At 65.7% G+C, this 55,849-nt stretch carries 52 protein-coding genes (1 of these 52 cut by a window edge); 23 read left to right on the top strand and 29 right to left on the bottom strand.

Annotated elements, in window-relative coordinates:
- The 7 genes from flhA to PSQ40_RS16185 all read right to left on the bottom strand — a co-directional run.
- On the bottom strand, positions 1 to 716 hold the start of the coding sequence (gene flhA / locus PSQ40_RS16215) for a flagellar biosynthesis protein FlhA (RefSeq protein ID WP_273952884.1). Its footprint begins 1,369 nt before the window's first position; the window shows 716 of its 2,085 coding nt (coding positions 1–716); the start codon lies at positions 714 to 716; its stop codon lies beyond the left edge, outside the window.
- On the bottom strand, positions 713 to 1,861 hold the full coding sequence (locus PSQ40_RS16210; protein WP_273952882.1) for an EscU/YscU/HrcU family type III secretion system export apparatus switch protein: 1,149 nt from the start codon (positions 1,859 to 1,861) through the stop codon (positions 713 to 715). Before PSQ40_RS16210 ends, flhA begins: the two co-directional genes overlap by 4 nt.
- Positions 1,862 to 2,067: 206 nt before the next feature.
- On the bottom strand, positions 2,068 to 2,700 hold the full coding sequence (locus PSQ40_RS16205; RefSeq protein WP_273952880.1) for a protein phosphatase CheZ: 633 nt from the start codon (positions 2,698 to 2,700) through the stop codon (positions 2,068 to 2,070).
- Between the two features lie 7 nt (positions 2,701 to 2,707).
- Entirely contained in the window at positions 2,708 to 3,094 is a 387-nt protein-coding gene (gene cheY / locus PSQ40_RS16200) for a chemotaxis response regulator CheY (protein ID WP_273952879.1), read from the bottom strand.
- 59 nt (positions 3,095 to 3,153) lie between these two features.
- Entirely contained in the window at positions 3,154 to 4,098 is a 945-nt protein-coding gene (motB, locus tag PSQ40_RS16195; protein WP_273952876.1) for a flagellar motor protein MotB, read from the bottom strand.
- A gap of 49 nt (positions 4,099 to 4,147) precedes the next feature.
- Positions 4,148 to 5,008 carry a flagellar motor stator protein MotA gene (gene motA / locus PSQ40_RS16190; protein WP_273952874.1) on the bottom strand — a complete coding sequence of 287 codons (861 nt, stop codon included), beginning with the start codon at positions 5,006 to 5,008 and terminating at the stop codon, positions 4,148 to 4,150.
- Positions 5,009 to 5,173: 165 nt separating this feature from the next.
- On the bottom strand, positions 5,174 to 6,253 hold the full coding sequence (locus tag PSQ40_RS16185) for an FkbM family methyltransferase (RefSeq protein WP_273952872.1): 1,080 nt from the start codon (positions 6,251 to 6,253) through the stop codon (positions 5,174 to 5,176).
- 261 nt (positions 6,254 to 6,514) lie between these two features.
- Here PSQ40_RS16185 and PSQ40_RS16180 point away from each other — a divergent pair, with 261 nt between their 5' ends.
- Entirely contained in the window at positions 6,515 to 7,696 is a 1,182-nt protein-coding gene (locus PSQ40_RS16180; RefSeq protein ID WP_409338607.1) for a DegT/DnrJ/EryC1/StrS family aminotransferase, read from the top strand.
- Between the two features lie 68 nt (positions 7,697 to 7,764).
- On the opposite strand, the gene PSQ40_RS16175 is transcribed toward PSQ40_RS16180, so the two are convergent.
- The 18 genes from PSQ40_RS16175 to PSQ40_RS16090 all read right to left on the bottom strand — a co-directional run bounded on the left by PSQ40_RS16175 (position 7,765) and on the right by PSQ40_RS16090 (position 31,860).
- Positions 7,765 to 8,457: a class I SAM-dependent methyltransferase gene (locus tag PSQ40_RS16175; RefSeq protein WP_273952870.1), complete on the bottom strand. Its 693-nt coding sequence runs from the start codon at positions 8,455 to 8,457 to the stop codon at positions 7,765 to 7,767.
- Positions 8,454 to 9,464: a hypothetical protein gene (locus PSQ40_RS16170; protein ID WP_273952868.1), complete on the bottom strand. Its 1,011-nt coding sequence runs from the start codon at positions 9,462 to 9,464 to the stop codon at positions 8,454 to 8,456. The genes PSQ40_RS16175 and PSQ40_RS16170 overlap by 4 nt, the downstream gene beginning before the upstream one ends.
- Complete coding sequence (locus PSQ40_RS16165) at positions 9,449 to 10,168, bottom strand: WbqC family protein (RefSeq protein WP_273952866.1); 720 nt, start codon at positions 10,166 to 10,168, stop codon at positions 9,449 to 9,451. Before PSQ40_RS16165 ends, PSQ40_RS16170 begins: the two co-directional genes overlap by 16 nt.
- Positions 10,165 to 10,686: a GNAT family N-acetyltransferase gene (locus PSQ40_RS16160; protein WP_273952864.1), complete on the bottom strand. Its 522-nt coding sequence runs from the start codon at positions 10,684 to 10,686 to the stop codon at positions 10,165 to 10,167. Before PSQ40_RS16160 ends, PSQ40_RS16165 begins: the two co-directional genes overlap by 4 nt.
- Positions 10,683 to 11,453, bottom strand: coding sequence for a phytanoyl-CoA dioxygenase family protein (locus PSQ40_RS16155; RefSeq protein ID WP_273952862.1), 771 nt, complete (start codon positions 11,451 to 11,453; stop codon positions 10,683 to 10,685). Before PSQ40_RS16155 ends, PSQ40_RS16160 begins: the two co-directional genes overlap by 4 nt.
- A 33-nt stretch (positions 11,454 to 11,486) precedes the next feature.
- The gene (locus PSQ40_RS16150; protein WP_273952860.1) at positions 11,487 to 12,503 is read right to left on the bottom strand and encodes a glycosyltransferase family 2 protein; all 1,017 of its coding nucleotides are present in this window, start codon (positions 12,501 to 12,503) and stop codon (positions 11,487 to 11,489) included.
- A gap of 19 nt (positions 12,504 to 12,522) precedes the next feature.
- Positions 12,523 to 15,585: a hypothetical protein gene (locus PSQ40_RS16145; protein WP_273952858.1), complete on the bottom strand. Its 3,063-nt coding sequence runs from the start codon at positions 15,583 to 15,585 to the stop codon at positions 12,523 to 12,525.
- A 2-nt stretch (positions 15,586 to 15,587) separates the two neighbouring features.
- Positions 15,588 to 16,640, bottom strand: coding sequence for an NAD-dependent epimerase/dehydratase family protein (locus PSQ40_RS16140; RefSeq protein ID WP_273952857.1), 1,053 nt, complete (start codon positions 16,638 to 16,640; stop codon positions 15,588 to 15,590).
- 26 nt (positions 16,641 to 16,666) lie between these two features.
- Complete coding sequence (locus PSQ40_RS16135; RefSeq protein ID WP_273952855.1) at positions 16,667 to 17,773, bottom strand: N-acetylneuraminate synthase family protein; 1,107 nt, start codon at positions 17,771 to 17,773, stop codon at positions 16,667 to 16,669.
- Between the two features lie 189 nt (positions 17,774 to 17,962).
- The gene (locus PSQ40_RS16130) at positions 17,963 to 19,744 is read right to left on the bottom strand and encodes a thiamine pyrophosphate-binding protein (protein ID WP_273952854.1); all 1,782 of its coding nucleotides are present in this window, start codon (positions 19,742 to 19,744) and stop codon (positions 17,963 to 17,965) included.
- Positions 19,741 to 20,991 carry a methyltransferase domain-containing protein gene (locus PSQ40_RS16125; protein WP_273952852.1) on the bottom strand — a complete coding sequence of 417 codons (1,251 nt, stop codon included), beginning with the start codon at positions 20,989 to 20,991 and terminating at the stop codon, positions 19,741 to 19,743. The genes PSQ40_RS16130 and PSQ40_RS16125 overlap by 4 nt, the downstream gene beginning before the upstream one ends.
- 10 nt (positions 20,992 to 21,001) lie before the next feature.
- Entirely contained in the window at positions 21,002 to 22,369 is a 1,368-nt protein-coding gene (gene rfbH, locus PSQ40_RS16120) for a lipopolysaccharide biosynthesis protein RfbH (RefSeq protein WP_273952850.1), read from the bottom strand.
- The gene (rfbG, locus tag PSQ40_RS16115; RefSeq protein ID WP_273953061.1) at positions 22,366 to 23,427 is read right to left on the bottom strand and encodes a CDP-glucose 4,6-dehydratase; all 1,062 of its coding nucleotides are present in this window, start codon (positions 23,425 to 23,427) and stop codon (positions 22,366 to 22,368) included. Before rfbG ends, rfbH begins: the two co-directional genes overlap by 4 nt.
- Positions 23,421 to 24,191, bottom strand: a complete 771-nt coding sequence (rfbF, locus tag PSQ40_RS16110; protein ID WP_273952849.1) for a glucose-1-phosphate cytidylyltransferase — start codon at positions 24,189 to 24,191, stop codon at positions 23,421 to 23,423. The genes rfbG and rfbF overlap by 7 nt, the downstream gene beginning before the upstream one ends.
- 121 nt (positions 24,192 to 24,312) lie before the next feature.
- On the bottom strand, positions 24,313 to 27,954 hold the full coding sequence (locus PSQ40_RS16105) for a glycosyltransferase (protein ID WP_273952847.1): 3,642 nt from the start codon (positions 27,952 to 27,954) through the stop codon (positions 24,313 to 24,315).
- A gap of 227 nt (positions 27,955 to 28,181) precedes the next feature.
- The gene (locus tag PSQ40_RS16100; protein WP_273952846.1) at positions 28,182 to 29,036 is read right to left on the bottom strand and encodes a flagellin N-terminal helical domain-containing protein; all 855 of its coding nucleotides are present in this window, start codon (positions 29,034 to 29,036) and stop codon (positions 28,182 to 28,184) included.
- 401 nt (positions 29,037 to 29,437) lie between these two features.
- Positions 29,438 to 30,874, bottom strand: a complete 1,437-nt coding sequence (fliD, locus tag PSQ40_RS16095; RefSeq protein WP_273952845.1) for a flagellar filament capping protein FliD — start codon at positions 30,872 to 30,874, stop codon at positions 29,438 to 29,440.
- Between the two features lie 137 nt (positions 30,875 to 31,011).
- Positions 31,012 to 31,860 (bottom strand): flagellin N-terminal helical domain-containing protein, encoded by an 849-nt coding sequence (locus tag PSQ40_RS16090; protein ID WP_273952843.1) that lies wholly within the window; start codon positions 31,858 to 31,860, stop codon positions 31,012 to 31,014.
- Between the two features lie 327 nt (positions 31,861 to 32,187).
- Between PSQ40_RS16090 and fliS the strand changes: the two genes are divergently transcribed.
- Together fliS and PSQ40_RS16080 are read left to right on the top strand one after the other, a co-directional pair.
- Positions 32,188 to 32,589 (top strand): flagellar export chaperone FliS, encoded by a 402-nt coding sequence (gene fliS / locus PSQ40_RS16085; protein ID WP_273952842.1) that lies wholly within the window; start codon positions 32,188 to 32,190, stop codon positions 32,587 to 32,589.
- 21 nt (positions 32,590 to 32,610) lie between these two features.
- Positions 32,611 to 32,913 carry a flagellar protein FliT gene (locus tag PSQ40_RS16080; protein WP_273928484.1) on the top strand — a complete coding sequence of 101 codons (303 nt, stop codon included), beginning with the start codon at positions 32,611 to 32,613 and terminating at the stop codon, positions 32,911 to 32,913.
- A 194-nt stretch (positions 32,914 to 33,107) separates the two neighbouring features.
- Here PSQ40_RS16080 and fliE read toward each other — a convergent pair whose 3' ends face one another.
- Positions 33,108 to 33,446: a flagellar hook-basal body complex protein FliE gene (gene fliE / locus PSQ40_RS16075; protein ID WP_273952840.1), complete on the bottom strand. Its 339-nt coding sequence runs from the start codon at positions 33,444 to 33,446 to the stop codon at positions 33,108 to 33,110.
- 170 nt (positions 33,447 to 33,616) lie between these two features.
- On the opposite strand from fliE, the gene fliF reads away from it, so the two are divergent.
- The 13 genes from fliF to fliR all read left to right on the top strand — a co-directional run bounded on the left by fliF (position 33,617) and on the right by fliR (position 44,639).
- Positions 33,617 to 35,317, top strand: a complete 1,701-nt coding sequence (gene fliF / locus PSQ40_RS16070; protein ID WP_273952838.1) for a flagellar basal-body MS-ring/collar protein FliF — start codon at positions 33,617 to 33,619, stop codon at positions 35,315 to 35,317.
- A 24-nt stretch (positions 35,318 to 35,341) separates the two neighbouring features.
- On the top strand, positions 35,342 to 36,337 hold the full coding sequence (fliG, locus tag PSQ40_RS16065; RefSeq protein WP_273952837.1) for a flagellar motor switch protein FliG: 996 nt from the start codon (positions 35,342 to 35,344) through the stop codon (positions 36,335 to 36,337).
- Entirely contained in the window at positions 36,318 to 37,052 is a 735-nt protein-coding gene (locus PSQ40_RS16060; RefSeq protein ID WP_273952835.1) for a FliH/SctL family protein, read from the top strand. Before fliG ends, PSQ40_RS16060 begins: the two co-directional genes overlap by 20 nt.
- Positions 37,053 to 37,083: 31 nt before the next feature.
- The gene (fliI, locus tag PSQ40_RS16055) at positions 37,084 to 38,460 is read left to right on the top strand and encodes a flagellar protein export ATPase FliI (protein WP_273953060.1); all 1,377 of its coding nucleotides are present in this window, start codon (positions 37,084 to 37,086) and stop codon (positions 38,458 to 38,460) included.
- 20 nt (positions 38,461 to 38,480) lie between these two features.
- Positions 38,481 to 38,933 carry a flagellar export protein FliJ gene (gene fliJ / locus PSQ40_RS16050; RefSeq protein WP_273952834.1) on the top strand — a complete coding sequence of 151 codons (453 nt, stop codon included), beginning with the start codon at positions 38,481 to 38,483 and terminating at the stop codon, positions 38,931 to 38,933.
- Between the two features lie 12 nt (positions 38,934 to 38,945).
- Positions 38,946 to 40,307, top strand: coding sequence for a flagellar hook-length control protein FliK (locus PSQ40_RS16045; protein ID WP_273952833.1), 1,362 nt, complete (start codon positions 38,946 to 38,948; stop codon positions 40,305 to 40,307).
- A 158-nt stretch (positions 40,308 to 40,465) separates the two neighbouring features.
- On the top strand, positions 40,466 to 41,029 hold the full coding sequence (locus tag PSQ40_RS16040) for a flagellar basal body-associated FliL family protein (protein WP_273952832.1): 564 nt from the start codon (positions 40,466 to 40,468) through the stop codon (positions 41,027 to 41,029).
- Positions 41,030 to 41,039: 10 nt separating this feature from the next.
- A complete protein-coding gene (gene fliM, locus PSQ40_RS16035; protein ID WP_273952831.1) occupies positions 41,040 to 42,044 on the top strand; it encodes a flagellar motor switch protein FliM in 1,005 nt (334 codons plus the stop codon).
- Positions 42,034 to 42,465 carry a flagellar motor switch protein FliN gene (fliN, locus tag PSQ40_RS16030; protein ID WP_273952829.1) on the top strand — a complete coding sequence of 144 codons (432 nt, stop codon included), beginning with the start codon at positions 42,034 to 42,036 and terminating at the stop codon, positions 42,463 to 42,465. The genes fliM and fliN overlap by 11 nt, the downstream gene beginning before the upstream one ends.
- Before the next feature lie 3 nt (positions 42,466 to 42,468).
- Positions 42,469 to 42,798 (top strand): FliO/MopB family protein, encoded by a 330-nt coding sequence (locus PSQ40_RS16025; protein WP_273952828.1) that lies wholly within the window; start codon positions 42,469 to 42,471, stop codon positions 42,796 to 42,798.
- 61 nt (positions 42,799 to 42,859) lie between these two features.
- Positions 42,860 to 43,588: a flagellar type III secretion system pore protein FliP gene (fliP, locus tag PSQ40_RS16020; RefSeq protein WP_409338610.1), complete on the top strand. Its 729-nt coding sequence runs from the start codon at positions 42,860 to 42,862 to the stop codon at positions 43,586 to 43,588.
- A gap of 10 nt (positions 43,589 to 43,598) precedes the next feature.
- Positions 43,599 to 43,868, top strand: coding sequence for a flagellar biosynthesis protein FliQ (gene fliQ, locus PSQ40_RS16015; protein WP_273952827.1), 270 nt, complete (start codon positions 43,599 to 43,601; stop codon positions 43,866 to 43,868).
- A 3-nt stretch (positions 43,869 to 43,871) separates the two neighbouring features.
- Positions 43,872 to 44,639, top strand: a complete 768-nt coding sequence (gene fliR / locus PSQ40_RS16010) for a flagellar biosynthetic protein FliR (RefSeq protein WP_273952826.1) — start codon at positions 43,872 to 43,874, stop codon at positions 44,637 to 44,639.
- Positions 44,640 to 44,681: 42 nt separating this feature from the next.
- On the opposite strand, the gene PSQ40_RS16005 is transcribed toward fliR, so the two are convergent.
- Entirely contained in the window at positions 44,682 to 45,311 is a 630-nt protein-coding gene (locus PSQ40_RS16005) for a response regulator (RefSeq protein WP_273952825.1), read from the bottom strand.
- Positions 45,308 to 46,429 carry a hybrid sensor histidine kinase/response regulator gene (locus PSQ40_RS16000; RefSeq protein WP_273952824.1) on the bottom strand — a complete coding sequence of 374 codons (1,122 nt, stop codon included), beginning with the start codon at positions 46,427 to 46,429 and terminating at the stop codon, positions 45,308 to 45,310. Before PSQ40_RS16000 ends, PSQ40_RS16005 begins: the two co-directional genes overlap by 4 nt.
- Before the next feature lie 206 nt (positions 46,430 to 46,635).
- On the opposite strand from PSQ40_RS16000, the gene PSQ40_RS15995 reads away from it, so the two are divergent.
- From PSQ40_RS15995 to PSQ40_RS15965, 7 genes are all read left to right on the top strand, one after another.
- Entirely contained in the window at positions 46,636 to 47,082 is a 447-nt protein-coding gene (locus PSQ40_RS15995) for a hypothetical protein (protein ID WP_273952822.1), read from the top strand.
- Positions 47,083 to 47,129: 47 nt separating this feature from the next.
- Positions 47,130 to 47,492, top strand: a complete 363-nt coding sequence (locus PSQ40_RS15990; protein WP_027476349.1) for a response regulator — start codon at positions 47,130 to 47,132, stop codon at positions 47,490 to 47,492.
- A 39-nt stretch (positions 47,493 to 47,531) separates the two neighbouring features.
- On the top strand, positions 47,532 to 49,724 hold the full coding sequence (locus tag PSQ40_RS15985; RefSeq protein WP_273952821.1) for a chemotaxis protein CheW: 2,193 nt from the start codon (positions 47,532 to 47,534) through the stop codon (positions 49,722 to 49,724).
- Between the two features lie 27 nt (positions 49,725 to 49,751).
- On the top strand, positions 49,752 to 50,237 hold the full coding sequence (locus tag PSQ40_RS15980; RefSeq protein WP_273952819.1) for a chemotaxis protein CheW: 486 nt from the start codon (positions 49,752 to 49,754) through the stop codon (positions 50,235 to 50,237).
- A gap of 83 nt (positions 50,238 to 50,320) precedes the next feature.
- On the top strand, positions 50,321 to 51,211 hold the full coding sequence (locus PSQ40_RS15975; RefSeq protein ID WP_273952817.1) for a CheR family methyltransferase: 891 nt from the start codon (positions 50,321 to 50,323) through the stop codon (positions 51,209 to 51,211).
- A gap of 28 nt (positions 51,212 to 51,239) precedes the next feature.
- A complete protein-coding gene (gene cheD, locus PSQ40_RS15970) occupies positions 51,240 to 51,992 on the top strand; it encodes a chemoreceptor glutamine deamidase CheD (protein ID WP_273952816.1) in 753 nt (250 codons plus the stop codon).
- Positions 51,993 to 52,015: 23 nt separating this feature from the next.
- Positions 52,016 to 53,140: a protein-glutamate methylesterase/protein-glutamine glutaminase gene (locus tag PSQ40_RS15965; RefSeq protein WP_273952815.1), complete on the top strand. Its 1,125-nt coding sequence runs from the start codon at positions 52,016 to 52,018 to the stop codon at positions 53,138 to 53,140.
- A gap of 176 nt (positions 53,141 to 53,316) precedes the next feature.
- On the opposite strand, the gene PSQ40_RS15960 is transcribed toward PSQ40_RS15965, so the two are convergent.
- Complete coding sequence (locus PSQ40_RS15960; protein WP_273952813.1) at positions 53,317 to 55,218, bottom strand: ATP-binding cassette domain-containing protein; 1,902 nt, start codon at positions 55,216 to 55,218, stop codon at positions 53,317 to 53,319.
- Positions 55,219 to 55,849: the final 631 nt, after the last annotated feature.

The following is a 55,849-nucleotide window of genomic DNA, read 5'->3' as shown; positions in this document are numbered from 1 at the left end:
GCGGCCTGGCTGGCGCTCAGGCCATGTTGCAGGATGCCGATGGCAAAGCCGCCCACGATGTTGATCAGCAGGATCAGGATGCCGGCCATGGCGTCGCCGCGCACGAATTTGGAGGCACCGTCCATGGCGCCGAAGAAATTGGCTTCCTCGCCCACTTCGGCACGCCGGCGCTTGGCTTCCTTTTCGTCGATCAGGCCCGAGTTCAGGTCGGCGTCGACCGCCATCTGCTTGCCGGGCATGGCGTCCAGGGTGAAGCGGGCCGACACTTCGGCGATCCGCTCGGCGCCCTTGGTGACCACCACGAAGTTGATCACCACCAGGATCGAGAACACGATCAAGCCAACCCCGAAATTGCCGCCGATCAGGAAATGGCCGAAGGCCTCGATCACCGCACCGGCCGCGCCGGCACCGGTGTGGCCTTCGAGCAGCACCACGCGGGTGGAGGCCACGTTCAGCGACAGGCGCATCAGGGTGGTCAGCAGCAGCACCGAGGGGAAGGCCGCAAAGTCCAGCGGCCGCACCATGTAGGCGGCCACCAGCATGACCATCAAGGCGACGGCGATGTTCAGCGTGAAGAAGGTGTCCAGCAGCCAAGGCGGCATGGGCAGCACCATCATCGACAGGATCAGCACCACCATCAGGGGGGCTGACAGACCCTGGATCAGGTAGGCGTGCGGGCCCAGGCGCTGTTGCAGGGTGCGGAGGAAGTCGTTCATGCGTCAGCTCCTGCGGCTTTTGGCTTGTTGAGCGGATCGAGTTCGGGCGGCACGAAGGGGTCGGGTTGCTGGGGCAGCGGACCTTGGCCTCGCATGGCGGCCTTGAGGCGGTAGACGTAGGCCAGCACCTGGGCCACGGCCGAGTACAGTGCCGACGGGATGGTCTGGTCCAGCTCGGCGTGCGCGTAGAGCGCGCGGGCCAGCATGGGCGACTGCAGCACCGGCACCTGGTGGGCATTGGCCACCTCGCGGATCTTGAAGGCCAGCAGGTCGGCGCCCTTGGCGATCACTTGCGGGGCGCTCATGGTGGCTTCGTCGTACTTCAGCGCAACGGCAAAGTGGGTCGGGTTCATGACCACAAAGTCGGCCTTGGGGACGTTGGCGATGCTGCGGCGTTGCGCCATTTCGCGCTGCTTGGCGCGCAGCTTGCCCTTGACGTGCGGGTTGCCTTCGGCGTCCTTGTGCTCGCGCTTGACTTCGTCGTAGGACATCTTGAGCTTGTCCATGAAGAAGTACTTCTGCAGCGGCACGTCGATCACGGCGGCCGCAAACACGATCAGCATCAACAGCGCCAGGCCGGTGACCAGCCAGCGCGTCAGGTAGGCCACGGCGGCGACCGAGGGCTGCATCAGCAGGCCTGCGATCTCCTGGAAGCTGTTGGACAGGTACACCCAGCCGACCCAGCCCATGAGGGTGGACAGCAGCACGAGCTTGAGCACGTTGACGATCTGTTGCTTGGACACCAAGTTGCCCAGGCCCGTGATGGGGTTCAGGCGGCTCAGGTCCGGCATCATCGGGGTCAGGCTGAAGACCCAGCCGCCAGAAGCAACTTGTCCGCCGATCGAGGCGGCGCTCACGATGCCGGCAAACAGCACCGACATCACCAGGGCCACGCCCGACATGTGCTGCAACTGGGTCAGCATCTCCAGCGGGTTGGCCAGGCGGCTGGCATTGAAAGACAGCTGCTGCACCAGCACCAGCTTCAGGTGCTTGACCAGCGTGGGGGTCAGAACCCACAGCGCGGCGGCGCCGGCGCCCAGCACCAGCAGGTGAGAAATGTCACGCGAGCGCGAGGCCTGACCATCGCCGCGGGCTTTGGCGAGCTTGCGCGCTGAGGCGGGTAGGGGGCGATCTTGGTCGGACATGGTGACGGTGCGGTCTGCGTACCGTCATTCTGAAAGGGCGCCCGAAAATCTAAAGTCTGAAAAGAGGGGGCATTCAGGCTTGTTCAGAGGGCTTGTTCTCAGGGTGAAAACAAGCTGACAAATCTGCTTTTGCAGGGCGGAGCCCAGGCCGCTGGGGCCGTGCCAGCGAGGGGGAAAGCGCCGCCCCGAGGGCAGCGGGGGCGGGCTCAGAAACCGAGGCTGGCCAGCAGGTCGTCGACCTGCGATTGGTCGGTGACGATGTCTGGCGTGTTCTCAGGGTCCACCACGGGGCCTGCAAGGTGCTCGCGGGCGGTCACGGTGGCCGGCACGGGCACAGGCACCGGGGCGGTCTGAATCACCAGTTGCACCAACTGCTCTTCGATGGTGGCCGCCAGGTTCACCACGCGCGCGATCACCTGGCCGGTGAGGTCGTGGAAGTCCTGCGCCATCATGATCTCGGTCAAGTGCGTGTCGGCTTCACGGGTGCGTTGCTCGACCTCGCTGAGGTAGTTCAACACCCGACCCGAAGCCACCGCTCGCACGGGGTCCTTGATCAAGGCCGCTCGCACCGCCTGGGTTTCGCTGGCCAGGGCGTCCTGCTCGGTTTTGGCCTGCTCGACCCGGTTCAGCACCTTTTCGGCAGCCTCCCCGGTCAGGCGGGCGATGTAGGACAGCCGGCTTTTGGCGTCGGGCAGCTCGCCCATGGTGCCGCGCAACTTCTCGGTGTAGCCGAGCTCGTTGAGCGCGTTGTGCAACTGCCGTGTCAGGTGTCCGATTTTCTGGTGAACGTCGGTGACGTCTCCATGGCTCGCGGTCAGGGGGGCGTCGCTGGTGTCCATGGTGGCCTCACAAACCCAGTTTCTTGAGGATGTTGGCGACCTTTTCCTCCAGCGTGGCCTTGGTGAAAGGCTTCACGATGTAGCCGGCCGCACCGCCTTGAGCCGCCGCCACGATGTCTTCCTTGCGGGCTTCGGCCGTGACCATCAGCACCGGCAGGTGCTTGAGCCGTTCGTCGGCCTTGATCTCGGACAAGAGCTGGAAGCCGTTCATGTTCGGCATGTTGATGTCGGTGACGACAAAGTCAAAACGGCCGTTGCGCAGCTTGTTCAGAGCTGCCACGCCGTCTTCGGCTTCGTCTGCTTCGGTGTATCCGCTTTCTTTGAGCAGGTTCCGTACGATGCGTCTCATCGTCGAGAAATCGTCGACGATCAGAAAGCGAAGGGTGTTTGCCACAGGAGACCCTTTCGATCTTGAAATTCTGTGTAAAAGTCTATTGGAGCGCTAGCTTGATGTTAAGGTTTTTTTTCGGTCAAAACCTCAGTTTCTTTGGCTAACTCAGCTTCTGTTGCGTAGCCCGGCATTTTCGCCCATCCGAGCAAGCGTTCTTCGGCCTCGCGTGTCATCACGGTGATGCTGATGCGTCGATTGCTCGCCGCACGGGGGCGCTCTTTCTCGAGCAGGTCCACGGCGGCCAACCCGACCACCCGCGCGAGTTTCTCGTCGGGCATGCCGGCGGCCACCAGTTCGCGCCGCGAGGCGTTGGCCCGGTCGGCCGACAGCTCCCAGTTGCTGTAGCCCCGCTCGCCGTTGCCATAAGGGGCCGCATCGGTGTGTCCGGCCAGGCTGATGCGGTTTTCGACCCCGTTGAGGGCGTTGCCGATCTCGCGCAGGATGTCGCGCATGTAGGGCTTGACCAGGGCACTGCCACTGTCGAACATGGGCCGGTTCTGGTCGTCGACGATCTGGATCTGCAGCCCGTCAGGGGTGATCTCCATGCGGATCTGCGACTTGTATTCGTTGAGCTTGACGTTGTCGGTGATCAGCGTCTCGAGCTTGTCTTTGAGCGCCTGGATGCGCTTGGCGTCCTGCTTGGCCAGGGCCGCCTTGACGGCCTCGGGGTTGGATTTGACGACCGCCTTGGCATCGGTGCGGTCCGCCTTCATGACCTGGCCGACCGAGCGGCTGAGGTCGGTGCCACCACCGGGGATGATGCTGTTGCTGTTGCCAGCCCCCGAGCCCCCGGACATGGCGACCTTCATCGGCGAGGCAAAGTACGAGGCAATCCCCTGCAACTCGCCCTTGGCGGTGGAGCCCAGCAGCCACATCAGCAGAAAGAACGCCATCATGGCCGTCACGAAGTCGGCGTAAGCGATCTTCCAGGCACCCCCGTGCGCAGCGTGGCCCCCTTTTTTGACCCGCTTGATGATGATGGGCTGAAGCTTTTTGGCGTCTGCCATGGTGAAGAAAGGGCCTTAAACCTGCGTGCAAAAAGAGAGGGACGGGCGCTTACTTCTTGCCGCGCACATGGGCTTCGAGTTCGGAGAAGGTGGGGCGGTCGGTGGAGAACAGCACCTTGCGACCGAACTCAATCGCGGTGGTCGGGTTGTAGCCCTGCATGCTGGCGAGCAGCGTGGTCTTGATGCATTGCAGCTCCTTGGCCGCGTCTTCCATCTTTTGCTCGAGCAGACCACCCAAGGGTTCCATCACCCCGTAAGCCAGCAAAATCCCGAGGAAGGTCCCGACCAGCGCCGAGCCGATCATGCCCCCCAGCACGGCAGGGGGTTGGCCCACCGAGCCCATGGTGTTCACCACCCCCAACACGGCCGCCACGATCCCGAATGCGGGCAGGGCACCGGCCAGCCGCGCCAGCGCGGCGATCGGGGCGTGCGCTTCGGCGTGGTGGGTGTCGATCTCGCTGTCCATCAGGGCTTCGATCTCGTGGGCGTTGAGGTTGCCGGACACCATCATTCGCAGGTAATCGGTGGTGAACTCGATCACATGGTGGTCGTGGCCCACGACCGGGAATTTGCTGAAGATCGGGGAGTCGTGCGGCGATTCGACATCTTTTTCGATCGCCATCAGGCCTTCCTTGCGGGCCTTCTGCAGGATTTCGTACAACATGGAGAGCAGCTCCATGTAGCGCGCCTTGGTGTACTTGGAGCCCTTCAAGGCGTCGGGCAGGGCCTTGAGCGTGGCCTTGAGCACCTTGGGCTGGTTGTTCACGACGAAGGCGCCCAGCGCGCCGCCGAAGATGGTGATCATCTCGAACGGCAAGGCTTTCAAAATGACGCTGATGTTGCCGCCGTGGACAATGTAGACGCCAAAAATGCAGCCTAGGCAGACGACGTAGCCAATGATGACGAACATGCGGAGTCAGTGGTTGGGGCTCGGCAGGGCCTGTTGATCGGGGCGCCGCCCGACGACTCTGGGCCATCGGGGCAGCTGATAGCCCTAAATGTATCGGATTGCAGCTGGGGCAAGGGGGGCAACAGAGGCGGAAACGGGGCCTTTCTTCCCGACCTTTGAGCCGCCTCAGGCCTGCACCACGCGCTGCGGTGCAATGCAATACAGCACCGTTTCCTCCTGATGGATGGTGTAGTGGTCCAGGTACAACTGGTAGAACGGGTAGGTCAGCTTGAGGTAGAGCAGGATTTCGAACAGGTCGTTGGGGTTGTGGTAGAGCGAAATGCCCAGCTTGGGCTGAAAGCGCTGGATGGTTTCGTGGGCGCCGCGCAGCGCATCCATCTCCGAGCCTTCGATGTCCATCTTGATGTAGTCCACGCGCGCCACATCTCCCGAGCGCACCAGGCTGTCGATGCTGCGCAGCGGCACCTGCTGGTGGGTGGTGCGAAAGCCTGGCGAGTACTTGTTGACGACGATGGGCGGGCAGTCAACGTCGCGGTTCGACAGGCCATACGGCATGGGTTGCACGTTGGGCAGCGGGAACTGCTGGCAGTTGTGCCGCATCAGCTCCAGGTGCTCGGCCACCGGGTCAAACGCGTACACCCGGCCGGTCGGGCCCACCGCGTTGGAGAACACCAGGGCGGTGTCGCCGGTGCAGGCGCCGCCATCGATCACATGGTCGCCGGCTTGCGGGGCCACCACCACGCCGTTCTTCTCGTAGAAGTACTGGCGGCGGAACAGGTAGTACTCGAGGCCCAGGCAGTCGATCTTGTACTGGTGGCCTTCGTACTGGAAGTCGTAGTGCTTGAGCTTGCCGAACATGCCGGTCAGGGCAAGCTGGCTCTCCACGCCTTGCTCGATCGCCTGGTAAGCCTCGTATTCCTGCGGCTTGAACAGGTAGTCCACCGGGATCTTGACGCTGTGGTGCCCGGCCAGCCGGTAGCTGATCAGGAACAGGTACAGCAGCTTGGAGTCGTCGTTGTCCAGTGCCGCATAGGCGCGGAACAACTCGGGGTGGTGGCGGAAGAACCAGTCGAAGTAAAACACCCGTTCGCCCACTTCGAACACCCCGGCGCGGTCGACGCCGTCGGTGTTGTAGCGCTGCTTGTCGAAGTTGTCGAAAAAGGTGTTCATCTTCAGCGCCTGGATCGACGCCGAGAGAATGGACGCATAAAAGTCGTGGACGGTGCCGGGAAGCGCAGAAAACATGGGGCTACTCCTGTGGTGGCGTGGGCCACGCAGGCCCCTCAATCGTGTTCCTTAATGTATCGGCTGCGTTTTCGCCTTGGTGCAGGCAACAGAGGGGGGAAAGGTGGGTAATCCCCGCTTTGGGCTGGCACTCGGCATCGACCTGTCGCCCTGGAGGCTGGACTGCTGCGGGCAGGCGGCGGCGCAAATGGCGGGCTTTGTGTCGTTTGTTCGACCGTTTGTTGGCTGGTCAAGTCCGCTGGGAACTGGCACAGTCAAGTCATGGGCGATTGGCCGCAAGGGACCGAGCGCCGCAACCCGATCGGTGCAGCCATGAACAACGAGAAAACCTACGTCACCAAGCCCTACCTGCCGCCACTGGAGGAGTTCATTCCGTACCTGGAAAAGGTCTGGAGCAGCGGGCAACTGACCAATGGCGGGCCGTTTCACAAGCAGTTTGAGGTGGCCCTGGCCGAGTACCTGGAGGTGCCCCATGTGGCGCTGTTCACCAACGCCACCATCGCCCTGGTCACCGCCCTGCAGGCCTTGCGGATCACGGGCGAGGTGATCACCACGCCGTATTCCTTCGTGGCCACCGCGCACTCGCTGTTGTGGAACGGTATCAAGCCTGTGTTTGTGGACATCGACCCGGTCACCCTCAACATGGACCCGGCCAAGATCGAGGCCGCCATCACCCCGCAAACCACGGCCATCCTGCCGGTGCATTGCTATGGCCACCCTTGCGATGTGGAGGCGATCGAGAAGATCGCCGACATGTACAACCTTCGGGTGATCTACGACGCGGCCCATGCCTTCGGCGTCCAATGCCATTGCGGCAGTGTGCTCAACCACGGGGACCTGTCGATCCTGAGCTTCCACGCCACCAAGGTCTTCAACACCTTTGAGGGCGGTGCCATCATTTGCCGCGACCTCAAGAGCAAGGAGCGCATCGACTTCCTGAAGAACTTTGGCTACGCCAACGAGACGGCGGTGGTAGCCACCGGCATCAACGGCAAGATGAGTGAGTTCAATGCCGCGCTGGGCTTGCTGCAGTTGAAGCACATTGACGGTGCGCTGGCCAAGCGCCAGGAGATTGATGCGGTGTACCGGCAGGCCCTGGCCGACGTGCCCGGGGTGCGCTGCGTGTCGGGGCGCGACGAGTTGCGGGCCAACTACGCCTACTTCCCGATCCTGCTGGAGGAGCACTATCCGATCAGCCGCGACGAGCTTTACAACCTGCTGCTGGCGCACAACATCCATGCACGGCGGTATTTTTACCCCTTGATCAGCGAGTTCTCGATGTACCGGGGCCTGCCCTCGGCCAGCCCCAGCAACCTGCCGCGCGCGCATTTCGCGTCGAGCCGGATCCTGTGCCTGCCGATCTACCCGGATCTGCCTTTGGACACCGTGCACCAGGTGGTCGACATCGTGCGCCGGGCCCAGTCATTGACACGGGCCACCTGATCGCTTGATCGCTTGCGGCCCAGGCGGGCCGACCGCCCGGGGGGGCCCGCTGCACGGGCCCTGGGGGGTTAGGCCTGGCCGCAGACGCTGTACACCGAAGCCGACAACTCCGGGTATTGCAGGCTCAGCTGGTCGCAGGCGGCCACGTATTCCTTGCTCACGATGTCGCTGGCCAGGGCTTTGTCGAACTGCCCGTTGGACAGGGTCTTGAGGATCACCCCGCCCTCGGCCCGGTTCACCAAGCCGGCTGCGTGCAGGTCCGCGTTGAGGGTTTGCTGGGTGTAGGTGCGCCAGTGGCCATGCACCTTTTCCGCCTCGGTCACCGCCTCGGGGTGGCTGATCAGGCCCATGCCCACGGCCAGTTGGCGCGACAGGGCCAGCGCGTTGGGCACGGCCACAAACAGGTGGCCCGTGGGCGTCAACAGTTGGCGCAGGGCCTGCAGCACCTCGACCGGGTTGTCGATGTGTTCGAGGGTGTGGACCAGGAAGATCTGATCGTAGCGCTTGTCCGTGACCAGATCTTCGATCTTCCCGATCGTGAGGGTCACTTTGTCGCCATGGCGCTCGGACACCGCACGGGCCCAATCGGGGTTCATCTCGGCCACGTCCAGTTGCCCCAGTTCTTCGAGCAGCAGGCCCGTCATGTCCCCCATGTAGCAACCCACCTCAAGTGAGGCTCCCTGGGGCTTGAGAAACGGACGCCAGCGCTGAATCAGGGCACGGCGAATCATCCAGTCAAAGTCGTAGGCGTAGGGGGTCATGGGGAGTCCTTGGTGAAAGTGGGGAGAAGGGCGCGCAACTGGGCCACCAGCCGGTCCAGTTGCGACGCACCGAGCAGGGGGCCCGTGGGCAGCAAAAGGCTGTCCTGCCAGGGCGACGGGCCCGGCACCGGCGCCAGGCCGGGCCAGAAGTGGGGGATGAAAATGCCCTCACCGGCCAGACGTTGGCGCAGCGCGGCGCTGTCTAGCCCGGCTTGATAAAAGGGGTAGGCAATCGGGGCTTGGCCCAGCGCAGGCGCACAGTCCGTGGCCTCGAAGAACTGGTTGATCGGGCCGAGCTGCTGGTGCAAGCCTTGGTAGGCGGTCTGCCGCGCTTGCCGGAATGCGGCCTCATCGAGGCTGGCCACTAGCTTGGGCACCCAGGCGGGCAGCGTCGCTTCGGGGCGGTGCAGCTGGGCTTCATGCTGCTTGAAACGGGCGTAGCCCTCGGTGCGGGGTTGTCGCAGGGTCAGGCAGGCGGCGTCGAGCTCGCTGTCCGGGACCGCGCGCTCGAGCTGGTCGGCGTTGGGCGACAGGGCCTCGCTCAGCAGCCGGGCACCGCAGGGCACGGGGTAGAACTTGCGGAACGAGACCACGGTGTTCCAGCCCTGGGCATGCCAATGGGGGGCGGCATGCAAGTCGTGCACAAGGTCCAGCACCGCCTGCAGCCCACGTTCGCGCAGGGCTGCCAACGCGGGCCAGCGGCAGCCCGTGGTCTGGCCCAGAGGGGGGTAGAGCACGATGCCGTCCCCCGCTTGGGCCACGACCGGGATCTCGGGCCGGGCCGGCTGCGCTGCGGCATAGCGGCGCACGCTGAAGTCCAGGGCCAGAAAGTCCACCGTGTCCGGGCAGTAGAACGCCGGCAACCACACCACGCGCACACCTTGGTGCTTGAAGTAGTCGCGCAAGGCGTGGCTGGCCGAGTAGGCCCAATGGCCCACGTCCAGGCCCGGGTGCGAGAGGTCGTGCCAGGTTGGGAAGCCGCCCACCGACGTCAGTGCGTGACCCATTCGATGGCTCCCAAGGTGACCTCGGTGCGGGTTTGCTCAAAACCCAGGTTGAACAGCGTGTCGATGATGGAGAGACCAAAATCAGCCTGCCCGCCACGGGCTTGCGGGAACGGCCGCAGCACCGGCCTCAGAAAACCCAGTTGCAGGCCCCGTGCCTCGAAGGCTTGCGGGTCGTACAGCGCGCGCCCGCCCGGTGCGTTGAGGTAGTGGCTGGCGCCTGCGCGCTCGCAAATGGCCAGGACCCGGTCCTGGGCGTGGTGCTCGCCTCCCCAGCCGGTGTCGCTGGACACCAGGAACTGGCACTGCAGCCCCAGACCACGGGCCAGGTCAAACAGGGTGTGGTGCAGGAAGGCGCTGAGCTGCGACACCTCGGCTTCGCGTTGCCAGAGGGCACTGAGGTAGCCGTGCACTTCGTCGAAAAACGGATGATGGCGGTAGACCCGGTGCAGATCGGCCAACTGGTGACGGGTGAACTGCTTCAAGTCCACCAACTGGCGGTCCTTGATCAGGGCTTTGCTGCTGGCGGCCTTCAAGGGCAAGCTGAAGTGTTTGGGCTGCTGCCCGTCCCAGAGGCGGTTCTTGTTGCACCAGCCTTTGGTGTATTGCACATCATCGTGAGAGATCCACACATCGGCATGGTGCATCAACTGAAAGTACCCCAGGTAGGGGTACAGGTACGGCTGCATCAGCGCCACCCGTTTCATGCGCCTCTCGCCGCAGTGCGCAGCGCCCAGGTTTCGCTGTCCTTCCAGGCACCGTTCTTCCAGGTGCTTTGCGGGTGGATGCCTTCGCAGACAAAGCCCACTTTTTGGTAGAGGCGCTTGGCGGCCAGGTTGTCGCTGAGCACGCTGAGGTGCAGGCGCGACAGGTTCAGGTCCTGGAAGGCGTGGGCGATGCCCTGGCGGGCGGCTTCGGTGCCGGCGCCGCGGCCCCGCGCGCCGGGGGCCAGCGCCATGGCGAACTCCGCGCTGCGGTGGATCCAGTCAATGCCCAGCAGGTAGAACACTCCGATCGGCTCCGTCCCTTGTTCGATCACCAGGCGCACTTGGCGGTCGCGCTGGCGGCGGTAGGCGTTGAGCCATTCGGCGTCGGTTTCGGTCGACACATGGCGGAAGGCCGCGCCCAGGTGGGCCACCACCTCGGGCTCGCGCAGGGTGTGGATGAAGGGGAGATCGCGGCTTTCAATTTCCCGCAGTCGGATGTCGGTCGGGGCGGTGCTCATCCTTGTCCTCGTTTGTAGAAGCGCTGCTCCGGCGGCGCGTTCCATTCGGCCATGCTTTGCGGCACTTTGGCGTTATAGCCGAGGACTTGGGCCAGGCGCGGGCTCAAACGGGATTCTTGGTCCAGGCCCAGCAGCCGCGCATAGTCCATCAAGGGCTTGAGGTAGGGGCGGGTGATGGCCATGGTGATGCCGATGCGGAACTGGTCGGTGGTGTTCGTGCCCGCCCGGTGGACCGTGTCAGGGAAGAACGCCAGCGCCGAGCCCCGCGGCGCGGTGGCATGCACGCTGTCGCGCTCCAACACTTCCAACGGCGGCACGGCCACTTGCAGGTGGGTGCCCGGTGCCACCTCGGTGCACCCGTTGGCGACAGTGAAGTCGTCCAGGAACAGCATCACGATGATGTACTCGCGACCCGCTGCCCGGTAGGTGGGGCTGTCGCGGTGCCACTGGCTGCCGTGGGCGTAGGCGCCCTGGCCGGCTGGTGGGTTGATGGAAGCGCCAATCGCGTGCAGGATCCACGGCTGCCCCGAGAACAGCCCTTCACAAAAACCATGCAGCCAGTCCGAAGCCAGCAGGGCCTGGGTGTGTGGGTACTCAACGAAATGGTGCACCCCCCAGTGGTGGGCACTGATTGGCGGGCGCAGGGCCGACTGGCGTCGGTGCCAGTCAAAAATCTCTTCTTTCAGGGCCGCGCAGGTGGCGGCGTCGGCCACCGGCCCCAGGGCCAGGTAGCCGTCTCGGTCGAGTTGGTCGAAGGCATGGGTCATGGTGTCTCCTCCAGGGGAACGGCTTTGGGCAGCTCAGAGTTGCTGCACCAGGCGGGCAACCTCGTCCAGGTGCTGGCGCGGTGTCACCAAAGGGCGGCCTCGGGCCGCGTCGTCATAGATCAAGGGGCTCAAGGCCTGGTGGGTGGCGATCAGCAGCTCTTTGGCCATGGGGCGCAGTTCCTGGCCGACTTCGGTGGCCTGGATCATCTGCAGCATGGCCTGGATCACGCCCACGTCCGACAGCAAACGCCCGTGGGCATTGGCTTTGGCGAGGTAGCGCGTGACCTTGTCGAAGATGTTGTGGTCGTCAAAGATGTAGTCGTAGGTGCGCACGCTCTCCGTGATCCGGCGCAGCTCGCCCCCGGTGCGGTTGGTGGCATTGCTGGCGTGGATGCGGTAATAGCCCTGCGGTTCGTCGAGCACGTAGGCGGGGCTTTGCGCGGCCACCCGGGCACACATGTACTGGTCCGGGTAGGCCGAGGTGGGCAGGCCGATCAGGCGGTCGCGCCAGGCGTGGCGCTGGATGCCACCCACCTGATCCAGCGCGCTGCGCTTGAAAATGGCAAACGAGCAAATGATCCAATTCGTGATGCACAGGTGGTGCACCACCGAATGCGGGCCGGTGCTCAGGGCCGGCCGGTAGACGCCGGTGTCGGGTTGGATCTGGTCACCGGTTTTGCGCTGGTAGAGGCTGTAGCCAAAACCACATTCCGGGTGCTTGAGCAGGCCTTCGCACAGCAGCTTCTCAAGGAACTGGGGCCACAGGATGTCGTCGTGGTGCAGCCACATGACGTAGTCCGACTGGGTGCGCTGGTACATGGCGTCCAGGCATTCGATGCCGCCGATGTTCTGCTCGTTCTGGCTGAACTCGATGGTCATGCCTTGCGCGCGCCATTTGTCGATCACGCCCTGCACCGGGTTGCCTGGGCTGTCGTCCACGATGTGGACGTTGAAGCCTTGCCAGGTCTGTGCGGCCAGGGACTGCAGGCATTCGTCCAGGTACTCCGGGTGCTTGTACGAGGTGATCAGGATGTCCAGGCGTTGGGTCATACGGGGGGGAGGTGGGGTTTCAATGGAGCCAGCCGTCCACGGCCAGGGCGCCAAAGCGCACCGGGTCAGCCTGCAGCGACTGCAGGCGGGGGTGGACGCCGGCCAGTTTGCCGAGGTCATGGGCGCTGCTCAGCAGCACGGTGTGGGCTGGCGCCAGCAGCGGGCGCAGGCGGCTGCGCAGCAGGGCCGGGGCCGGCGGGCACAGGAAATTGTCGGGTTGGCTCCAGGGCTGCAGGTCGTCCAGCAGCAGCAGGCAAGGCCGCTCGGGCTGGTGCTGGGCCAGTGCGGCCAGCAGCGCCTGGACCAGCGGCAGGTGCAGCCCGTGCAGCAGCACCCGGTCGGGCGCGGCGCGCAGCACGGCCATCAGCCAGTCGGCCAGCGGGCCGGGCTGGGCGCCGATCTCGAAGCGGCCCACCTGCGCGTCATCGCTTTGGCGCAGGCTGTCCTGCACGCGGCTCATGGCCGACAAGGGGCTGGCCGCCGGGCCCACCAGCAGCCAGCGCTGGCGGCGTTGGTGGGTGTCGAGCCACGGCGCACGGCGCGCGGCCTCTGGCAGCGCGGGCTGGCTCAGGCTCAATTGGCGGTGGTGGTTCGGGTCACGCGCCAGCGCCGTCAAGGGCAGTTGGGGCCAGACCGGGGGCACGGTGTCGGGGGCGCTGGCCGGGGCCGGCGGGCGTGGGTGTTGCAGCACCACCGCGTGCGGGGTCCAGACCAACAGGCGCTGTTGCGCGCGCAGACGCAGGCCCAGTTCGGCCCAGGCGGCGCGCTCGGGCAGGGTTTCATCCAGCCAGGCGGCGCCGGCCAGGGCCGAGCGCTTGATCAGCAGCACCGACGCGTTGACCGCCAGCGCGCTTTGCTCGCACAGGGCGCGCTCATGCGGGCCGGGTTCGTCGAGGCCCAGGTCGCGGAACGCGGGGCCCGCCAGGCCTTCCAGGCCACCGAGCCAGTGACCCTCGATCAGCAGCGAGTTGGCCGGGTTGACCAGGCGCGGGGCCACGGCGCCGACCTCGGGCCGCTGCGCGATGCCCAGCAGGCGCTCCAGCCAGTCGGCTTGCACCAGGTGGCTGCGCACGTCCAGGCACAGCAGGTGTTCGGCGGTGCTGTGGCGCAGCCCCAGGTTCAGGGCCTGGGCGGGGCTCAGGCCGCGCGCGTTCAGCCGCTGCACCCGGCCCTGCCAGAACGCGTCTTGCGCCAGGCTGTCGAGGTAGGCGCGTTCGTCGGGGTCATCGCAACCCAGGTCCAGCAGCAGCAGCGGCGTGCGGTCGGTCGGCCGCAGCTGCTGCCAGCTGGCCAGCAGGGGCTGCAGGTACTGCCGGTCGTGGCGCACCGCGATCAGGGCGGTCACGTCGCTGTGGGCCGGTGCGGCGTAGCGCACCTGGTGGGTGTGGGGGCTCAGGCCTGGCAGCACCTCGGCGGCCACGCCCTGACGGGCCAGGTGGGCGCGCAGGGCTGCGCGTTCGGCCTCGGGCTCGCCGTGGCGCAGGCTGGCGCTGGCGTACAGCCACAGCAGTTCGCTCAGGTGACCCAGCGCCGCGGCACCGGCGTGGTCATGCAGGCGCAAGGCCACATCGTAGGCCGTGGCGCCCGGGTCGGCCCCCAGCCCGCCGCAGGCCAGCAGGGCGGCTTTCTCGACCCACAGGGCGCGACCCAGGTAGGCGTTGGCGCGCAGCAGGTCGAGGTTGAAGTCGGGTTTGAAGTGGGGCTCGGGTGACTGGCCCGCCGGCTGCACGGCGTCGTCGCCGTACACCAGGCGCCAGTCGGGTTGGGCGTTGATCTGGTCGGCCAGCGCCTGCAGCGATTGGGGCTCGGCCACCGTCACGCCGGCGGGCAGCAGGCCCAGCCAGTTGGCTGGCGAGGCCTCGGCCAGGGCTTGCAGCACCAGCGGGGCCGAGCTGTCTTCGCGCAGGCACAGCCACTGCAGGCGGGGGTTTTGGGCGATGCTGGCGGGGGCGTCGGCGGTGCTCAGCACCGTCAGGATCCATTCGGGGTACAGCTGGGCGTCCAGGCTGGTGAGCAGGGCCTGGGCCGAGTCCACCGCGCCTTCGGGGCAGTGGGTCAGCAGGTGGAAACGCGGCTTGTGCTGCCAGCCCGTCATCATGCGTTCGGCCAGTGCCTGCGCGGTGAACTCATTGAGCGACTGGGCCTGGCGCCACTGGGCAAAGGCCTGGTCGGCGGCGCTGGGCTGGTAGACCACGGGCAGGGGGGCGGGCTCGGTCAGGGGCAGGGCCTGGCTGTCGCGGATGAACTGCTGCAGCTTGACCCAGAACTCTTCTTCGAGGCGCTGGTAGGTGGCCTGCATCTGGCCCACGGTGCGGCGCGCGTAGGCAATTTCTTCGGGTGCGTCGCCAAAGGCCATGCCCTCGCGACCGAGTTCCTGTGAATTGATGGCCTGGCCATCAAAGAACGGCGAGTGCAGGGTCACGGCGGGGCAACCGCACAGCACCGATTCCAGCGCGATGGCGGTGGACTCGAAGCAGTACAGCATCTCGCTGCGCCGCATCAGCGCGGCCAGTTCGGCGCGGCTGGCGGGCCAGGTGGAGGTGATCACGGTGGCCTGGGCCAGCTCGGGGTGTTCCTTGAGCGCGTTCAGGTGCCGCCCGGGGTAAACCAGCAGGCCCTGGCGCTGGGTGTCCAGCGGGTTGTCGCGGTTGTTGAACAGGCTGGAATCGACCGAGGGGAAGAACAGCACATTGCCCGGAGGCGCGTTGGGCGGCAGGATGTTCTGGCCGTAGGCGTAGATGAGTTCGGTGTCGGCAAAGGTCTTGTCGCCGCCGATCAGGCCCGGCACATTGAGCACATAGCGCACCACCGACTTGGCGCGGCGCGGGTTGCCGCTGACGATCTCCGGATAGACCACGATGGGTTCGCGCCCGGCCTGCAGGTGGCGCCGCACCACGTCCTCGGTCACGGTGGGGGTGTTGAGCTCGGGGTTGACCCCGGTGGTGAAGACATAGGCTTCTTCGCCCAGGCGGTTCAGCACATGGCAGAGCATGTGCATGACGCGGATGCCCGCCGAGGAGCGGCGGTACGGCGGCGCCTCGATGTAGTAAGGGCGGCGCAGCGATTCGTACAGTTGGGGCATGGTCAGTCCTGGGCGAGGGGCTGGCGCGGGTCGGCGGTGCCCGCGATGGCCTGGGCCAGCGGGGTCCAGACGTCCAGCCGCAGCTCCTGCCGGGCCCGCTCGATGTCGGGCACGTAGCAAGAGCGCGAAGATTTGAGGTCCGCCTGGCGGGCCAGCGTCACGGCCTGCCCGGGGCTCAGTTGCTGGTTCACCTGATGGGCCAGTTGTTCGATGGTGATGGCCTGGTCCGAGCCCACGTTGTAGGCCCGGCCGTGGTCGCCACGCAGCAGCAATTGCAGCAGCCACACCGCGAGGTCCGCACCGTACAGGTAGCTGCGCACCGGCGTGCCGTCCCCCTGGACATGGATGCCTTGGCCGGCCAGGCCGTCGCGGATGAAGTTGCCAATCGCAAAGTGGCCATTCAGGTCCAGCCCGGCGCCCACGAAGGCAAAGCAGCGTGCCACCGGGATGCACAGGCCATGGGCCTGGCCAAAGTGGTGGCACCACAGCTCGGCCATGGCCTTGGCTTCGCCATAGGGGTCGGGTTGCTCGAGGCTGCGCTGCAGGGCCGTGGTCTCGGCGGTGTGGCTGGCCGCGCGGGCGGCCGGGCCATAGACCGCCCCCGAGCTGACAAACAGCGCCCGCTTCACGCCTTGGGCCAGCGCCTGCTGCAGGGTGTTGCGCGTGCCCAGCAGCACATCGTCGAGGATGGCCAGCGGCCGCGTGTGGGCCTGGGCGTGGGTGTCGGTGGCCGCGTGGATCAGCAGTTCGGCCGGTCGGGGGTCTTCAAAGCGGCGCACATCGCCGCTGACCCAGTCGATCCAGGGGCGGTCGGCAAAGTACGGGGCGGCCGCTTGAAAGCGCTGCGGATCGCGCGACAGCAGGCGCACCCGAAACCGGTGGCCGCGCTGTTGCAGCAAGTCCAGCAGGCTGAGCAGCCAGTAGCCAAAAAACCCCGTGCCCCCGGTGATGAACAAGGTCTGGTCGTCGAGTGCCGCCGCGTCCAGGTGCGGCAGCAGCTGGGCCAGCCGCCCCTGGATGGCCGGCAGCGTGGGGGACGGGTAGGGCGTGCTCACGGGACGGAGGGCCGAGGCCGTTGCGCTCAGAGGCCGCGGTCGTAGATGGCCTGGCGCAGCGATTCGTGCTGGGCGTAGGGGCTGTCCACGTCGTCGATGGTCAGCGCCGCGTCGCGCGACACGGGGCGGGTCAGCTTCAGGCCGTTCATGGTTTCACGGCAGGACAGTTGGCCCTTTTGCAGCGGGATCGCGAGGTAGAAGTCCTCGTCGCTGCCAGGGTGCTTGAACTCGTAGCCGGCGGGCAGGTCGCGCTTCACGTAGACGCCGCGCACCAGGCCGTCGAGGTACTCGGTTTCTTTCTTCTTGGGCAGGCGCTTGGACTGGCCCGAACCACCGCACATGGCCACCGCCTTGTGGTAGGCCTTGAACCAGGTGTCGATCTGGTGCGGCAGCGAGCAGTAGGGCGAGACCGGGATGCCGCCTTCGTCGATGTCGATGTGGCGCTCCCAGGTGCGCGCTCCCTTGGCGTAGGACAGCAGCATCGACGAGCTCCAGTCGGTGTACTCGTGGGTCGAGAAGCCGATCACGTTTTTGGGGTAGAGCTTCTTGAGGTAGTCGATCTGGTTGATCTCCAGCTCGTCGTCCTCGCTCGGGTACAGCGACACGCAGTGGTTGATGGCCAGCGGGATGTTGCGGTTGGCGAAGAAGGTCACCATGTCGTCGATGTCCTTCTGGCTGGAGCCGCCGGTGGACACGATGACGGGCTTCTTGGTCTCGGCGATGCGCTCGATTAGGAACCAGTCGTTGATGTCCGAGCTGGCGATCTTGATCAGGGGCAGGTCCAACTCTTCACACAGGTCGACTGAGCGCTCGTCGAAGGCGGTGGCCATCGGAATGCAACCGCGTTCCTTGATGGTGCGCGTCAGGGTCTTGTACTCGGCCTTGCTGAGCTTGGTGACCTCGGTCTTCTTGATGTAGCGGATGTCCTCGCGGCCGCGGAAGTCCTTGTGGATGAAGTGGTCCACTTCGCGGAACTGCAGCTTGATGGCCGCGCGCACGTTGTTGAAGCGCACCACCTGCGAAAAGTCGTGCACGATCTTCAGGCCCCGGTCCAGCCGCCCCCAGTGGTTGTTGGCCAGTTCGAGAATGAACAGGTTCTCGAAGATGCTGTTGGGGTTGTGCTCTGTGGACATGGAGGACTCCGTCTAATGAGGGGCCGCAGGGGCCGGTCAAACGCCAGACTTTGCGGGAGTAGGCGCTGCAGGCCGCAGCGCCGCTTGGACCCAATCATCTCAGCAACCGCGCCTCGCAATGGGCCAAACAAAGTGGTTTTTTAGCACCAGATTGCCCGGCTGAGGGCGCCACCCCGGGGGGCGTCGGGCTCAGCCCTGGCGCACGGCGGCCAGTTCGGCGCGCACGGCGGCCAGTTCTTCGGCCGGCAGGAAGGGGAACATGTCGTCCAGTTCAGGCGTGGCAAAGCCACCTTCCGGCAGGGCGCGCGACTTGATGCGGGGTTCGAAGCCAGGCTCCGGGTCCACCGTCACGGCCAGCAGTTGGGGGCCATCCTGTTGCAAGGCCGCGTCGAGTGCGGGCAGGTCGGCGGTGCTGCGCACGTCGACGGCGCGCAGGCCAAAGGCCGTGGCCAGGCGGGCAAAGTCCGGAAACGCCACCCCCGAAGCCGGGGTGGCGCCGACGATTCGGCCAAAGAAGTTGTCGTGCGTGAGGCGGATCGACAGGTAGCCGCCGTTGTCGATCACCACCACCAGCACGTTGAGGCCCAGGCTCTTGAGGCTTTGCAGCTCCTGCAGGTTCATCTGCAGACTGCCGTCGCCCGCGAAGCAGACCACGCGGCGCTCGGGCGCCGCGATGGCCGCGCCCAGGGCCGCCGGCAGGTCGTAACCCATCGAGGCCGAGCCCGAGTTGCTGAACAGGCGCTGGCCCGGCTTGAGCGGGGCCAACTGGAACGGCAGGATGCAGGCCGAGGCGTTGCCACTGACCAGGATGTCGTCGTCGCGCAGCTGGGCGCAAACCCGCTCCACCAGGCCATAGGGGTGGATGGCATCGCCGCGGTGGGGCGGCGCTTTCAGAGCGTAGCGTTCGCGCATGGCCTGGCAGGCCTGTACCCACGGTGCGTAGCTGGGCAGGCCGCCCTGGCAACGCGCCTGCAGCGCCTGCAGGAACACGCGGGCGTCGGCGGTGACCTTGAGGTCGGCTTGCACCAGGGGCTTGGCCAGTTCGGCCGGGTCCACATCGACCTGCACCACATGGGCGTGCTTGGCGAAGGTGTCCCAGTTGTAGCTGACCTGGCGGATGTTGAGGCGCGAGCCGACCACGATCACCAGGTCGGCGGCCTGCAGGCAGAAGTTGCCGGGCCGCGTGCCGATGGTGCCGGGGCGGCCGGCAAACAGCGGGTGGTCGCTGGCGATCAGGTCGTGGGTCCAGGCGGTGGCCACGGGGATGCCGTGGGCCTCGGCAAAGGCCAGCAGGTCCTGCTCGGCGCGGGCCAGCCGCACGCCGGTGCCGGCCAGGATCAGCGGGCGCTGGGCTTGCGCCAGGCGTTCGGCGATGTGGGCACAGTCGGCGTCCAGCGTGGCCGGGGTCAGCGCAGGGGGGAACACCGGCGCCGGAATGGGCTCACAGGCGGCCGACTGCACATCGAGCGGGATGTCCAGCCAGACGGGGCCGGGGCGCCCGCTCACGGCGGTGACCAGGGCTTGGGGCAGCAGGGTCAGCGCCGCCTCGGGGCTGCCCACGCCTTCGGCCAGCTTGGTCACCGGGCGGGCCATTTGCAGCACTGGGCCTTCTTGGTCACCCAGCTGGCGCAGGCCGGGCACCGGGGTGTAGTCCAGGCAGGTGGCGCGTTTGACCTGGCCGCTGATGACCAGCATGGGGATCGAGTCGGTGAAAGCACCGAACACGCCGTTGAGCGCGTTGATGCCGCCGGGGCCGGTGGTCACCATGACCACGGCCGGCTTGCCCGCGATGCGGGCGTAACCCTCGGCGGCCATCGCGCAGGCCTGCTCGTGGTGCAGGTAGGTGCACTGCAGACCGGGGTGGGCGCCCAGGGCCTGGTTGAGGTACATGGCGCCGCCGCCGGTGACGGCAAAGACTTGGGTGATGCCTTGCTGGACCAGCCAGTCGGCGATGCGTTCGGAGAGGTTCATGTCGGGTCGCTCAGAAAATGAAGGCGTTGCCGTGCACCCGGCGCCAGGGCGTCCAGGTCGGCGGCCACCTGCTGGGGGTCGATCGCCACACAGACCAGGATGGCCGCGCCCGGGTGGTCGCGCAGGCCTTGTTCGGGCGGCAGGATGGGCAGGCCACCGAGTTGCAGGCCTTGCTTGTTGGGGTCTTTGTCGAGGAAGGCCCGCAGTCGCTCGCGCGGCAACTGGTCCTGGCCCAGCAGGCGCTGCGCCCATGACCCCGCGCCCCAGGCCAGCACCGGTCCGGTGGGCGGCAGGGGGGGCTGAGGCACCAGGCGCGCGCCTCGGGCGCAGTCGGCCAGGTAGCGCTGCACCGACGCCACGGTGGCCGGTTGGGGCGACAGTGCGGCCCCGGCCCGCGGGTCGTCCCCGAAGCCCGCCACCACCGCCAGCGCCGGGTAATGGCTGCCGCCCGCCAGGGGCAGTTGGACCGCCTCGGTGCTCAGCAGTTGCAGGCCGGCCGGGGCCAGCAGGCGCGCCAGGGCCTGGGCGCTGAAGTGGTTGATGTGTTCGCTGTCGAAGTAGTAGTACGGCGGGCGCTCGCCGCAGGCGTAGCCGCCCGGGTGCGGGACTTCGATGTAGAGCCGGCCCTGGGGGGCCAGCAACCGGGCCAGTGCGGGCAGGCTGTGCAGGTCGCGCAGGTGCTCGGCCACATGCGACAGCACGATCAGGTCGTAGCGCTCACCCGCGCAGTGGGTGGTGGCTTCGTGGATCAGGCCCTCGCGCAAGCGCAGGCCGCGGGCACGGGCGGCCTGCACGGCGCTGGGGTCGGGGTCCAGGCCTTCGACCTGTTGCAGGCCGCGCGCCATCAGGGCTGACAGCAGGCCGCCTGCGCCGCAGCCCAGGTCCAGCACGCGGGCCTGGGGTTGGGGCCGCCAGGCCAGCAGGCGATCGGCCATCTGGTCCAGCCGAGCCTGGTCCGCGCTGTGCAGGCCTGCACCGGTGCCGGTGGGGCCGCCGTACTTGGCGCAGTGCTGGTAGTAGAGGTCATAGGCCGACTGCGGGGCGGGCGTGTCGGCAAACACCAGGTCGCAGGCGGTGCAGGCCATCAAGCGGTAGCCGGCGGGCAAGGGCGAGCCCGAGGGCTGGGGCAGCGACAGGGTCTTGAGCGCCAGGGCCCCCGGCTGAGCGCAGACCGGGCAGGGCCGCGCGGCGTCCGGCGCCTCGGGGCGGGGATGGGGTTCGCGGGCGGGCTGGTCGGCGGGGCTCATGGGCGGGGGCTCAGAAGTTCAGGCCCAGCACCTGCTTGAGGTGGCTGACCATGTAGTCGAGCTGGGCTTGGCTCAGGCCGGGCCAGACGCCGATCCAGAAGGTGTCGTTCATGACCTGGTCCGCGCGCGGCAGCGCGCCCACCACGCGGAAGTGGCGGTCCTGCATGTAGGGCTGGTGGATCAGGTTGCCGGCGAACAGCAGCCGGGTGCCGATCTTGTGCTGGTCCAGGTACTGCAGCAGGTACTGGCGGTTCAGGCCGGACTCGGGGCGCAGCGTGATCGGAAAGCCGAACCAGGAGGGGTCGCTGCCCGGCGTGGCCTCGGGCAGGATGAGTTGTTCCTGGCAGTCCTGCAGTTGGGCGTGCAGGTAGGCAAAGTGGTCTTTGCGCGCCTGCACAAAGCCCTCCAGCCGGTCCAGCTGGGCCAGACCGCAGGCGGCCTGCATGTCGGTGATCTTGAGGTTGTAGCCCAGGTGGCTGTAGGTGTATTTGTGGTCATAGCCGGCCGGCAGGCTGCCGAGCTGCCAGTCAAAGCGCTTGCCGCAGGTGTTGTCGCAGCCCGGTTTGCACCAGCAGTCGCGGCCCCAGTCGCGGAAGGACTCGGCGATCTGGCGCAGCTCGGGGTCGTTGGTCAGCACGGCGCCGCCTTCGCCCATGGTGATGTGGTGCGCCGGGTAAAAGGACAGCGTGGCCAGGTGGCCGAAGGTGCCGACCTTGCGGCCCTTCCAGGTCGAGCCCAGGGCGTCGCAGCAGTCTTCCACCAGCCACAGGCCGTGCTTCTTGGCAAAGTCGGTGATGGCGTCCAGGTCGAAGGGGTTGCCCAGGGTGTGGGCGATCATGATGGCCTTGGTGCGCGGCGACAGCGCGGCCTCCAGCTGGCTGACGTCGATGTTGTAGGTCGGCAGCTGCACGTCGACAAACACCGGCACCGCGCCGTTTTGCAGGATGGGGTTGACGGTGGTCGGGAAGCCCGCGGCCACCGTGATCACCTCGTCACCGGGGCGGATGGCGCGGATGCCCAGGCGCGGTGAGGTCAGGGTCGAGAACGCCACCAGGTTGGCCGAGGAGCCCGAGTTGACGGTCAGCGCGTGCTTGACGCCGACAAAAGCGGCCAGGCGGGCTTCAAACGCGTCGTTGAAGCGGCCCGTGGTCAGCCAGGCGTCCAGTGCGGCGTCGATCATGGCGTTCTTTTCGGGGTCGCCCACCACCTTGCCCGAGGGCGGGATGGTGTCGATGCCTGGCCGCCAGGCCGCGGGCTGCGCCGCCGCGCGCGCCGGGCGAACGATGATTTCCACGTCTTGCCCCGCCAGTTCGGGCGGCAGCTTCAGCTGCACCTGGCCTTGGGCGTCGGCGCTCAGGGTGTGTCGGATCAGGCTCATGCGGCGCTTTCAAATTCAATGATCTGGGCCAGGCTGTGCTGGCGCATGTCGGCCCCGGCCTGCCAGGCGCGGTACCAGTCCAGGGTGTGTTGCAGGGCGCTGGCGGCGCTCCAGCGCGGCTGCCAGCCCAGGCGGCTGTGGGCCTGACTGCAGTCCAGCTTGAGCGTGTGCGCCTCGTGCGGGCGCTCGCCCGACTCGACCGCCCAGGCCGCGTCCGGTCCCCAGGCGCGGGCCAGTTGCTCGACCACCCAGGCCACGGTGCGGGCGTCGCTGGGGGCGGGGCCGAAGTTCCAGCCCTCGGCCCAGGGGGCGCCTTCTTGGTAGAGCTTCTGGGCCAGCACCAGGTAGCCGCGCAGGGGGTCCAGCACATGCTGCCAGGGCCGGATGGCCCCGGGCTGGCGCAGGGTGACGGGGCGGCCGGCGGCGAACGCGGCCAGCACATCGGGCACCAGGCGGGTCGGGGTCCAGTCGCCGCCGCCAATCACATTGCCCGCGCGCGCACTGCCCAGCGCGATGCCCTGGCCCGCCAGGAAGGCGCGCCGGTACGACGCCACCACCAGCTCGGTGCAGCCTTTGCTGGCCGAGTAGGGGTCATGCCCCCCCATCGGGTCGGACTCGCGGTAGCCCCAGGCCCATTCCTGGTTCTCGTAGCATTTGTCGCTGCTGACCACCAGCACGGCACGCACGCCCGGCTGCAGGCGCACCGCCTCCAGCACCTGGGCGGTGCCCATCACGTTGCTGGACCAGGTCTCCAGCGGGTCTTCGTAGGAACGCGGCACCAGGGGCTGGGCCGCCAGGTGCAGCACGATCTCGGGGGCGGCCTCGGCCATGGCGTGGCGCAGCGCGGCCAGGTCCCGGATGTCACCCAGGGTGTGCTGTGCCAGGCCCTGGGCCACGGCTGCGGCTTCAAACAGGTTGGGCTGGGTGCTGGGTGCCAGGGCGTAGCCCGAGACGCGCGCGCCCATGGCGCTCAGCCACAGGCACAGCCAGCTGCCTTTGAAGCCGGTGTGGCCGGTGACAAACACCCGCTTGCCAGCCCAGAAGGCGGCATTCACCATTTTTTCCACGGTGCGGCTCCGCTGGTCCAGAGTTCTTCGAGGTAGGTCTTGTCGCGCAGCGTGTCCATGGGGCGCCAGAAGCCGGTGTGCTGGTAGGCGGCCAGTTGCTGCTGACGCACCAGGGCGTGCACGGGGCGGTCTTCCCAGATGGTGGCGTCGTCCTCGATCAGGTCCAGCACCTGGGGCGACAGCACAAAAAAGCCGCCGTTGATGAGGTTGCCGTCACCCAGCGGTTTTTCGGTGAAGGCCTGCACCTGGTCGCCCTGGATGTCCAGTGTGCCAAAGCGGCCCGGCGGCGCCACGGCCGCCACGGTGGCGAGCTTGCCGTGGGCCTGGTGGAAGGCGATCTCGGCGCTGATGTCGATGTCCGACACGCCGTCGCCGTAGGTCATGCAAAAGAAGGGGTCATCCTGCACATAGCGCTTGATGCGGCGCAGGCGGCCACCGGTCTGCGTCTGGTCCCCGGTGTCGACCAGGGTCACGCGCCAGGGCTCGGCATGGTGCTCGTGGATCTCCATGCGGTTGTGCGTCATGTCGAAGGTGACGTCGGAGGTGTGCAAGAAGTAATTCGCGAAATACTCCTTGATGACGTAGCCCATGTAACCGCAGCAAATCACAAAATCGTTGATTCCATGGCTGGAATAGATTTTCATGATGTGCCAGAGAATCGGTTTGCCACCGACGCTGATCATCGGTTTGGGACGCGTCAGGGTTTCTTCGCTGATTCGGGTCCCCAAACCGCCGGCCAGAATGACTGCTTTCATCTCAGGTGCTCCAGGCTGATGGGTCGACGCCAGCCGTCGACAGAGGGCTGGTGCCGCCAATTCTAGGGGCAGCCATTCACTTCAGCCCCGAGTGAAGGGGCTGAATCACGGCACTGATAACTCAATCAAAAATGGCGGCTTGCCAGCGATCGGTGTTCTTCGACAGGTAGAAATGGTCGCTGACCCACTGGTGCAGTTGCTGGCCCATTTGCAGGCGCAGTGCGGGCTCGTCAATCAAATGGCGGATGGCGTCAATCCAGACCGACTTTTCATTGGCCACGCGCAGCACCGGCGGGTTTTCCGTGCGGAAGGGGTAAACGTCCGAGCACACCACCGGCCAGCCCATGGCGCCATATTCGAGCAGGCGCAAATTGCTCTTGCAGCGGTTGAAGGGGTTGTCTTCGAGCGGGGCAATCGCAATGTCCAGGTCCAGCGAGGCCAGCTTGGCCGGGTAGTCCACATAGGACACAAAGGGGTGGAACTCCTTGATGTAGCTGCGCAGACCGTCCGGGCACATGCCCATGAAGATCCAGTCCACCTCGTCCTTGAAGGCCGCCACCACGTCGCGGATCATCTCCAGATCACCCAGGTGCTGGGCCGCGCCTGCCCAGCCCACCCGCAGGCGCGGGCGCGGCGGCGGCACGCGGAAGAACTGGCCCCAGACGCGGTCGTCCAGGCAGTTGGGCACCACGCGCACATCGCGGCAGTGATCGCCATAGACCTCCACCAGCGGCTGGGTGGAGACGATCACGCGGTCGCACAGGCTCATGGCCTCGCGCATGCGCACATAGCCTTCGCGCTGGTGCACCACATGCAGGTGGTGCTTTTCCGGCAGGTCGTGGAACAGGTCGTCCACCATCTGGATGGTGAACAGGTCGGGGTTGGTCTGGCGGTAGTCGCGCAGCAGGTGCAGGTGGGCGTCGCCGATCGAGTGCTGCACGATCATGCGGTCGGGGTTGGCGCGCGTCACCTCCAGCGGGTTGGGGGTGCGGTAGGCGGTGTTGGTGACCGGGAACACGATGCAGCTTTGCGCCAGCCCGGCGTGCTGCAGCGCGTTGAGCGGTTCCACCACGCGGTACTGGCCTGAGCCGCTGGAGATCGGGAAGGCGATCACCGTGGGGCGGTCCTTGCGCGCATTGGACCAGTCGATCACCAGGTCGGCCTCGACGTCGTAGGGGGTTTGCAGCGACAGGTGCCGGTTGTAGCGGCCATCGCGCGCAATGGTCTTGACCCAGCGGGCCAGGAAGGCCTGCTTCTCGCGCAGCGCGGCGCTCTTGATCTCGAAGGTGCGGCCGGGCTCGCGGCCCAGCGCTTCGATGGTCTTGCCACCGTGGTGCAGCACGCTGGCAATCGGCGTCCAGATGTGGCGCCGCCCCGCCTGGCTGGCGCGCAGGCAGAAGTCGTGCACGGTGGTGAAGGTGTGGCAGGCCTGGGTGTCAAAGCCGCCCAGGCTGTGCCACAGCGCGCGTGACACCAGGAAGAAGTGGCCCGCCACGGTGGCCGCGTCCTGCGAGGTCTGCAGGCGCGAGAACACGCCTTGTTCGTCGAGCAGGCTGCGCTCGCCGGTGTAACTGCGCGCCCAGTCGCCGGCGCCCAGCACCATCGGCCCGGTCTGCAACTGAGGTTTGTCGCCGACCTGCAGCACCAGGCGCGGGGCCACGCAGCCCACATCGGCCTGGTCCAGGTAGGCGCTCAAGGGGTGCAGCCAGTGGCGCTGGATGACCTCGGTGTCGTCGTCGGCGAACAGCAGCACATCGCCTTCGGCCAGGGCCGCGCCGGTGTTCAGGGCCAGCGCGTGGTTGTATGGGCCCGGCGGGGTGGTGGCAAAGCGCAGGGGCACCGGCAGCGGCACCGACCCCGCGGCGCGTTGCACCGCGTCGGCCTGCTCCGGCTGGCTGACCACGATGACCTCGCACAGCTGGGTCTCGACATAACTTTGCAGCGAGCCCAGCAGGCAGCGCAGGTAGCCCAGTTGGTGGCCGCTGGGCACGATCAGCGACACCCGGCGCGGGGCCGTGCTTTGGTATTCGATCTGTCGGCAGCCCGCGATCTTCTGCGCCTGCACCACCGCCGGCAGCTGGTGGCGCTGCAGGGCCGCCTGCAGCAGGCCCAGCTCAGCGGCTTCGCGGGCGCTGTCGATGTGGCCGCTGCTTTGCAGCAGCACGGTGTCGATGTGCTGGAACGCGGCCGGGCCCTCGCTCAGGTTGAGCTCCAGCGCCAGGCCATAGACCTGGTCGAAATCGAGTTGTTGTTCGGGGGTGAGGCGCAGCCAGTGTTGGCTGCGCACGGCCACCGCGCTGCCCAGGTAGTTGGTGCTGCGCAGCCACTCGGTGTTGAGGTCGGGCTTGAAGTGCGGCGTGGGCAGGCCGGCGGGGTTCTGGATCGCCTCATCGGCGTAGATCAGGGCCACGTCGGGGCGCCGGGCCGCGAGGGCGAACTCGATCAGCGCCTGCGGCTCCAGCGTGGTGCCGGACTCCACCATCACCAGCCAGGGCGGCAGCGGGCCGGCCAACGGCTGGCTGGCGCCGGGCAGTTCGTGCCAGCGGCACTGCGGGCCCAGTTCTTCCACCGGGATCGGGCTGGCAAAGGGCGCCAGGATGTGCAGTTGCTGGGCCTGGTAGAAATTTTGCTCCAGGCTGTCCAGGGTTTGGGCCAGGCCGTCGAGGTCGTCGGGACGCACATAGACACAGACCGCCAACGGCGGCAGCGTGCCCTTTGCCACATGCTCGGCGTAGATTTCGCCATCGATCTCGCGCAGGGTGCTGCGCTTGCGCCATTTGGCAAACTGGTGCTGCAGCCGGGTGTACTTGGCCTGGTCGGCGTGGCGCGGCAGGTCCTTGGCCTCGATCACGAGTTCGCCCAGCAGGGCCACCGATTCGGTGGACCAGGCGGCCTCGAAGGGCATGGCGTTCATGGCCTGCTGGGTCTGGGCGATGAAGTTCTGCAACTGGGCCGCGCTGTCGCGGAAGTTGTCGCGGTAGCGTTGCTGGAAGGCGGGCACCTCGGCCTGCGCTTGCGCCACCGCACCGGGCTCATCCCCCCAGGCGGTGCCCAGGCGGTGCCAGTCCGACGCCGGCGGCACGGTCAGGCAGCGGTCGTTCTGGATGTAGATCACCGGGCAGCCACACAGCAGCGCCTCGGTGGTGATGGCCGAAATCTCGTAGCTGTACAGGCAGCGCGCGCTGCGCAGCAGGGCGGCGCGGTCAGCGGCTTGGGCCAGTTGGGCGTCGCCGAGGTTGCTGAGGGCCTGGTGTTCGGGCGGCAGCTTGCCACCCGCCTTCAGGTAGCGGTCGGCCAGCACCACGGCCTGGGTGCGTGGCAGTCCCGGGGTTTCATGGAACACGCTGGCGTCGGTCCAAGGCAGGGCCAGTGGCAGGCTGAGGCGGGGCTTCTCGTCGCCGCTCGCGAGGTCGATCCGGCCTTGGCGCAAGGGCTGTTGCGCGTCGGGGTGGGATTCGGGGGCGTAGCTCAGGGTCCAGTGCGACTGTTGGCGCAGCACCGGGTCGACGGCGAGGTGGATCCACAGCGGCTTTTTACCGGCTTTGTAGTGCGCTGCCCGCTGTTCCAGCGTCAGCATCGGCGTCCACCAGTGTCCGTTGAGCTTCTTGGCGCCGAACAGGTAGGCTTCGCAGCCGCTTTGGTTCAGCTGGCTGCAGAGCCGGTGCAACTGCAGCGTGAAGGCAATCTGGGGGTCGAAATCAGCGCTGGCAATGTAGTAGGGCTGTCTTTCGCTGGGGTTCAAGATGGGGCCGTGCGCTTGCATGATCAATCTTTGCTTTCTGCCTGTGACAACCTGCAGCCCAAGGTGCTGGGGCTGAAAAAACAAGTTGCTGACACCCGTGAGGTGGGCGTACCGAGGGCCCGTGGGCCGGTTCGAACCGCTTTCGACGCCAAGTTTAAGCGCGTCTGTCGGCGGTTTGGACCGCTCACTGATCGTTGGCAGAGGGCACTTTCCCTGCTGAATTTCACCCGGAGGGGTGAAAAAGGGCTTCAGCCCCTCAGCAGCGAAAGCACCTGTTGCGGCAGCTGGTTGGCCTGCGCAATCATCGCGGTACCGGCCTGTTGCAGGATCTGCGAGCGGCTCAGGTTGGCGGTTTCCGTCGCGAAGTCGGCGTCCATGATGCGGCCCTTGGCAGCGGTCTGGTTCTCGACAGCGGTTTGCAGGAAGTTGATCGTGTTCTGGAAGCGGCTTTGGGCAGCACCCAGGGAGGCTCGGCTGTCGTTGATCGATTGCAGGGCCTTGTCGATGGCGTCGATGTTGGCCGCGTTGGCGCTGTTGCTGCCTTGGGCGGTGGTCAGGGCGCTGGCGGCGCCGGCGCCGTAGGTGGCGGACACGTTGCCGGCTTGGTCCAGGTTCAGCGTGCCCGAAGCCACGGTGATGGTCTGGCCCGAGTTGGCCCCGACCTGGAAGTCGTAGCTGCCGGTGGTGGTCAGGATCGAGGTGCCGTTGAACTGCACGGCGCTGATGGTGCGGCCGATTTCCGCGGCGAGCTGCGTGTATTCCTGGTTCAGCGAGGCCACGTCCGACGAGGTGTTGGTCGAGTTGGTGGCTTGCACGGCCAGTTCACGCATGCGTTGCAGCATGTCCGAGACGGTCTGCATGCCGCTTTCAGCCGTCTGCAGCATCGAGATGCCGTCGTTGGCGTTGCGGATCGCGACGGTCATGCCACGGGCCTGGGCGTCCATGCGGGTGGCGATGGCGAGGCCGGCGGCATCGTCCTTGGCGCTGTTCACACGCAGGCCGGAGGACAGGCGCTGGATGGAGGTGGAAAGGCTCATCTGGGTCGCCTGCGCATTGCGCTGGGCGTTCAGAGAGCTGAGGTTTGTGTTGATGGTCATTGCCATGGGACGACTCCTTCAATGAATGCAAGATGAACGATCCACACGGTGCGATGTCGGGGCAAAACAGAGTGACCTATCCCAGCCGAGTGTTAGGAAAATTATTCGGCGAAGGGCAAAAATCGAAGGCTGGATAAGCGGGGTTCAGGCCCCTCAGTTCGACTTTTTGGCATTGGCATTGCGCCAATTTGGGGCATTCAGACCGCGATCTGACGGGTTTGGCCAGCGAGTTGCGGTGCGAAAGGCGGGGCGGAGGGCGGCGCTGTGGCGGGGGCGGGGTGGCGCGGGCCGGGGTGGAGCGCTTTGGGGGCCGTGTGGTGCGAGGGGGAGGGTGGGGGCTGGCTGGGGACGCTGCGCCTGGGCCGCTGGGGCGCCAGGCCGTCACGCCCCTGGCCGGGGGGCGGGGCTCAGCTCGACGACTTGTTCCAGGTCGTGATCTGCTGGGTCACCAGGCTGCTCAGGCTGTTCAGCGAGGTCAGGTTGGTGTCCAGCGTGTTGTACTGTTTGTAGAGGCGGGCCTGCACCACCGCGATCCGGTCCTGCATCTTGGTGATGTCGGCGTTGTTGCGGGTCAGCGCGGTCTGCAGGTTGGTGGTGCGGCTGCTCACATTGCCACCCGTGCCGTTGGCCGCCATGGCGAAGTCGCGCACGCGCCGGGCGATGCCGTTGTCGGCGCTGCTGCCCCCGTTGGCGGCAAACAAGGCCTCCAGGTTGCTGCTGTTGGCCATCGCAGCGCTGAGCTTGGTGCTGTTGACCTTCAAGGTGCCGTCCTGCTGGGTTTCGAGCCCCACCTCGCTGAGGCGGCTGTAGGTTCCGCCCGAGGGGCCAGCCCCGGTGATGATCTGGCGCAGCGCGGTCTGCAAGCCCGTGGCCGTGCTGTCGCCCTGCAAGGCCGCAGCCGCTTTGGTGGCCGGGTCGTACTTGGTCAGGGTGCGGATGCTCGACACCAGCTGGTTGTAGGCGGTGGCGAAGGCGTTGACCTTGCTGGTCGGGGTGGCCGTGTCGGCCACCACGCTGACGGTGGCGGGCGAGGTCGTGACCTGCTGCAGGTTCAGCGTCAGCCCGGACACGGCACCCGTGATCTGGTTGGTGGAAGAGCTGACCGCGACGCCATCCACGGTGGCGGCGGAATCCTTGGCGGCCTGGGACAGGCCCATGCCCACGATGCCGCTGCCATGGTTGGCGTAGGCCAGCTTGCCGACCCCGGTGCTGCCGTCGGTGATGGCGGTGCCGGTGTCGTCAAAGGCCTGAATCTGGAAGCCGTTGCTGGCGCCCGTGTTGGCGCCGCGCACGATCAGCTTGTCCTGGCCGCCCGAGGTGACCACCGAGGCATTGATGCCGGCTTTGGAGTTGTTGATGCGGTTGGCGATGTCGGTCAGGGTGTCGGTGGCGTTGACGGCCACGCTGATCGCTGCGGCACTGCCGCCCGTGAAGGTGCTGCCCGACCATTGCCCCAGCTGGATGTCCAGCCGCCCGGCACTGCCGATGGCGCTGCCCGCGGTGACCGAGGCCGACGAGTTGGTCTGGGATTGGGCCAATTGGCTGACCGACACGCTGTAGTTGCCGGCCAGCGCGCCGCTGGTGACGGTGGCGGCCACGGCGCTGCTGTTGCTGGAGCTGACGGTGCGCGCCGCCCAGGTGCTCTTGTCAAGCAGCGAGGCGGCAGCGTCTTGCAGGGTGGAGAGTTGCGATTTCAGCGAACCCCAGCTCGAGATCGTGCTCTGGATCTTGCTGCTTTTCGACTGCAGCAAAGTGATGGGTTGGCTTTCCACGGCCACCAGTTTGGTGACGATGGCATTGACGTCCAGCCCATTGCTGCCGATGCCAGGTGATGAAATCGTCATAGTGTTCCCCTTTCAGCAGACACAAAACCCGCTTGAGCCTAAATGTAGCAAGCGGGTTTCGCATCGCAAAGCTGGAACTCCGGCTGAAACCCCGGCTGTTTCGGGGCTTCAAAGAGACGCCGGAGCGTCTGGCTCGATCAGCGCAGCAGCGACAGCACCTGCTGCGGCAGCTGGTTGGCCTGGGCAATCATCGCGGTACCGGCCTGTTGCAGGATCTGTGCGCGGCTCAGGTTGGCGGTTTCCGAGGCGAAGTCGGCGTCCATGATGCGGCCCTTGGCAGCGGTCTGGTTCTCGACAGCGCTGGTCAGGAAGTTGACCGTGTTCTGGAAGCGGCTTTGGGCAGCACCCAGGGAGGCTCGGCTGTCGTTGATCGACTGCAGGGCCTTGTCGATGGCGTCGATGTTGGCGGCGTTCGAGCTGTTGCTGCCTTGGGCGGTGGTCAGGGCGCTGGTGGAGCCGCCGAACACGGCCGACACGTTGCCGGCTTGGCTCAGGTTCAGCGTGCCCGAAGCCACGGTGATGGTCTGGCCCGAGTTGGCGCCGACCTGGAAGTCGTAGCCGCCGGTGGTGGTCAGGATCGAGGTGCCGTTGAACTGCACAGCGCTGATGGTGCGGCCGATTTCCGAGGCGAGCTGCGTGTATTCCTGGTTCAGCGAAGCGTTGTCCGACGACGTGTTGGTGGCGTTGGTCGCCTGCACGGCCAGTTCACGCATGCGTTGCAGCATGTCCGAGACGGTCTGCATGCCGCTTTCAGCGGTTTGCAGCATCGAGATGCCGTCGTTGGCGTTGCGGATGGCGACCGACATGCCGCGGGCTTGCGAGTCCATGCGGGTGGCGATGGCGAGGCCGGCGGCGTCGTCCTTGGCGCTGTTCACGCGCAGACCGGAAGACAGGCGTTGGATCGAGGTCGACAGGCTGGACTGGCTGGTGGCCGCGTTGCGCTGGGCTGACAGCGAGTTCACATTGGTGTTGATGGTCATTGCCATTTGAAAGCTCCTTCAAGTTAAAAATCAGCCTACGCTGATGTCAAACCCACGGTGTCGCAGGCTTGGCAACGAACCCTTCTTGAAGCCCGTTGCATTGTTTTTCGGGTGCTCCCCGGAAAACTTTAGGGCTGCTTGGCGGGATCCTGCAAAAAGACCGGTGTTGCCCCTGCAGTTCGTGACTTTTGACCGCTTCGCACCCCGGCTTTCCCAGGGATCCACGCTCTCTATTAAATAGGCTGCGAAATGTCTTGCTATTGGGCCCTTCAGAACGCCGGGGGGCTGCCGATACACCAGTTGTACCGTGCGACAATTTGCGAGGCCAACTGAATGTTTACACCTGTGAGTACCCGAGCTGCTTCTGCCTATCAACGCGTTGGCGTCGAAACCAGTGTCCATGGTGCGGATCCGCACCAGTTGGTGGTTTTGCTGTTTGACTCGCTGCTGGACAGCCTCTCCAAAGTGGCTGGCGCCATGGTTCGTGGCGACATCCAGGAGAAGTCTCGTTACCTCAACAAGGCCATCCAGATTCTGGACGAGGGCTTGCGGTCGGTGCTTGACGAGGAACAAGGGGGTGAGGTGGCCAAGAGCCTCAACGCCCTCTACGGTTACTCGGTGATTGAGCTGACCAAGGCCAACTTCAACAACAGTCCCGAGGCTGTCCATTCCGTGATCGCACTGATCCGACCCGTCGCTGAGGCCTGGAAGGCCATCAGACCCCAATCACGTTGAACAGAGAATAAGGGGCATAACGTGCAGCAACAGTCATTGCTTGATTTCTACAAGGCCATCGAAGGGGCCAGCCAGCGCATGCTGCTGGCCGCCCAGCGTGAAGATTGGGAGCAGGTCATGCAGCTCGAAGGCGCCTGTGCGGTGCTGATCGAGCAACTGCATCACCACTCGCAGGTCGAGTCCCTGCCGTCGGAAGACCGCAGCGAAAAGGGCAAGATCATGCTTCGAATCCTGCGCAACGACGCACTGATCCGCAACCTGGCCGAGCCGCGTTTGTCGGACATCAACCGCATGCTGGAAGGCGGCTCGCGTCTCCTGCACTGAGGTCGCCCGCCGCCCGGCCGGGCGGTGTTCGCCGGTACACCCCATCAGAAAAGCCCGACCCGTGTCACACGGTCGGGCTTTTTGCTTGGTGGGGTGTTGTCTTGTCGAGGGGGAAGGGGAGGCGGGAGGCTGGGGAGTGGTGAGGGTGGGGCGGCGGCGAATCAGGCGGTGCGCGGGGCGCTGGCCGGTGTCGCTCAGACCTGCATGTTCATGATGTCGGTGTAGGCCTGCACCATGCGGTTGCGCACATGCAGCGTGGCCTGGAAGCCGATCTGGGCCTTCTGGATCGCGAGCATGGTGTCTTCCAGGCTGACCGCCGGGTTCTCGAGCTGCACTTCACGCTGCAGGCTGCTGGACTTCATCTGGGCGGCGCTGACCGACTTGAGCGCGTTGCTGAGTTCACTGGAGAAGCCGGCACTGCCCGTGGCGTCCGCACCCCCCGTGCTGGCGCCGCCAGCGGGTTTGCCGATGGCGGTGCTGCGGCTGGTGAGCGGGGTGTTCAGGGGGGTGATGGTGGGGAATCGCAGATCCATGTTGCGTCTCCAGGGAACTTGTTGACGCCGATGGTAGGGGTTTGCCTGCGTCGCAGCCCTTTGAAATGAGGTCCAAACAGCTGGTTTATCCCGCCGCTGGCGAGGGGGTGGGCGCCCAATAATCGGCTCCAACCTGAGGCGTGGTCTCACCCTTTCAATCTGGAATCAAGATGTCTGCCGTCGCTGAACTCCCGTCTACCCCAGTGGCCCCTTCGTGGTCACAGAAACTGGCCGAGCTGGACCGTGCGCAGAAAACCAAACTGGCGCTGGGCCTGTTGGCCTTGGTCGCTGTGGCGCTGGCCGGTTTTTTCATGACCCGCCAGGCCGATTGGCGCGTGCTCTACGCCAACCTCAGTGACAAGGACGGCGGCGCTGTGGTGGCCCAGCTGGCCACCATGAACGTGCCCTACAAGTATTCGGAGGGCGGTGGCGCCATCCTGGTGCCCTCGGACCGGGTGCATGACCTGCGTTTGCGCCTGGCCTCGCAAGGCTTGCCCAAGGGGTCGGTGGCGGGCTTTGAGCTGATGGAGGGCAACCACTTCGGCGTCACCCAGTTCCAGGAACGGCTGAACTTTCAACGGGGCCTGGAAGGCGAGCTGACCCGCTCGATCCAGGCCGTGGCGGCCGTGCAGAGCGCCCGGGTGCACCTGGCGCTGCCGAACCAGAATGGCTTTTTCCGCGAGCAACAAAAGCCCTCGGCCTCGGTGCTGCTGACCCTGTACCCCGGTCGCCTGCTGGACCGCGCCCAGTTGGCCGGCATCGTGCACCTGGTGGCGTCCAGCGTGCCCGAGATGAACCCGGCCGCCGTCAGCGTGATTGACGACAACGGCAAGCTGCTGTCGGCAACCCCCGAGGCCGCCGGTGCGGGCGGCGACGCCCAGCAGCTGCAGTACGTGCAGCAAATCGAGCAGCAGCTGAGCAAGCGCATCATCGACATCCTGGAACCCGTGGTCGGGCGTCAGAACGTCAAGGCCCAGGTGACGGCGGAAATTGATTTTTCGCAGACCGAATCGACCTCGGAATCGCACCGCCCCAACCAGACCGCCGACTCGGCCGCCGTGCGCAGCCAGCAGGTGGTCGAGAGCGGTGGTGCGCCCCAAGCCACGCCGCCCACCGGCGTGCCCGGCGCCACCAGCAACCAGCCCGCCGCCGCCGCCAATGCGCCCATCAATGGCCAGGCCCAGCCGCTGACCACCGGTACCGCCGCCTCGGCCGGCACCAGCCCGGTCAAGAAAGAGTCCGTGACCAACTACGAGGTCGACAAGACCATCAAGGTGGTCAAGGGCGGCTCCGGTGCGGTCAAGCGCCTCAGCGCCGCCGTGGTGGTGAACTACCAGCCCGGCGTCGAAGAAAAAGGCAAGACCGTCAACAAGCCCATGACCCCCGAGCAGATCGAGCAGATGACGGCCCTGGTGCGCGACACCATCGGCTACAACAAGGACCGGGGCGACTCCGTCAACCTGATGAACACGCCGTTCATGGCAGGGGCCGCGCAGGACACGGCCATCCCGCTGTGGAAGCAACCGGAAATCCTCGAGCTGGCCAAGAGCTTTGCCTGGCCGGTGGGCATGGTCCTGTTTGCCCTGGTGGTGCTGTTTGGCATGGTGCGCCCGGCCGTCAAGGCCATGAACGCCCCGCCGCCGCCGCCGCCGACGGAACTGCTGCCGACCGCGGGCGGTCAGCTCAACGCGCTCGAGTCCGATCAGCCCGATCGCCCCGACCTGCTGCCGGCCCCGAACGCCGAGAAGGCCGTCGAGCCACCGTCCGCAGAGCAGCTGCGCCTGGAAGACGCCCGCGTTTTGGCCAAGCAGAATCCGATCGCAGTCGCTAATATCATCAAGACCTGGGTCAACGGCGAAGCGCCGGCTTGACCGCCCACGCTGCGGAGAGATGATATGGACGAACAAGGCTTGAACGACGCGGCGATCTTTTTGATGTCGCTGGGTGAAGAGGAGGCCGCCGAGGTCTTCAAACACCTGTCGCCCAAAGAGGTTCAGAAGCTCGGCGAAACCATCGCACGCACCCGTTCCGTGTCGCGTGACCGGGTGGACGAGGTGGTCACCAAGTTCACCAACGCGGCAGCCCAGCAGAGCCTGCTGGTGTCCGACACCAGCGACTACGTCAAGGCCGTGCTGCGCCGGGCGCTGGGCGACGACAAGGCGTCGCTGCTGATCGACCGCATTTTGCAGGGCGGCGACGTGTCCGGCATCGAAAGCCTGAAGTGGATGGACCCGCTGTCGGTGGCCGAGTTGCTGCGCAACGAACACCCCCAGATCGTGGCTGCCATCCTGGTTCACCTGGACTACGACCAGGCGGCCGGGGTGCTGGCCCAGCTCACCGAACGCCAGCGCGGCGAGGTGATGCTGCGCATTGCCACCCTCGAAGGCATCCAGCCGACGGCGCTGAAAGACCTCAACGAGGTGCTGTTCAAGGTGTTGGCCGGAGGCGACAAGATCCGCAAGACCTCGTTGGGCGGCATCAAGACCGCGGCCGAAATCATCAACTTGCTGGGCAGCAACATCGAGGGCACGGTGCTCGAGTCGATCCGCGGCTACGACCCGGACCTGGCGCAGAAGATCATGGACAAGATGTTCGTGTTCGACGACGTCATGAAGCTCGACGACAAGTCGATCCAGCTGGTGCTCAAGGAAGTGGCGTCCGAAACCCTCATCGTGGCCCTCAAGGGGGCCGCCCCCGAACTCAAGGAGCGCTTCCTCGGCAACATGTCCTCACGGGCCGCCGAAACCCTGCGCGAAGACCTGGAGTCGCGTGGGCCGATGCGCCTGTCCGAGGTCGAGGCCCAGCAGAAGGAAATCCTCAAGACCGTGCGTCGCCTGGCCGACGAAGGCCAGATCGTGATCGGAGGCGGTGGTGACGACGCCCTCATCTAACCGTGCCCGGCAGTACGCGCGCTTCATCCCGCGCGAGGAGATCGACGACGTCGCCCACTGGCAGTTCACCGAGGTCGACGAGAAAGCCCGCCTGCGTGCCGCGGTGCTGGCCGCGGCCGAGAAGCCGCCCGAGCCCGTCATCGACGAAGCCATGCTGCAGCAGGCGCGTGACGAGGGTTACCAAGCGGGCCTGGAGCAAGGTCGCATGGAGGCCGCACTCGAAGGCCAGCGTCGCCTGGACGAGTACATCACCAGCCAGGGCAGCCTGGCCAGCGAACGGCTGAACGCCTTGATGGCTTCGCTGGAGCAGCGTTTTGCCGACGTCGAACAGACGGTGGCGCAGGGCGTGCTGGCCATGGCCTGCGAGGTGGCGCGTCAGGTGTTGCGCCGTGAATTGGCCACCGACCCCGAGTCGCTGCGCCCGGTCATCCGGGAGGCCCTGGGTCTGCTCGCGGCCGATGCCCGCACCGCGGTGGTTCGACTGAACCCCGAGGACCACGAGACCTTCAAGTCGGTGCCCTCGGAAGAACTGGGTGGCCAGGCGCTCAAGTGGGTCAGCGACGCCAACGTGCCGGTCGGGGGCTGTCTGATCGAGGCCGCTGGCGCCCAGGTCGACGGCACCTTGCAGCGCCGCTGGGCGCGTGCCGTCGCCAACCTGGGCGTGGACACCCCCTGGTCGGCGACGGAGGAAGAGGCCCATGACCCAGCCGCCTGACCGCCCCGACAGCAGCCACTGGGCCACGTTCATGGCCGACCTGCAGCACCGGGCCTCGCGCCCGACGCTGCTGGAAACCCGGGGCACCCTGACCCGCCTGACCGGTCTGGTGCTCGAGGCCACCGGCATCCGTGTGCCCGTGGGATCGCAGTGCTGGATCACCCAGAAAGACGCCGAGCCCATCTTGGCCGAGGTGGTGGGATTTTCGGGGGAGCGCGCATTTTTGATGCCCGCGGGCGACATCCATGGCCTCTCCAGTGGCGCCGTGGTCACGCCCGCGCTGCCCTATGTGCCCACGCCGCGCCTGGGCGACGAGCCGCTGCCGGCCTCGGCCATGGCCTTGGGCGTGTTGCGCCTGCCGGTCGGCGATGGCCTGTTGGGCCGGGTGGTCGACGCGTCGGGCCAGCCGCTGGACCACCAGGGCCCGGTGCTCGATGTGGTGGCCGAACCCCCGGGGCGGCGCCAGGTCAACGCGATGGACCGCGACCCGGTGCGCGAACCGCTGGACACCGGGGTGCGCGCCATCAATGCCCTGCTGACCGTGGGCCGTGGCCAGCGCCTGGGCTTGTTTGCGGGTTCGGGGGTGGGCAAGAGCGTGCTGCTGGGCATGATGGCCCGCTACACCCGTGCTGACGTGATCGTGGTGGGCCTGATCGGGGAGCGTGGCCGCGAGGTCAAGGAGTTCATCGAGGACATCCTGGGCGCCGACGGTCGCGCCCGCTCGGTGGTGGTGGCCGCGCCGGCCGACGCCCCGCCGCTGCTGCGCATGCAAGGCGCAGCCTACGCCACGGCGGTGGCCGAGCATTTTCGCGACAAGGGCAAGCATGTGCTGCTGCTGATGGATTCGCTAACGCGCTACGCCATGGCCCAGCGCGAGATCGCGCTGGCGATTGGTGAGCCGCCCGCCACCAAAGGCTACCCGCCGTCCTGCTTTGCCAAGCTGCCCCAGCTGGTCGAGCGCAGTGGCAACGGCTTGAACGGTGTCGGGTCGATCACGGCCTTCTACACCGTGCTGTCCGAAGGCGATGACCAACAGGACCCGATTGCCGATGCGGCACGCGCCATCCTGGACGGCCACATCGTGCTGACCCGGGCGCTGGCCGAGTCGGGCCATTACCCGGCGATCGACATCGAGCAGTCGGCCTCCCGCGTGATGCACAACGTGGTGTCGCCGGTGCATGTGGAGGTGGCGCGCCGCTTCAAGGCGATGTACTCGCGCTACCAAAAGAGCCGCGACCTGATCCAGGTCGGGGCCTATGTCAGCGGCAGTGACCCCGAACTGGACGAGTCGATTCAATTGCAGCGGGGCATGAGCGGCTTTTTGCAGCAAGGCATGCACGAGGCGGTGTCGCTGGAGGACTCGTTGACGCAGATGGCCACCAGTCTTGGTTTGCAGATCAATTCCTGATGTGAAGAAGAGGTGACCGCATGGCACAAGGCAAAGGTTTGCAAGTGGCAATGGAGGCAGCGCAGCGCCAGCGCGACGCCGCCATGCAGCGTCTGGCCCAGAAGCGCCAGGCCCGCCAACTGGGCCAGCAGCAGCTGGACCAGCTGACCGGCTACGCCACCGAGACCGAACAGCGTTCCATCCTGCGTGGCCAGATCGGCACCTCGCCCGAGGTCATGCAGCACCACCTGCAGTTCATGGCCCGCCTGGAGCAGACCATCGAGTTGCAAAAGACCCAGATGGGCCTGCACGACGAGGCGGTGCAGGAGGCCGAACGCCAATTGCTGATGGCCGAGTTGCGCCTGGTCAGCCTGCGCCAGGTGGTGCAGCGCCGCGAGCGAGACGCCGCGCTGAGCCAGCAGCGCCGCGAACAAAAAGAGTTGGACGAAATGGCAGCGTCCCGTTACCGCCTGATGACCCAGGCCACGGCTTGATGAGGTGTCCCCATGAGTGTTGAATCCACCAAAGCCCAGAACAGTTCGCCGAGCAGCGCCGTCACGGTGTCGGCGCCCAAGAATGCCGCCAAGGCGTCGCCCGCCGGGGGCGCTGGCGCTGACGGGGCGGGCTTCACCGGTTTGCTGGACAACTTCAGCAACCCCCCTGACCCAACGCCTGCCGCGCAAAGCGGGCTGGACGCTGCGGCCCAGGACGCTGGCGACGACGATCCCGCCAAGGACGCCGGTGCGCGCCGCAAGGCCAGCCGACCTGGCGAGCCCGGCGAAGCGGCGGGCGCCGAGGCCCAGACCGCCGCCGACCTGCTGGCGCAGATGGCCCTGATGGCCGAGGCGGCGCGCCAGGCCGCCGCCGCGGCCCAGCCCGCGCCGGCCGAGGGCAGCACTGCGGCCCAGGGCAACACCGATCCGGCGGTGCTGGCCGCGGCCTTGAACGCACAAAAGCCGGCGGCGGCCCTGCCGCAGGGCCCGGCGACCGGTGCCTCGGCCCAGCCGACAGCCGCCAGTGCGCTGTCGGCCTTGGGCGAGGGGGTGAGCACGGTCGCCAAGGGGCCGCGCGACGTGTTGGCCCAGTTGCAGGCGCAACTGCAGGCCCTGGACAAGGGCCGTGCTGGCGCCGAAGTCGAAACCAGCGCAGCGCTGCAGACCCAGGCGGCCAAGGTCGAGACCCAGTTCAAGGACTTGGCGGCCCGCGCCCTCGATGCGATCCCGCTGGGTGGCGTGGCCGAAGAGGTGACTCAGGCGCTGAGCAGCCTGGTCGAGCCCGAGAAGAACAAGTCGACCGCGGCCGCTGAATCACGCAGCGGGGCCTCGGAAGGCAACGGCTGGTTGGCCACGGGCGACAGCCAGGACCGCCTGCAACCCCTGGGTGTGACCGCGGCCGGTGCCAGCGATGCGGGCCAACAGATGGCCGATGCCCAGTACCGCAACCCCGAAGATGTGGTGGCCGAGCAGGTCAGTTACTGGATCAACCAGAAGCGCCAGGGCGCCGAACTGACCCTGGACGGTGGCCAGGGCCAGCCGGTGGCGGTCAGCATTTCCATGAACGGCAACGAAGCCTATGTGGTGTTCCGTTCCGACCAGGCCGCCACGCGCGAGATGCTCAATGGCGCGCTGCCCGAGCTCAAGTCCTTGTTGCAGAGCGAGGGCCTGATCCTGTCGGGCGTGTCGGTCGGCGCTGGCCAGGGGCAAGGGCAGATGGGCCAGTCCGGGCGCCAGGCCCAGGGCAGCGACGGCAACGCCCGCCGCTCGGGCGTGGGGGGTGTCGGTGGTGCAGGCCGGGCCGAGGCCGAACCGGCGGGCACGGTGCTGCGCCGCAGCGTGAACAGCAACCAGGCGCTGGACCTGTTCGTCTGATGGGTGGGTTCACGCGCTGGCCCGGCCTGGCGCGTGGTTTAGCCCCGGTTTCGGGGGTCTATTCTGGCTATTATTGGGCTCGATTGACCCAATAATGCTCATCAAGAGCCCCGCTTTCGTCTGCCCCGCAGCGCGAGCCCATGCCGGAAGGAATAAACGTGTCAGATGCACCCGCAGCCGATGCCAAGGAAAAACCCAAGAGCAAGAAGATGATCATCATTGGTGGCGCCGTGGCGCTGCTGCTGATCGTCGGGGGTGGTGCGGGCTGGTTTGTCATGTCCAAGAAGAATGCGGACGAGGAGGGCGGTGAGGAGAAGGCGCCTGCGGCCGCGCCGGTCGCGCATGACAAGCCCAAGGCCCCGCCGACCTACCTGCCGCTGGAGAACATGGTGGTCAACCTGGCCGATGCCGGTGGCGAGCGCTTCGTGCAGCTGGGCGTGACGTTCGAGATCTCCGACCCCAAGGCGGCGGACCAGGTCAAGGCCTACCTGCCCGCGATCCGCAACCAGATCCTGATCCTGGTGTCCCAGACCAGCTCCGAAGACCTGCTCAAGCGCGAAGGCAAAGAGAAGCTGGCCACCGAGATCCTCAACGAATCCTCCCGCATCCTGGGCTACGACCCCGATGACGAGGAAGAGTCGCCCAAGAAGAAGAAAAAGAAAGTCCGCAAGCCGGAGAGCCCGTTGACGGCGGTGCTGTTCGCCAACTTCATCGTCCAGTGAGGAGCCCGGCATGAGCGAATCCTTTCTGTCCCAGGAAGAAGTCGATGCCCTGCTGGAAGGCGTCACTGGCGAGAGCCAGAAGATCGTCGAGGACATCCCCGAAGCGGGCTCGGTCCGCAGCTACGACATCTCCAGCCAAGAGCGCATCGTGCGCGGGCGCATGCCGACGATGGAAATCGTCAACGAGCGCTTCGCCCGCAACTTCCGCATTGGCTTGTTCAACTTCATCCGCCGCAGCCCTGAAGTGTCGGTGGGCACCGTGTCGGTGCAGCGCTACAGCGCGTTCCTGCGCGAACTGGCGGTGCCGACCAACTTCAACATCGTGGCCATCCGGCCGCTGCGTGGCAGCGGCTTGATTGTTTGCGAGCCGGCGCTGGTGTTCGGCATCATCGACACGCTGTATGGCGGTGTCGGCAAGTTCCAGACCCGCATCGAAGGGCGTGATTTCTCGCCCACCGAGCAGCGCGTGATCAACCGCCTGGTGGACGTGATTTGCACCGAATACAAGAAGGCCTGGCAGGGCATCTACCCGCTCGAGCTCGAGTACCAGCGCTCGGAAATGCAGCCGCAGTTTGCCAACATTGCCACGCCCAGTGAAATCGTGGTGTCGACGGCGTTTCAGCTCGAAATCGGCGAACTGTCGGGCGCCATCCACATGTGCATGCCCTACGCCACGCTGGAGCCGATCCGCGATGTGCTGTATTCGTCCACGCAGGGCGACTCGATCGAAGTCGACCGCCGCTGGGTCAAGGTGCTGACGCGCGAGATCCAGGCCGCCGAGGTCACGCTGGTGGCCGAGCTGGCGCGCGCCGATGCGACCGTCGAGCAGTTGCTGGCCATGAAGCCGGGCGATTTCATCGAACTGGACCGCCAGCCCCGCATCCGCGCCTCGATCGGTGGGGTGCCGGTGTTTGATTGCCAATACGGCACCCACAACTCGAAGTACGCGATCCGCATTGAGGAATGCCTGCGTGGCAACGACCTGAATTGGATTGGAGATAAGAATGTCAACTGAAGATAACCAGGATCCCGCCGACGATCCCATGGCGGGTTGGGCCGAAGCCCTGGAAGAGCAAAAGCGCGCCGACGATGCGCCGCCGGCCCACGAGCCGGGAGGGCCGCTGTCGGGCAATGAGGTGCCGCGCAGTTTTTCGTCGGCCGAGTCGCCGCTCAACGACATCAACATGGTGCTGGACATCCCAGTGCAGTTGTCGGTGGAGTTGGGCCGCACCAAGGTGCCGATCAAATACATCTTGCAGCTGGCCCAGGGTTCGGTGGTCGAGCTGGATGCACTGGCCGGCGAGCCGATGGACGTGCTGGTCAATGGCTACCTGATCGCCCAGGGCGAGGTGGTGGTGGTGAACGACAAGTTCGGTATCCGCCTGACCGACGTGGTCACACCGTCCGAGCGCCTGCGTCGCGTCAGCAAGGGGTAGGCCATGTGGCAGTCGATTGGGCCGTTGGCCCTGCTGGTGGCCTTGCTGGCCCTGCTGCCCATGGGCCTGCGCTGGTTGCAGCGGCGCCAGGGGGCCAAGGGCGGGGCCGGGGCCTGGTTTTCGTCGGACCTGATTTCGTCGGTGGCGGTGGGCCCGCAGCAGCGGGTGGTCACGGTCGAGGTGGGGCCGGCCCATGCCCGCAGCTGGCTGGTGCTGGGCGTGACGGCCCAGCAGGTGACCTGCCTGCACACCATTCCCATGGCGCCTGGCGCGGCTGCCGAGGCCCAGGCTTTGGCCGCACCGGCCGCGCCCGGTGCATCGGATGGGGTTTGAGTTGAGCGCTTTCTTTCGTTGGACGGGCCGTGCCCGAGGGGCTCGTTGGGGCTTTTGGGCGCTGCTGGCCTTGGCTTCGGCGCTGCCGTGGGCGGCCTGGGCCCAGGCACCGGCTGGGGGCAACCTGCCTTTGCTGGTGGGGTCGGGCGGGGGCAACTCCAGTTTCTCGGTGCCCATCCAGACCCTGCTGTTCTTCACCTCGCTGTCGTTCCTGCCGGCGGTGCTGTTGATGATGACGGGCTTCACCCGCATCGTCATCGTGCTGTCCTTGCTGCGTCAGGCGCTGGGGACGCAGTCCGCTCCGCCCAACCAGGTGGTGGTGGGCTTGTCGCTGTTCCTGACCTTCTTTGTCATGGGGCCGACGCTGGACCGGGTCTACCAGGAGGCCTATCTGCCCTACACCACCAATGCCATCACCTTCGAGCAGGCCTTGGTCAAGGCCGATGCGCCGGTGCGGCAGTTCATGCTCAAGCAGACACGCCAGTCGGACTTTGCGTTGTTCGCCCGGCTCGCCAAGCTGGACCCCAGCGTGACGGCCGAGACTGCGCCGCTGCGCATCGTGGTGCCGGCCTTTGTCACCAGCGAGCTCAAGACGGCGTTCCAGATCGGTTTCATGATCTTCATCCCCTTCCTGGTGATCGACATGGTGGTGTCCAGCATCCTGATGTCGCTGGGCATGATGATGTTGTCGCCGGTCTTGGTGGCCTTGCCATTCAAGATGATGTTGTTTGTGCTGGCCGACGGCTGGAACCTGTTGATCGGTTCGCTGGCGGCGAGCTTTGTGAATTGAGGGGCGCCGCATGAACCCGCAAATGGTGTTGACCGCCGGGCGTGAAGCCCTGGAACTGCTGCTGATGGTGTCCTTGCCGGTGCTGTTGGTGGTGATGCTGGTGGGCATCGTGGTCAGCATTTTTCAAGCCGTGACCCAGATCCAGGAAACCACCCTGACCTTTGTGCCCAAGCTGCTGGCGGCGGTGGTGGTGTTCATGATCGCCGGGCCGTGGATGCTGTCCACACTGGTGGACTACCTGCGCCGCACCATCGAATCGATTCCCTCGCTGGTGGCCTGAGCCGTGATTTCGATCTCCGAGGCCCAGATCATGGCCTGGTTGTCGCCGATCCTGTGGCCCTTCATCCGCGTGTTGGCGATGTTCTCCGTAGCGCCGGTGTTCACCCTGCGCGCGGTGCCGATGCGCGTCAAGATCGGCCTCGCGTTCCTGGTCGCCCTGTCGGCCCAGGGCGTGTTGCAGAACCAGCCCATCATCAGCGTCAACGGCCCGCAGGCGCTGGGGGCGGTGTTGCAGCAACTCGGGGTGGGGTTGTCGATTGGCTTTGCGGTGCGCATCGTGTTTGCCAGCGTTGAACTCGCTGGCGAGTTGATCGGCCTGCAGATGGGGCTGAATTTCGCGTCCTTCTTCGACCCCATGACCAATGCCCAGACCAGCGCTGTGTCGAGCTTCATGGGCAACATCTCGACCTTGTTGTTCGTGGCGGCCAATGGCCATTTGATGCTGCTGATGGCGGTGGTCAAGAGCTTTGATGCGTTCCCGGTTGACGGCAACATGCTCGAATCGCTGGGGCGGGTGCAGGTCTACCAACTCGGCTCGGACCTGTTCGCGAGTGCCTTGTGGATCGCCCTGCCGGTGATCGGGCTGTTGCTCTTCGTCAACCTCATGCTGGGCGTCATTTCGCGCGTGGCGCCGCAGATGAACATCTTCGCGGTGGGTTTTCCGGTCACGCTGACCATCGGCCTGCTGGGCATCGCGCTGACCATGCCCATGATGGACAAACCCGTGATGGCCCTGCTGGAGCGGGCCTTTGACCTGTTCGGGGTGCGCTGAGACGGGGGCTCGGGCAGGGGCGGGGCGGGAGCGCGTGCGGTCTCAGACCAGGTTGTTGCGGATCGCGTAGACCGTCAGTTCGGCGTTGTTGCTCAGGCCCAGCTTCTCGAGCACCCGGGTGCGGTAGACGCTGACGGTCTTGGGGCTGAGCATCAGCTCCTCGGCGATGTCGGACAGGCGCTTGCCGGTGGCGATCTTCAGCAGGGTCTGCAGCTCGCGCTCGGACAAGGTGGCGTGCGGCGCCTCCTGGGCGGGGCGCGACAGGCTGTCGGCCAGCAGCTGCGCGACCTCCGGTGTCAGGTACTTGCGCCCATCCATCACCGTGCGCACCGCGCGCGCCAGGTCTTCGGGGTCGCCTGCCTTGTTGAGGTAGCCCTGGGCGCCGGCCTTGAGGCTGCGCAGGGCGTACTGGTCTTCGGGGTACATCGAGACGATCAGCACCTTGATGTCGGGGTGCGATTCCTTCAGGCTGGCCAGCACTTCCAGGCCGCCGCGACCGGGCATGTTGAGGTCCAGCAGCAGCACATCGCACGGCGCGGTGCGCAGCGCTTCGCGCAGTTCGGGGTAGCTGCCCGCCTCGGCGGTGACCTGGATGTCCACCGCTTCGGACAGCGTGTCGCGGATGCCACGCCGCAACATGGCGTGGTCGTCACAAAGCATGACGCGAATCATGGGTTTTCCTCTTCTGGCGGCGGTGCGGAGTGGGTGCTTGGCCCCAGGGGGACGGTCAGCGTGATGGCGGTGCCCCGGCCGGGTTGGCTGCTGATGTCCAGCCAGCCCCCGGCCATGCGGGCCCGCTCCTTCAAGCCCTTGAGTCCAAAGGACCGGGGCTTGGCAAGTTCCGCGGGATCAATGCCGCGGCCATTGTCAGCGATCTCCAGGGTCAGGGCGGCGCTGTCCTCTGAAATGTCCATCTCGACCCGGCTGCAATCGGCGTACTTCGTGATGTTGGTCAAGGCTTCCTGGGCGGTGCGGTAGGCCACCAGCTGCACCTCGCGCGAGGCGTTGCTGCGGTCCATGCGCGCTTGCAGCCGGGCCGGGATGCTGGTGCGCCGGCTGAAACTGTCGGCCAGCCACTGCAAGGCGGGCACCAGGCCCTGGTCGAGGATGGGCGGGCGCAGGTTGAGCATGATGCGCTGGCTGGCGCCCAGGGCGTGCTGCAGCATGTCGCTGGCCGCGCGCAGGTGGGCCTGGCTGGCTTCATCGGGGCTGTGGCGGCTCAGCCACGCCAGGTCAAATTTGACCGCGGTCAGCGCGCCACCGATGTCGTCGTGGATCTCGCGTGCGATGGCGGCGCGCTCTTGTTCGATCGAGCTTTGCAGGTGCTCGGCCAGTTCGGCCAGTCGGCGCTCGGAGGCGGCGAGGTCGAGCGCGGCTTGTTCGCGCTCGCGCCGGGCCTGGGTCACCTCCAGCGCCCGCGAGATGGTGTGGGCCAGTTTGCCCATGCTGTCCTTGAGCAGGTAGTCGGCAATGCCCTGCTGGATGGCCTGCACCGCCGCCGCCTCACCGATGGCGCCGGACAGCAGCACCACCGGGATCTGGCTGGCCAGGCCGGCCTGCACCAGCCGTTGCCAGGCCTCGAGTGCGGTGAAGCCCGGTAATTGGTAGTCCGCCAGCACGATGTCGGGGCGCCGGCCCAGTGCGGCCTCAAAGTCGCTCAGGGTTTCCACGCGTTCGATCAAAAAATTCAGCGAAGCTCGCTTCAAAGCGAGGCAAGCCAGTTCATGATCTACACACGAGTCTTCCAAATGCAAGATCCGCAAGGGTTGGCAATTTGATTCGTTGGACATAGTGCAATATGATAGAGCGCGCAAGGCGAGTGGCATTCATGCAGGCCTTGCTTGCAGTTTTTGGTGTTTTTTTGCCCAAATCGGGGTGTGGCAGCGGTTTTTTTGTGATTCGGGGGAGGCACATCCTCCCCGCGTATTGCAAAATGCTTCCACAGTAACGGTGAATTGCAAACGCTTGAAAGTGTGTTCGTGGCGACGGAGAAAAAATGCAACCAGCGCTAGACAACCCCAAGGAACCGGCTGTCCACCTGCCGGTCATGGCCGTTGCTGAAATTCAAGATTCTCTTCTGGTGGTGATGCACGACCTGCATCGGCTGGAAGGACTCTTGAACCACGCAGCGGACAACCTGCTGGACCGCTTCGGCACGGCCAACCAGAGCTTGGCCGAACTGGACGCCGGCGGCCCAGACGCGGTGGTCCGGGTGCGCGATGCCTTGAAAAGTGCAGTGACTGAGCTGCAGTTTCACGACATGGCCACCCAGTTGATCACCCACACCACCAAGATACTGCAAGGGTGCGCCTTCCGCCTGGCGTCCGAGTCCATGGGACTGGACGAGGGTGAAGAAGCTGCACCTTATGCCGACCAGATGCCAGAACGGCCCAATCCGGTGACCCAAAGCGAAATGGACGCCGGGTCGATTGATCTGTTCTGACACATCCCTTACCTCACTCAGTTGATAAATAGTTGCTGGAGCCCTAAATGCAATCGATTCTTGCCGTTGATGACTCTCCGTCCATGCGGAAGATGGTGTCCTTCACCCTGACCGGCGCTGGTTACAACGTGGTCGAGGCGGTGGATGGTCAGGATGCTTTCGAGAAGGCCCAGACGCACCACATCGATCTGGTCCTGGCCGATCAGAACATGCCTCGCCTGGATGGCATCGGTCTGACGCGCAAGCTGCGTGAGCACCCCAAGTTCAAGACCATCCCGATTCTGATCCTGACCACCGAGTCCAGTGACCAGATGAAGCAGGCGGGTCGCAGCGCCGGCGCAACAGGTTGGCTGGTCAAGCCCTTCGACCCCAATCGCTTGATCGAGGTCATTCAGAAGGTCATTCGATGAGCCGAAACTACCTTCAGTTGACGTATTCAGGAGCAAGACATGGCTGAAGCACATGAGGGTGGCAGTTCTGGCTCAGATTTTGATCTGAGTCAGTTTTATCAAATCTTCTTCGAAGAAGCCGGCGAAAACCTGGACCTGATGGAGCAGATGCTGCTCGAACTGGACCTGGCCAACGCCGACGACGAAGAACTGAACGGCATTTTCCGCTGCGCCCACTCGATCAAGGGCGGCGCTGCCACCTTCGGTTTCTCGGATGTTGCCGAGCTGACCCACCACATGGAGTCGCTGCTGGACAAGCTGCGCCGTCGCGAGCTGACGCCGATTCCGCCGATGGTGGACGTGCTGCTCGAGTCCGCAGACGCCTCGCGCGGCCTGCTGGCGGTGCACCAAGCCGGCGGCGAAGGCACGCCCCCGTCCACGGTGGACCTGGTGCGCCGCATCAGTGAACTGGCTTCGGGTCAGGTGCCCGTGGCGGCCCCCCGTCCTGCGCCCGCACCGGCGCCGGCCCCCGTGGCTGTGGCCCCGGCGCCTGCACCGACCCCGGTGGCCGCCCCGGCGCCCGCCTTGGCCGATGGGGTGCGTCGCCTTGAAATCGTGGTGGGGCCATTGGGCCGTCCCGAGCAGGCCGACGCCATCCCCGAGCTGTTCCGTGACATCCCGGGCCTGGGCACCATCCAGTCGCGCGACAGCGCGCAGGCCGACCACCGCACTTTCGTGGTGGAAACCGCCTCCTCGGATGCCGAACTGCTGGACCTGTTTGTGTTCCATGTGGCCAAGGAGCAGGTGCACATCCGTGACCTGGCCGCGGCCGCACCCGCGCCCGCGCCGGCCAAGTCGGCGGACATTCCTGGCTTTGGCCTGTTTGATGCGCCGGAACCGGCGGCTGAACCGCCCGCAGTGGCCGCCAGCGCCAGCCCGGCGCCGGCCGGTTTTGGCTTCTTCGCGGGGGCCCCTGGGGTGCCCGAAGCAGCGCCGCCCGCTGCCAAGCCTGCGGCCGATGCTGAGCCCGCCAAGACCGCCGTGGTGCCCAAGGCCGCCGAGCCCAAGGCCGCAACTCAGGCCCAACTGGAAGCGGCCACCATCCGGGTGGCCGTCAACAAGGTCGATCAGCTGATCAACCTGGTGGGCGAGCTCGTGATCACGCAGGCCATGCTGGCGCAGAACAGCCGCAGCCTGGACCCGGCCCTGAACCAGCAGTTGCTGGCCGGCCTGGCGGACCTGGACCGCAACACCCGCGATCTGCAGGAATCGGTGATGTCGATCCGCATGATCCCGATGTCCATCGTGTTCAGCCGCTTCCCGCGCATGCTGCGTGACCTGGCCAACAAGCTCGGCAAGAAGGTGGAGCTGATCACCCAGGGTGAAGCCACCGAACTCGACAAGGGCCTGGTCGAAAAAATCACCGACCCGCTGACCCACTTGGTGCGCAACAGCTGCGACCACGGCATCGAACTGCCCGAAGATCGCCTGGCCAAGGGCAAGGCGGCGCATGGCACGATCACCCTGTCGGCGGCCCACCAAGGCGGCTCGATCGTGATCGAGGTGCGTGACGACGGCCGCGGCCTGTCGCGCGAGAAGATCCTGAACAAGGCCCGTGAGCGCGGCCTCGATGTGTCCGACCAGATGAGCGACGGCGAGGTCTGGCAACTGATCTTCGCGCCGGGCTTCTCCACGGCCGAAGTGGTCACCGACGTGTCGGGCCGCGGTGTCGGCATGGACGTGGTCAAGAAGAACATCCTGGCCCTCAACGGCACAGTCGAAATCGACTCGGCCGAAGGCTACGGCATGAAGGTCTCGGTGCGCCTGCCGCTGACGCTGGCCATCATGGACGGCATGTCGGTGGGCGTGGGCGACGAGGTCTACATCCTGCCGCTGTCGTCGGTGGTCGAGTCCTTCCAGGTCAACGACGACTCCGTGAGCACCGTGGCCCAGGGCTCGCAACTGGTCAAGGTGCGCGACGAGTACATGCCGGTGATCGAGCTGGAGAAGGTGTTCCAGGTGCCGCGCTTCGACTTCGAGAAGAGCAGCAGCATCATGGTGGTGGTCGAGGCCGAAGGCAGCCGCGTCGCCCTGCTGGTCGACGAGTTGCTGGGCCAGCACCAGGTGGTGGTCAAGAACCTCGAAACCAATTACCGCAAGGTGCCCAATGTGTCCGGTGCGACCATTCTGGGCGATGGCAAGGTGGCGCTGATCCTGGACACCGGTGGTCTGGTGCGCCGCGCCCGCCACTGAAACGACGAGTCTTTGAAGGAGAACATCATGAGTGTGATCGGTAAGAGTTCTGAGGGTGCCATCACCGGTGCACGTGAGTACCTGACGTTCCGTCTGGACCAGGAAGAGTACGGCATCGACATCCTGAAGGTGCAGGAAATCCGTGGCTACGAGCCGCCGACCCGCATCGCCAACGCGCCCGAGTTCATCAAGGGCGTGGTCAACCTGCGCGGCACCATCGTGCCGATCGTGGACATGCGCCTGAAGTTCAACTGCGCCAACGCGGAGTACAACAACTTCACGGTGGTGATCATCCTGAACCTGCGCAGCCGCGTGGTGGGCATCGTGGTCGACTCGGTCAGCGATGTGATGGAACTGTCCCCCGACAACATCAAAGCGGCACCGGACATCGAGAGCGTGATCGACAACGGCTGCATTCTGGGCTTGGGCTCGGTGGGCGAGCGCATGCTGATCTTGCTGGACATCGAGAAGCTCATGTCTGGCGTGGACATGGGGCTGGTGGCCTCCCTCTGAGTCTGTCACCAACAACCGCGACCGCGTCGGTGTCAGCCCACTGGATGGACACGGCGGTCAGCACTTGCAAGGGGAAGTGAATGATGTCCAGTGCACGCCGGCCTGAAGCGGCCGGGGCTCGGGAGAAACTGGTGGCCACGGCGCTGCCGCCTGGGCCTGTGGTACAGGGGCGTGAGTTCGTCTGGACCGATGCCGACTTCTCCCGGGTGCAAGCGCTGATCTACCAGCGTGCGGGCATCAACTTGCACGATGGCAAGCACGCCATGGTGTACAGCCGCCTCTCGCGCCGCCTGCGCGAGACGGGGTACACCAGCTTCCGCGATTACCTGACCTGGCTTGAGAACCACGACGGCCCCGAGTGGCAAGAGTTCGTCAACGCCCTCACCACCAACCTGACCGCGTTCTTCCGCGAGCAGCACCACTTCGAGATCTTCGCGACCCTGCTCAAGTCCCGGCCGGCCTCGACCCCTTGGCGGGTCTGGTGCAATGCGGCGTCGACGGGCGAGGAGCCGTACTCGATCGTCATGACGGCCTTCGAGAGCCTGGGCAACAACGCGTCCTTCAAGCTCACCGCCAGCGACATCGACTCGAAGGTGTTGGCGTCCGCCTCGCAAGGGGTGTACCGCCTGGAGAACCTCAAGGGCCTGAGCCAGGAGCGCCTGCAACGCTTCTTCATGCGCGGCAAGGACTCGAACGCCGGTTTGATCCGCGTCAAGCCCGAGCTGCGCAAGGCGATCGACTTCCTGAGCGTGAACCTGATCCGTGACGATTGGCCCTTCAAAGAGCCCTTCGATGTGGTGTTCTGTCGCAACGTGATGATTTACTTTGATGCGCCGACCCAGCGCAAGGTACTGGAACGCATCCACCGGGTGTTGAAGCCCGGGGGCATGTTGTTTGTCGGTCATGCCGAGAACTTCAGCGAGTCACGCGACCTGTTCACCCTGCGGGGCAAGACGGTCTACGAACGCCGTTGAGCCCACAACCACCATTGACTAGCCGACCATGACCTTCCCGTCCAACCCACCTTACCCGGCGTCGCGGTCTTCACTGCCTCCGGGAGGCACCGACCGTCGGCAAGTGCCTCGCATCCACCCGGTGTCGCCCAATGCCTACAACACGGCTGGCGCCACAGGGGCTCGCACCTCCACGCTGGAAGACCTCAAGAGCCGCTCGCGCAAGCCCAGCGAGGCGAGCTTTTTCTACTTTGACCACCACTTCCAGTACAACGCCGTCAAGGTGCTGCCGGGCGAGTACTTCGTCGCTGACGAGAACCTGGTGATCATGACGGTGCTGGGTTCGTGCATCGCTGCCTGCATCTGGGACAGCCGTTCGCTGGTCGGGGGCATGAACCATTTCATGCTGCCAGACGGCGAGGCCGGCGATTCGTCGGGCCGCTATGGTTCGTACGCGATGGAACTGCTGATCAACGAGTTGATGAAGCAAGGTGCCCGCCGTGAGACCATGCAGGCCAAGATTTTTGGTGGTGGTGCCGTGATGGCCAACTTCACGACCATGAATGTGGGCGAGCGCAACACCAAGTTTGTGCGCGATTATTTGCAGACCGAACGCATTCCGGTGGTGTCCGAGGACGTGCTCGACATCTACCCGCGCAAGGTGTGCTTCTTCCCGGTCACCGGCAAAGCCATGGTCAAGCGCCTGGCCCACGCCCATCCGGAAACGCTGGCGCAAGAGAAAAAGGGCAATGTGGCCACGGTGGTGCAGACCACGGCGGGTGGCTCTGTGGATCTGTTTTGATGGTGATGGATATAAAAATGGGGATGAGCAAGAAGATCCGTGTGGTGGTGGTTGACGACTCGGCGCTGGTGCGCAGCCTGCTGTCTGAGATCATCAACCGCCAGCGCGACATGGAATGCGTGGGCACGGCCAACGATCCGTTGATTGCCCGCGAGATGATTCGCGAGCTGAACCCGGATGTCATCACCCTCGACGTCGAAATGCCCCGCATGGATGGCATCGATTTCCTGGGACGCTTGATGCGCCTGCGTCCGATGCCCGTGGTGATGATCTCCACCCTGACCGAGAAGGGGGCCGAAGTCACCTTGCGCGCGCTGGAGTTGGGGGCGATCGACTTTGTGGCCAAACCGCGTGTGGGCCTGGCCAATGGCATCAATGAACTGGCCAACCAGATCGTCGACAAGATCCGGGTCGCCTCGGTGGCCCATGTGCGCCGGGGCCATCAGGAACTGCTGACCCACGCCATGCCCAGCGGGGCATCTGCCTCGACGACCGCTGCGGCGGCGCCGGCCGCACCGCGGGCCGCCCCCACATTGCTGGGGCGCTTGTCGACCGAGAAGCTGATTTTCATTGGCGCCTCGACAGGCGGTACCGAAGCCATCAAGGAGATCTTGGTGCGCATGCCGGCCGACTCGCCGGGCATTGTCATCACCCAGCACATGCCGCCAGGGTTCACGACCAGCTTTGCCGCCCGCCTCAATGGCCTGTGCCAGATCACCGTCAAAGAAGCCGTGCATGGTGAGCGCATCTTGCCGGGCCACGCTTACATCGCCCCCGGTGGCAAGCAGTTCCGGGTCGACCGCAGTGGGGCGAACTACGTGGCCGTGGTCGAGGACGGTGAGCCGGTGAACCGGCACAAGCCCTCGGTCGAGGTGCTGTTCAAATCCGGGGCGGCACTGGTGGGGCGCAATGCCTACGCCATCATGCTCACCGGCATGGGCAACGACGGTGCCCGCGCCATGCGTGAAATGAAAGACGCCGGCAGCTACAATTACGCCCAGGACGAGGCCAGTTGCATCGTGTTCGGCATGCCGCGCGAAGCCATCGCCCATGGCGCGGTGGACGAGGTGCTGCCCTTGGACAAGATCGCTGGCGCCTTGCTGGCCAAGTTGGGCAGCGCAAGCGACCGGCTGCACCACCGCATCTGAACCGGGGGTGCTGCCGCACCTGGCCGTGCAAAAGGGGGCGAGGCCCCCTTTTTTTATGGCGCGCGTTTGGCTTGGCGCCTGACGCCCCCCTGCTGGGCGGGGCGGGTGGCGATCCCCGGTCCCGCTGCCCCGTCAGGGCTTCGGGTGGCCTGGGTCCGCAGGCGCCACCGAGGCGGTCAGGCGGACAGGGTTTCCCAGCGTTCCAGGGCGTTCATCAGGGCGTCTTCGATCTCCGCATTGCGCACCCCCAGTTGGGCTGCGCGCGCCGGGTCTTCGGCATACAGGCGACCGTCGGCCAGGGCCGATTGGATCTCCGCCTGTTCTTTCTCCAGGTCGGCGATCAACTGTGGCAGTCCGTCCAGTTCGCGTTGCTCCTTGTAGCTGAGCTTTTTGCGGGCGGGCGCAGGGGCTTTGGGGGCTGCCGGAGCAGGGGCTGCGGCGGGCGCCGCCTCGGTTTTGGCCTCGGCCTTGCTGGCCTGGGCCTTGTTGGCGGCGGCGTTGATTTGACGCGAGCGCTGTGACTGGATCAGCCAATCTTGCACACCGCCTTCGTATTCGCGCCAGAGCCCGTCACCTTCAAACGCCAAGGTGCTGGTGACCACGTTGTCGAGGAAGGTCCGGTCGTGGCTGACCAGGAACACGGTGCCGTCATAGTTCTGCAGCAGGTCCTCGAGCAACTCGAGGGTGTCGATGTCGAGGTCGTTGGTGGGCTCGTCGAGCACCAGCACATTGGTCGGGCGGGCAAACAGGCGGGCCAGGAACAGGCGGTTGCGCTCGCCCCCCGACAGCGATCGCACTGGCGAATTGGCGCGAGCCGGCGAGAACAGGAAGTCGCTGAGGTAGCTCTTCACATGCTTGCGCTGCTGGCCGATCTCGATCCATTCGCTGCCGGGGCTGATGAAGTCCTCCAGCGTCGCATCGAGGTTGATGGCCTGTCGCATCTGGTCGTAATACGCCACTTGCAGGTTAGCCCCCTGGCGCACCTTGCCCGAGTCCGGGGCGAGCTCGCCCAGGATCATCTTCAGCAGGGTCGACTTGCCTGCGCCGTTGGGGCCAATCAGGCCGACCTTGTCGCCGCGCAGGATGGTTCCGGTGAAGTTGCGCACGATGGTGCGGTCGCCGAAGGATTTGGACACCTCGGTCAACTCGGCCACGATCTTGCCTGTGGGGGCGCCTGAGGCCACATCCATCTTCACACTGCCCAACACCTCGCGGCGGGCTGAGCGCATTTCACGCAGCTTCTCGAGGCGACCGATGCGGCTTTGGCTGCGGGTGCGACGCGCTTCCACGCCTTTTCGGATCCAGATCTCTTCCTGGGCCAGCAGCTTGTCGGCCTTGGCGGCAATCACGGCCTCCTGCGCCAGTTGCTCTTCCTTCTGCAGCAGGTACTGGGCAAAGTTGCCAGGGTAGGAGCGCAGGTGACCGCGGTCCAGTTCCACGATGCGGGTCGCCACCTGGTCCAAAAAGGCGCGGTCGTGGGTGATGGTGATCACGCTGCCCTTGAAGTCCTTGAGCAAGCCTTCGAGCCACTCGATCGAATCCAGGTCCAGGTGGTTGGTGGGTTCGTCCAGCAGCAGCACATCGGGCTGGGCCACCAGCGCCTGCGCCAGGGCGACGCGCTTCTTGGTGCCCCCTGACAGGCTGCCTACCACGGCTTGCGCATCGAGGTGCAGCCGGTGCAGGGTTTCGTCGACGCGTTGCTCCCAGTTCCAGGCGTCATAGGCTTCAATCTGCGACTGCAGGGCGTCCAGGTCCACGCCTTCAGCGCCTGACAGGTACTGGTCACGCAGTGCCGCCACGGCGGCCAGGCCTTCACTGGCCGATTCAAAGACGGTGTGGTTGGGGTCCAGGTTGGGCTCTTGCGCCACAAAGGCAATGCGCAAGCCCTGCTGCACTTGCAGCGTGCCATCGTCGGGCTTTTCGAGCCCCCCGAGGATCTTGAGGAGGGAGGACTTGCCCGCGCCGTTGCGACCAATCAGGCCGACGCGCTCCGCGGTTTCAAGTGAGAAGGTGGCGCCGTCGAGCAATGCGACGTGCCCAAACGCCAGGTGGGCGTCAAGAAGAGTAAGGAGTGCCATTGGGCTCGATTATCCCGCCTGGCGGCCAGGAGGGGTGGGCGACGCAGGGAGGCCTCTATATAGAGGGTGCTTCACACCCCTTGCCACGCCCTTGGGAAACAACGGGCTCCAGTGGAGCTCCTCGGTGGGTTGTCGTCCTGGATTGGCCTGTGTTGGGCGCTGGGGATTTGGCCGGTGGCCCACCTGGGCAGGGCCTCGAGCCAGTACCTCCCAGGGGCACTCCCCAATAGGGGAGCGCGATTGTTTGGAAGTTTTTTGCACTTCTTGCTTTGGCCCCGAAATCTTGTGTATACTTGCGGGCTCGACTGATGAAACAGTCCTTCTAGCGGTAGCTTCGGTTGCTGTTGGTGGTTGGCAAGTTCGGCGTTGGGTTGGCTCTTTGGGCTGATCTGGTTGCTGAAGGTGCTGAGAGAAAAAAGTCTTCTTCGAGTTGACTGTGCTGCAAAAAGCGGTATATAATTCGAGGCTCTGCTGAAAACGCAGTGACTGACAAGCGGTGAGTTGGTTGGGGTTGCAAGACTTTGATTGACTGAAGCGAGTTAGAAAAAGATTAAAAAGTTTTGCCAGTTACTTAAAAACTGTGCTAGAATTTAAGGCTGCGCTGATTACAGCGCGCTGAAGCGAAAAGCGA

The organism is Curvibacter cyanobacteriorum (assembly GCF_028649475.1).
Lineage (GTDB): Bacteria > Pseudomonadota > Gammaproteobacteria > Burkholderiales > Burkholderiaceae_C > Curvibacter > Curvibacter cyanobacteriorum.
Note: the sequence above shows the minus strand (reverse complement) of the source record. Positions and strands in the feature narration are given on the sequence as shown.

What these genes read in the sequence shown, in the direction of transcription:
- fliN (WP_273952829.1), top strand. Translation starts at nt 42,034, where the DNA reads ATGTCAACTGAAGATAACCAGGATCCCGCCGACGATCCCATGGCGGGT.
- PSQ40_RS16150 (WP_273952860.1), bottom strand. Translation starts at nt 12,503, where the DNA reads ATGACCCAACGCCTGGACATCCTGATCACCTCGTACAAGCACCCGGAG.
- rfbF (WP_273952849.1), bottom strand. Translation starts at nt 24,191, where the DNA reads ATGAAAGCAGTCATTCTGGCCGGCGGTTTGGGGACCCGAATCAGCGAA.
- motA (WP_273952874.1), bottom strand. Translation starts at nt 5,008, where the DNA reads ATGTTCGTCATCATTGGCTACGTCGTCTGCCTAGGCTGCATTTTTGGC.
- fliM (WP_273952831.1), top strand. Translation starts at nt 41,040, where the DNA reads ATGAGCGAATCCTTTCTGTCCCAGGAAGAAGTCGATGCCCTGCTGGAA.
- rfbH (WP_273952850.1), bottom strand. Translation starts at nt 22,369, where the DNA reads ATGAGCCTGATCCGACACACCCTGAGCGCCGACGCCCAAGGCCAGGTG.
- PSQ40_RS16205 (WP_273952880.1), bottom strand. Translation starts at nt 2,700, where the DNA reads ATGGACACCAGCGACGCCCCCCTGACCGCGAGCCATGGAGACGTCACC.
- PSQ40_RS15995 (WP_273952822.1), top strand. Translation starts at nt 46,636, where the DNA reads ATGCAACCAGCGCTAGACAACCCCAAGGAACCGGCTGTCCACCTGCCG.
- fliE (WP_273952840.1), bottom strand. Translation starts at nt 33,446, where the DNA reads ATGGATCTGCGATTCCCCACCATCACCCCCCTGAACACCCCGCTCACC.
- PSQ40_RS16090 (WP_273952843.1), bottom strand. Translation starts at nt 31,860, where the DNA reads ATGGCAATGACCATCAACACCAATGTGAACTCGCTGTCAGCCCAGCGC.
- PSQ40_RS16160 (WP_273952864.1), bottom strand. Translation starts at nt 10,686, where the DNA reads ATGAGCACCGCCCCGACCGACATCCGACTGCGGGAAATTGAAAGCCGC.
- PSQ40_RS15965 (WP_273952815.1), top strand. Translation starts at nt 52,016, where the DNA reads ATGAGCAAGAAGATCCGTGTGGTGGTGGTTGACGACTCGGCGCTGGTG.
- PSQ40_RS16145 (WP_273952858.1), bottom strand. Translation starts at nt 15,585, where the DNA reads ATGCCCCAACTGTACGAATCGCTGCGCCGCCCTTACTACATCGAGGCG.
- PSQ40_RS16130 (WP_273952854.1), bottom strand. Translation starts at nt 19,744, where the DNA reads ATGAACCTCTCCGAACGCATCGCCGACTGGCTGGTCCAGCAAGGCATC.
- PSQ40_RS16210 (WP_273952882.1), bottom strand. Translation starts at nt 1,861, where the DNA reads ATGTCCGACCAAGATCGCCCCCTACCCGCCTCAGCGCGCAAGCTCGCC.
- fliS (WP_273952842.1), top strand. Translation starts at nt 32,188, where the DNA reads ATGTTTACACCTGTGAGTACCCGAGCTGCTTCTGCCTATCAACGCGTT.
- PSQ40_RS15985 (WP_273952821.1), top strand. Translation starts at nt 47,532, where the DNA reads ATGGCTGAAGCACATGAGGGTGGCAGTTCTGGCTCAGATTTTGATCTG.
- PSQ40_RS16125 (WP_273952852.1), bottom strand. Translation starts at nt 20,991, where the DNA reads ATGAGCCCCGCCGACCAGCCCGCCCGCGAACCCCATCCCCGCCCCGAG.
- PSQ40_RS16155 (WP_273952862.1), bottom strand. Translation starts at nt 11,453, where the DNA reads ATGACCCATGCCTTCGACCAACTCGACCGAGACGGCTACCTGGCCCTG.
- rfbG (WP_273953061.1), bottom strand. Translation starts at nt 23,427, where the DNA reads ATGGTGAATGCCGCCTTCTGGGCTGGCAAGCGGGTGTTTGTCACCGGC.
- PSQ40_RS15980 (WP_273952819.1), top strand. Translation starts at nt 49,752, where the DNA reads ATGAGTGTGATCGGTAAGAGTTCTGAGGGTGCCATCACCGGTGCACGT.
- fliF (WP_273952838.1), top strand. Translation starts at nt 33,617, where the DNA reads ATGTCTGCCGTCGCTGAACTCCCGTCTACCCCAGTGGCCCCTTCGTGG.
- PSQ40_RS16045 (WP_273952833.1), top strand. Translation starts at nt 38,946, where the DNA reads ATGAGTGTTGAATCCACCAAAGCCCAGAACAGTTCGCCGAGCAGCGCC.
- PSQ40_RS16185 (WP_273952872.1), bottom strand. Translation starts at nt 6,253, where the DNA reads ATGTTTTCTGCGCTTCCCGGCACCGTCCACGACTTTTATGCGTCCATT.
- PSQ40_RS16000 (WP_273952824.1), bottom strand. Translation starts at nt 46,429, where the DNA reads ATGTCCAACGAATCAAATTGCCAACCCTTGCGGATCTTGCATTTGGAA.
- PSQ40_RS16165 (WP_273952866.1), bottom strand. Translation starts at nt 10,168, where the DNA reads ATGAAACGGGTGGCGCTGATGCAGCCGTACCTGTACCCCTACCTGGGG.
- PSQ40_RS16180 (WP_409338607.1), top strand. Translation starts at nt 6,515, where the DNA reads ATGGGCGATTGGCCGCAAGGGACCGAGCGCCGCAACCCGATCGGTGCA.
- PSQ40_RS16100 (WP_273952846.1), bottom strand. Translation starts at nt 29,036, where the DNA reads ATGGCAATGACCATCAACACAAACCTCAGCTCTCTGAACGCCCAGCGC.
- PSQ40_RS16005 (WP_273952825.1), bottom strand. Translation starts at nt 45,311, where the DNA reads ATGATTCGCGTCATGCTTTGTGACGACCACGCCATGTTGCGGCGTGGC.
- fliJ (WP_273952834.1), top strand. Translation starts at nt 38,481, where the DNA reads ATGGCACAAGGCAAAGGTTTGCAAGTGGCAATGGAGGCAGCGCAGCGC.
- PSQ40_RS15960 (WP_273952813.1), bottom strand. Translation starts at nt 55,218, where the DNA reads ATGGCACTCCTTACTCTTCTTGACGCCCACCTGGCGTTTGGGCACGTC.
- fliG (WP_273952837.1), top strand. Translation starts at nt 35,342, where the DNA reads ATGGACGAACAAGGCTTGAACGACGCGGCGATCTTTTTGATGTCGCTG.
- fliQ (WP_273952827.1), top strand. Translation starts at nt 43,599, where the DNA reads ATGAACCCGCAAATGGTGTTGACCGCCGGGCGTGAAGCCCTGGAACTG.
- PSQ40_RS16025 (WP_273952828.1), top strand. Translation starts at nt 42,469, where the DNA reads ATGTGGCAGTCGATTGGGCCGTTGGCCCTGCTGGTGGCCTTGCTGGCC.
- PSQ40_RS16105 (WP_273952847.1), bottom strand. Translation starts at nt 27,954, where the DNA reads ATGCAAGCGCACGGCCCCATCTTGAACCCCAGCGAAAGACAGCCCTAC.
- fliD (WP_273952845.1), bottom strand. Translation starts at nt 30,874, where the DNA reads ATGACGATTTCATCACCTGGCATCGGCAGCAATGGGCTGGACGTCAAT.
- PSQ40_RS16135 (WP_273952855.1), bottom strand. Translation starts at nt 17,773, where the DNA reads ATGTCCACAGAGCACAACCCCAACAGCATCTTCGAGAACCTGTTCATT.
- cheD (WP_273952816.1), top strand. Translation starts at nt 51,240, where the DNA reads ATGACCTTCCCGTCCAACCCACCTTACCCGGCGTCGCGGTCTTCACTG.
- PSQ40_RS15975 (WP_273952817.1), top strand. Translation starts at nt 50,321, where the DNA reads ATGTCCAGTGCACGCCGGCCTGAAGCGGCCGGGGCTCGGGAGAAACTG.
- PSQ40_RS15990 (WP_027476349.1), top strand. Translation starts at nt 47,130, where the DNA reads ATGCAATCGATTCTTGCCGTTGATGACTCTCCGTCCATGCGGAAGATG.
- PSQ40_RS16175 (WP_273952870.1), bottom strand. Translation starts at nt 8,457, where the DNA reads ATGACCCCCTACGCCTACGACTTTGACTGGATGATTCGCCGTGCCCTG.
- motB (WP_273952876.1), bottom strand. Translation starts at nt 4,098, where the DNA reads ATGGCAGACGCCAAAAAGCTTCAGCCCATCATCATCAAGCGGGTCAAA.
- PSQ40_RS16170 (WP_273952868.1), bottom strand. Translation starts at nt 9,464, where the DNA reads ATGGGTCACGCACTGACGTCGGTGGGCGGCTTCCCAACCTGGCACGAC.
- fliI (WP_273953060.1), top strand. Translation starts at nt 37,084, where the DNA reads ATGGCCGACCTGCAGCACCGGGCCTCGCGCCCGACGCTGCTGGAAACC.